This is a genomic window from Ruegeria sp. CG3, from assembly GCF_056537205.1.
This window is the reverse complement of the sequence record NZ_JBQFRC010000002.1, coordinates 167,235-222,227: the sequence shown is the minus strand read 5'-3', so window position 1 is coordinate 222,227 and position 54,993 is coordinate 167,235. Positions and strand designations below refer to the sequence as shown.

Genomic DNA, 54,993 nt, shown 5'->3' with positions numbered 1-54,993 from the left:
CTGCCGGGCCTTGGCGCACAGGCGGCGCACGCGGCCCTCGGTGTCATCGCCCGAAAGGGTGGTCAGGTCGATCATGGTGATCGCCTTCAGCAACCACGCGGCTTGGTACTCTTTCTTGACCGACCGGCGCCCGGGCAGGGTCGCGGCGCGGCGCTCGATGGCCGAGGTGTTGGCCTGCACGGCGCGCACCCAGTCCAGGTCCAGATCCATGCCGGGGTTTCGGGGCTCGGTCACTTGCGGCAGATGCGCGGTGCGCACGGGGCTTTCTGAGCTCTGCGTATCCATTGTCACGTCCTTTGGGAGGTTTGCGCCAAAATCGCACGGGAAACGGCCAAAGGAAAGGCAAACCGGGCGCCTTAGGCCACTTTTTTGACCAAATGGACAAATTCAGCTTTTTCTTGCGAGTAATTCGCAACACGGTTGACTTAGTTGCGAATGGTTCGCATATTCATTCTCAACTGGTACTCGGAACGAGGTCACATATGATTCGCCGCAGTTTTCTTTTTGCCCTTGCTCTTGGTGCCGCGCTGCCCTTGGCGGCGTGGGCCGAGGCGCCGCTGAAGGTCGTGGCGACGACCGGAATGATTGCGGACGCCGTGCAGCAGGTCGGCGGTGATCAGGTCGAGGTCAAAGGGCTGATGGGTCCCGGTGTCGACCCGCACGGCTATCGCCAGACCCGCAGCGATATCGTTGCCGCGACAAGGGCCGACTTGGTCTTGTGGCACGGCTTGTATCTTGAGGCGCAGATGGAAGACTTCTTCCACGACCTCGGGCGCAAACGCAAAGTCGTTGCCGTGGCGGATGCCATCGACAAGTTTAAACTGCGTGCACATGCCGACTATGCCGACAAATACGATCCGCATGTGTGGATGAGCCCGGTTCTGTGGAAAGACGTCGTGGTCGAGGTGCAAAAGGCGCTGACCGACGTGCGGCCGGACTCCGCCGCTTACTTCGCCGCCAACGCCCAGCGTTTTCTGGCTGAAATCGACCAGTTGGACGCCTATGGGAAAAAGGTGCTGGCCCAGGTGCCCGAAGACAACCGTATTCTGGTCACCGCCCATGACGCCTTTGCCTATTTCGGTGAGGAATTCGGGTTCGAAGTGTTGGGGATACAGGGTATCTCGACCCAGTCCGAGGCGGGGCTGAACCGGATCGGAGAATTGGTCAACACTTTGGTCGCGCGCAACCTGACCGCCGTCTTCGTCGAAAGCTCGGTCTCGGATCGGTCGATGCGGGCGTTGATCGAGGGTGCGGCGGCGAAGGGTCATACCGTCTCGGTCGGGGGTGAGTTGTATTCGGACGCCATGGGCGAGCCGGGCACCTACGAGGGCACCTATATCGGGATGCTGGATCACAACATCACGGTCATTGCACGGGGCCTGGGTGCGGATGTGCCTGAACGCGGCATGTTCGGCAAGCTGTCGGCGGGGCTCTGACCATGTTGGAGCTTGCGGCTGGCAAATCGTCATCAAACGGGGACCTGACGGTGCAGGACAGCCCGCTCGTGATCCGGGGGATGACAGTATCCTACGGTCAGAAACCGGCCATTTTCTCGGTAGACATGACGGTGCAACCCGGAGCCATGACGGCCATCATCGGACCGAACGGCGCTGGCAAATCGACGCTGCTCAAGGCGGCGCTGGGTATCGTCAAGCCGCTGTCGGGACAGGTGCTGGTGTTCGGCAAGGCGTTGGACCGGCAGCGGGCCCGTATCGCCTATGTGCCGCAGCGCGCCAGCGTCGATTGGGATTTCCCGACGCGGGTCATCGACGTGGTCCTGATGGGCTTGTCACGGGAACTGGGCTTGCTGGGCCGGGTCCGGATGCGACACATGGCCCACGCGATGGAGTGTCTGCATCGGGTCGGGATGCATGAGTTTGCGGACCGCCAGATCGGCCAGCTTTCGGGTGGTCAGCAGCAACGGGTGTTCCTTGCGCGCGCACTTGCTCAGGATGCCGATCTGTACCTGCTGGATGAACCGTTTGCCGGGGTCGATGCCGCCACCGAAAAAGCCATCATCTCGGTCCTCAAATCCCTAAAGGAAGCCGGCAAGACGGTGGTCGTGGTCCACCATGACCTTGCCACGGTCACGGATTATTTCGACCACGTGTTCCTGATCAATACCCGCAAGGTCGCCGAGGGCCCGGTCGAGCAGGCCTTTACCGCCGAGACTCTTCAGGCCGCGTACGGAGGGCGGCTTGCCACCGCCCAGATCGACCAGATCTCGGGCACTGCGGGCTGACACATGCTGTGGGACGCTCTGATCCTGCAATTGGGGTACAACGCCACCTTGGTTGCCATCGGCGCCACGCTGCTTGGGTTTTCGGCTGGCGTGACAGGCACCTTCCTGTTTCTGCGCAAGCGAGCGCTGGTCAGTGACGCCATCAGTCACGCGACGCTTCCGGGCGTCTGCATCGCCTTTATGGTTTTGGTGGCGCTGGGCGGAACCGGGCGAAACCTGATCGGACTGCTGTCCGGTTCCGCGATTTCGGCCGCCATGGGCCTTTTGTGCATGAATTGGCTGATCCGCCGCACCCGTCTGGCCGAGGACGCAGCGATCGGGGCGGTCCTGTCGGTCTTCTTCGGCTTTGGTATCGTTCTGCTGACAATCATCCAGACCATGGGAGTGGGCCGACAGGCCGGGCTTGAGGGGTTCTTGCTGGGCTCGACGGCCGGGATGCTGTGGTCTGACGCTCTGATCATCGCGATCGGCGGCGCTGCAACGCTGCTGCTCGTCATGATCATCCGCCGCCCCATGATGATGGTGGCGTTCGATTCCGAATATGCGGCCGCCTTGGGGCTGCCAGTGCATCGCATCGATCTGGCGATGATGGGGCTTGTCATGGCGGTCACGGTTGTCGGGCTGAAGATCGTCGGATTGATCCTGATCGTGGCTTTGCTGATCATACCCGCCGTCACGGCGCGGTTCTGGTCGGACCGGTCCGACCATGTGGTGCTGTTGTCGGGGGTCATTGGTGGGTTGTCGGGCTATCTGGGTGCGGCGGTGTCCGCCTCGGCGCCCAACTTGCCGACCGGACCGATCATCGTCCTGTTCAGCTTTGGCTTTTTTGTCCTATCGCTGTTTCTGGCTCCGGTGCGCGGCGTGTTGGCCGCAATCGTGCGGCATCTGCGGTTCCAGCGGCGGGTTCACATCCGACAGGGGTTGCTGGCGCTTGCACAAGGCCAGAACATCTATGAGCCCTACACACTGCGCCTGCTGCGTCAGGCCGGACTTGCCCGGCCCGACGGGGTGGCTACGGATGCGGGCAGAGCGCAGGCGGCCAAGGCGCTGCGCGACGAGAAACGCTGGGAAATCGTACGCGCCGACAATGCGCACGAGGCAGCCGCCGCCCTGTATGACGGGTTACGCGACATCGAAACGGTTCTGACCCGGGACCAGATCGACGACATCGATCGCCGCATTGGCGGACCACGGGAGGTTCGCCCATGAGCGGTGAAGAATTCGTTCCCCTGTCCTTAACCCCGCTGCTGATCGGGACCTTCGCGGCCATCGCCTGCGCCTTGCCCGGAAACTTCCTTGTGCTCCGCAAACAGGCACTGATCGGCGACGCCATCAGCCATGTGGTTCTGCCCGGGATCGTCGTGGCCTTTCTTGTCACCGGCACGATCTCGACCTGGCCGATGATGCTGGGCGCCGCGGGCGCGGCGGTTGTCGCCGTTGTGCTGATCGAGACCATCCGGAGGCTGGGCCAGATCGAACCGGGCGCCGCAATGGGCGTCGTGTTCACCACCATGTTCGCCGGAGGGGTGCTGCTGTTGGAGCAGACCGACACCTCGAGCGTTCATCTGGATGTCGAACACGCACTCTATGGCAGCCTGGAAAGCCTGATCTGGCTTGACGCGACTGGCTGGTCCTCGCTGCTGGATCCGGTTGCGTTGGCCGGCCTGCCACCCGAGCTTGCTCGGATCGCCCTGACATTGGTGGGTGTCAGCCTGTTCGTCTGGCTGTTCTGGCGGCCGCTCAAGATCTCGACCTTCGACGAAGGCTTTGCCCGGACGATCGGAATTCGAACCGGGGCGCTGGGAATGGCGCTGGTGATTGCGGCGGCGATTGCAGCCGTGGCCGCGTTTGATGCCGTCGGCTCGATCATCGTGATCGCAATGTTCATCTGCCCGCCGGCCGCCGCCCGGATGATGACCGACCGGCTTGAGACCCAGATTGCCTGGAGTGTTGTCTTCGCCATCCTGTCCGCCGTGTCCGGCTATATCCTGGCTGGATATGGCCCGCTGTGGTTGGGCGGATCGGACGCCGTCAGTGCGGCCGGGATGATTGCCACCATGTCCGGCCTGATTCTGGCTGTCGCGGCCGTGTTTGGCCCCTGCCGGATGCGCGCAGCGGCGCCGGGTCCGGGCTGATCCGGCGTGTTCCCGCCACCCGGTCCGGTCGGTGATCGGCCAAACTTTGCCCACGATACGGGGCAAGCGAACCTTAAGCAGATTTGTCCAACGCACCGTGTTAGACACCGCGCCATTACACAGTTAATGACCACCACTCACCACGGATCGTCCGGGCAATCGTGAAACTTCTGGCAACCAATTCGGGTTGCGCATCTCGATTGGCCGGGCGATCCGACCCCCTAGATCAAAGCAGCGTAAACCGGTGGCAGAATCGCGTGCGATTGTGCTAGGTCTAGCGGTATGGCGCAGGCAAACCCCAATATCAGCGAAAATCGCCCGGTAATCCGGCAACTCGACGAGGCCGCGATCAACCGCATCGCGGCCGGTGAAGTGGTCGAACGCCCCGCCTCCGCCGTCAAGGAACTGGTGGAAAACGCGATCGACGCAGGCGCGACCCGGATCGCCATCGACATCGCCGATGGCGGCAAGACCTTGATTCGCGTTACCGACGACGGGTGCGGCATCGCGCCCGAGGATCTGCCGCTGGCCCTGTCGCGCCACGCGACCTCCAAGATCGACGGCTCGGACCTGCTCAACATCCACACCTTCGGGTTCCGGGGCGAGGCGCTGCCCTCGCTGGGCGCGGTGGGGCGCCTGACCATCACCAGCCGCGCGCCGGGGGCCGAGGCGGCCCAGATCCGCGTGGCCGGCGGCAAGATGGAGCCGGTGAAGCCTGCCGCCCTGCGCGCCGGCACCGTGGTCGAGCTGCGCGACCTGTTCTATGCCACGCCGGCGCGGCTGAAATTCATGCGCACCGACCGGGCCGAGGCGCAGGCGATCTCGGACACGGTCAAGCGGCTGGCCATGGCGGAACCCTCCATCACCTTCACCCTGCGCGATGTCTCGGGCGGGGGCGAGGGGCGCGTGGTGTTCCGCGCCGACCGCGAGAACGGAGACCTGTTCGACGCGCTGCACGCCCGCCTGGCCCGCATCCTGGGGCGCGAGTTTGCCGAGAATGCCTTGCAGATCGACGCCACCCGCGAGGGGATCAGGCTGTACGGATATGCCGCTCTGCCCACCTATTCGCGCGGCGCGGCGGTGGCGCAGTTCCTGTTCGTCAACGGCCGGCCGGTGCGCGACAAGATGCTGACCGGGGCGCTGCGGGCGGCCTATTTCGATTTCCTCAGCCGCGACCGGCACCCGGCGGCGGCCCTGTTCATCGACTGCGAGCCGACTCTGGTCGACGTGAACGTGCACCCCGCGAAATCCGAGGTGCGGTTCCGCGATCCCGGTGTGGCGCGCGGGCTGATCGTCTCGAGCCTGCGGCACGCGCTGGCCGAGGCGGGGCACCGCGCCTCGACCACCGTGGCCAACGCAACGCTGGGTGCGATGCGGCCCGAGCCGGCCCCCGCGATACCCGCGCGGGTCTATCAGATGGACCGGCCCTTGCCCGCGGCGCGGGCCATGGCCTATCAGGCGCAGGCGCCCGGCTTTGCCGATCTGGCCAATGCCTACAGCGGCAGCGTGGTCGAACCAGTGGCCGAACCGTCGCAGTCCGACCAGACCTCGCCCGAGCATCTGCCGCTTGGGGCCGCGCGTGGGCAGGTGCATGAAAACTACATCATCGCCCAGACCGCCGACGGCATGGTGATCGTGGACCAGCACGCCGCGCATGAACGGCTGGTCTACGAGAAACTCAAGACACAGATGGCCGAGAACGGCGTGGCCGCGCAGGCGCTGCTGATACCCGAGATCGTGGAACTGTCCGAGGGCGACTGTGCCCGCCTGCTCGCGGTGGCCGACGACCTGTCGCGCCTGGGCCTGACCATCGAGCCCTTCGGCGGCGGCGCGGTGGCGGTGCGCGAGACCCCAGCCATTCTGGGCGAGGTCAGCGCGCGGGCGATGATCCTCGACATTCTGGACGAGCTGGCCGATCAGGGCGAAAGCCAGACGGTGCAGGCGCGGATCGAGGCGATCCTCAGCCGGGTGGCCTGCCATGGCTCGGTCCGCTCGGGCCGCCGGATGCGCGCCGAAGAGATGAACGCCCTGCTGCGCGAGATGGAGGCCACGCCCCATTCCGGCCAGTGCAACCACGGGCGGCCGACATACGTGGAACTGAAGCTGAGCGATATCGAACGGTTGTTCGGCCGCAGTTGATCCGGCCGCCGATCGGCGGTAGAAAAGAAGAAACAAAACAAGAACGCACAGGTTGAGATGATCGAGATTGCAGGCACCCGATATTCGCTGGAAGACCCCATGGTGATGGCCGCCCTGATCGGGGCGGGGGTGGTTCTGTTGATCCTCGTCCTGCTGTTTCTGGCCCTGCGCGCGGCCAACCGCTCGGCCCGGATGGCCGAGCCGCTGGCGCAGCAGCTGGCCTATCTGGGCCAGCATGTGCAGCAGTTGGGGCAGGGGCAGGAGCAATTGCGCGGCGGGTTGCAGCATGTCTCGGACACGCAGGCCAATGCGCAGGTGCAGGTGATCCAGACGGTCGAGGCGCGGCTGTCGGCGGTGCAGCAGCACATGAACGACCGGCTGGCCGACAACGCCATGAAATCCGCCCGCGCGCTGGCCGAGATGCAGGAGCAGATGAAGGAAACCCTGCATGGGTCTTCGAAACAGACCGCGACCTCGCTGACCCAGTTGCAGGAACGGCTGGCCGCCATCGACAAGGCGCAGGACAACATCACCAAGCTTTCGGGCGACGTGCTGTCGCTGCAGGACATCCTGTCGAACAAGCAGACCCGCGGCGCCTTCGGCGAGATCCAGTTGAACGACATCGTGTCCAAGGCGCTGCCCTCGGACAGCTATGTGCTGCAGGCGACCTTGTCGAACGGCAGACGCGCCGACTGCCTTATCCGCCTGCCCAACCCGCCGGGGCCTATCGTGATCGACAGCAAGTTCCCGCTGGAGGCTTATGAGGCGCTGGTGGGCGCGGGCAATGACATGGAGTTGAAGGCGGCTGTGCAGATGTTCCGTAGCACGGTGCGCAAGCACATCACCGACATCTCGACCAAGTACATCCTGGACGGTGAAACCGCCGACGGGGCGCTGATGTTCCTGCCCTCCGAGGCGGTCTATGCCGAACTGCACGCCAAGTTCCCCGAACTGGTGCAGGAGAGTTTCTCGAAACGGGTCTGGATCGTCTCGCCGACCACCTGCATGGCCACGTTGAATACGATGCGGGCGATCCTCAAGGACGCGAGGATGCGCGAACAGGCGGGCGCGATCCGCAAGGAACTGGGCCTGCTGCACAAGGATGTCGAGCGTCTGGGCGACCGGGTGGCCAATCTCGACCGGCATTTCGGGCAGGCGGCCAAGGATATCTCGGAAATCAAGATCAGCGCCGAAAAGGCCGGCAGGCGCGCGCAGCGGCTGGACAATTTCGATTTCGAGGAACTGGCCCCCGAAGACCGCGCCAACGTGGTGCCGCTGGGCAAGTCCGAGGGCTGAGGCCTACTGGATCGACAGGTCCAGATTGTAGCCGACGGTCTTGCCGGTATCGCGGTCGTTGCCCATCAGGTAGACGCGGATGGTATAGTCTCCGTCCTCGGGCAGGGTGATGCGGGCTGTGTTGCCGTTGACTGAGCCATTGTAGATCGCAACCCCGTCGCTGCCCGGCGGCAGGATGTTGAAATAGACTACGCCGCTGCCGTTGGTGTCGCTGACCTGAAGCTCGGCAAACAATTCCTGCCTGCCTTTTGCACCCAGCACGTAGTCGAAATATTCATCGCCCGTAATGGTGCCGTTGACCATCGTCCCGAAGTTTCCGGGCTGGAATCTCACCTCGGCTGTCCTTTGGGCCAAGGCGGGCAAGGCCACAACGGCAATGAACAGGGCTGCCAGAGCTTGTTTCAACATTCTGCATATCCTCCCGATGATTCCCGGCTCCAAGCCTAGCACAACCGAGGGACCGTTCAGATTCGCAGGAAGGGCTGCACCAAACGTGGGATCAGGCTGTTGAACTTCAGCGGAGCGTCGGTCACCGCTAGGCAGATGCAATCCTCGGACATGTCGGCCACGGGCGTGTGTTCCAGATCCTCGTCTGCGATCTCGACATCGCCGCGGGCGAAATGATCCACCTCGTCGGAAAACGCGCCTTGCAGAACCATGGTCAGTTCCATGCCCTTGTGGCCGTGGTCCGGTACCGCCGCACCGGCCGGGATGAATAACAGGCGCGCCGTAGCGTCGCGCGAGGTTGGCAGAATGGCCTGCTTGACGCCCATGCCAATCGGCTTCCAGCGGATGCTGTTCACATCGCCGCCAACGTAATCCTGCAACGGTGCCGGCAGCACGTCGCATTTCGCGCGCGCGGGCTTGGGGGTCGGCGCAACCTGCGCGATCAGAGCCATTGTCGACGACAGGGCATCCGCGGACAAAGGCGCGGCTTCGACCTGGTCCTCAAGCATGTGTCCGCCCACCGCGTCATAACTCTCGGCGCGGGCGCGACAATGGTCGCACAGGGACAGGTGGGTCGCGACCATCAGGTCGAACGCTTCGGGCAGTGTGCCCGAGGCGTAGGCCATCAGCAGGTCGTCCGTCAGGTGATGTTTGATCTCGTTGCTCATCTCTATCATCTCAGTTCATCGCGTGGCGCAAGCGGTCCAGCGCCAGCCGTATTCTCGATTTGATGGTGCCCAACGGAAGCCCGGTCTGCGAGGCGATCTCGCGATGGCTCAGGTCACCAAAATATGCCTTCTCTATCAGTTCCCGCTGTGCCTCGGGCAATTGCAGCAGGGCTGTCTTCAGTTGCGCCGTTTCCTGTTGCAGCGCGATTACGTCTTCCTGTTCGGGTTCCGCTTCGGGGCCCCATGTCAGTTCTTCCGGTTCAGGACGCCGCTGTTTGCGAATGGCGTCGATGCGTTTGTTCCGCGCGATCGTAAAGACCCATGTCGCCACGGTAGCCCGTGACGGATCAAACAGATGCGCCTTGTGCCACAAAGTGGCCATGACCTCCTGCGCGCACTCCTCGGCCAACGTCGCGTCCGATCCCGACCGGATCAGGAACGCTTTGACCCGAGGGGCAAAGTGCTGGAACAGCTCGGCAAATGCCGCCTGATCCTGCGACTGCCGGATGCGTTGGACGTGGGACACCCACTCGCATCTTGCCGCGCCATTGTTCTTCGTACCGTTCACCGACGATCCCTTGGTTCGTTTCGTGCCGTGCCCAGCCGGCCGCGCCGCCGGGGCGGTCGCGACATCGTCCGGAACAACGGTGTCCATCTCGGTAAACATAACTGTATTACGCTGCCGCACCCAAGTCGGATCACGCCTGCCCGAGATTTTTGATCCGGTCGCGCGTTTTTTTCGTATTATGATCATGGATGTTCGCTGAAAAACCCAGCCGATCCAGAATGTTGACCGCTAGAAAAGATCAGTCCGACCATGCCAGAAATCGACTTCGTTCCGGCCCATACCTTTCACGGAAGGAAAGGTGCGATCGAGAACGCCTTTCGCTACTCGGTCGACTACATCCTGCTGGATCCCGAACAAGTGGCGGAAACGCCCGCGTTGTTTTCGATAGATAAACCCAACCTCACCGGCTGGCGGACCCGCGATCATGGAGGGGAGCCCGGTGTTGGTCGAGGTGCCCCGTGGCTCCGCGACAGCCTGCGGGCGATGCAAATCCCCCAACCCGCGCAGGTTCTGTTGCTGACCCAACCCCGGGTGCTGGGCCACGTATTCAACCCGGTCAGTTTCTGGTTTTGCCTGAATGACGCAGGCGCGCTGTTTGCCGTGGTGGCCGAGGTCACCAACACTCATGGAACGCGGCACAGCTATGTCTGCCACAAGCCGGGGTTTGACGTGATCGCTCCTTCTGACCGGATTTCCGCGACCAAGGTGATGCATGTCTCGCCGTTTCAAAAGATCGAGGGCACTTACACTTTCCGGTTCGACCTGCGCCCAGACCGGGTCGGGGTTTGGATCGACTACGGCCGCGACGGGGGCGGTTTGATTGCTACGCTCACGGGCGTCCGGCAACCTCTCACCAATGGCGCGATCCTTCGTTCGCTGCTGCGACGCCCGTTTGGCGCGCGGCGGGCGGTTGCATTGATCCACTGGCAGGCGCTGAAACTGTGGATCAAGAAGGCCACTTTCCGACCGTTCCGCACCGCGCCGGTGCCATCTCACCCCGTCTCGCGCCCGCACGAGTGACGATCTGCAGTTTGCGCAAGATCAAGGACGCAGGCGCGATGCAATGGTTGAGATGGACTCCAATTGCGGACAGAGGAGTTGAAACCAATGCTGGAAATCTCGCCAACCAAAGTCGCCCAGGTCGCCATGATGGGCCGCGAGCTGGATCGCGCCGAGGGCGAGCTGCGGGCTTTTATCGATCGCATGGACGAGGACGAGCAAGCCGAGTTGGTCGCGATCATGTGGATTGGACGTGAAAGCTTTTTCCCGGACGACCTCAGCGAGGCGATCGCTACGGCCAAGGCCGAGGCCTCGACGCCATGCGCCGATTACCTCATCGGCACGCCGCATCTGTCGGATCACCTTGAGAACGGGTTGGACGCGCTGGGCATCTCGGCCGAAGATGTCGAGAACGACCTGATGTAGACTTGGTCGCCCGCACGGTGTTTCTGCGCTATGCTCCGGGGCAGAGGGCGCCGTGTATTGCACAGCGCCCGGTCCACAGCAGGGGCGCCAGATGCCGCGTATGTTGAAGACGATATTGGTGTTGGCCCTTATGTCCGTTCCGGCGTGGCCGCAGCGTCCGGCGCTGGCCTGCACCGTTTGTCTGGCACTTCCCGAAAACTCTCTGGCCGACCGGTTGTTGTCTGCTTCGGTCATCGTTCTGGCCGCGCCCGCGCCCGACGACCCGTTCCGCTATGCACCCGTCGGGTTGCTGAAAGGCAGTTGGGACGAGGTTGCAGACCTCCCCCAGATACCGTTTCTGGTGGACAGCAGCACCCGGAATGCCCTGCGCGCCGATCCTGACCGGGTGGTCTTGATGATCTATGGCCCAGGCCGCCGGGACAAGGCCGGGCGCGCCTTTGATCAGTCCTGGACCAAGGGATTTCTGATGACGCCGCAGCGGGCCGATTTTGTTGCCGAGGTACAGGCGCAAGGCCAAGGCTGGCGGTTGGACGGATCCCGATCCGCCGAGCGCGCCGCGTTTTTCGCGGCCTATCTGAATTCCGGAGACCGGTTGTTGCGGAACACCGCTCTCATTGAACTCCACCGGGCACCCTATGCGTCTGTGCGCGGCCTGCGCGACGCTGCTGCAACCCCGGATCTTCTGCGCGATTTGCGGAGCCTGAATCGCGTAGCCTATGCCCCGGCAACGATCCGGCTGCTGGGCCTGCAATCTGATCCGGCAGCGGCAGAGGCGGTGCGCGCGGTCTATCCAAAGGCGGTCGCCACCGGAGGGTTCAACCTGCGCGGATGGGCGCTTGCCGGTATCGAAATCGACGGCGACCAAGCCCTGAATACGATCGAGGAGGCTCTGACCGCCAGCCCGCTTTCCCCGCAGGATCGACAGGCGATCATCGCGGCGCTGATCGACGGCGGCGATGCGATGCCGGAACGCCGCGGGAAGATCCTTGATATCTTTGCCGGCGAGATTGCGCACAACCAAAACACGGCCGGGCAGATCGCCTTGGCCACGCGCGATTGGGGGGATGATACGCTTGCACCTGCGCTGCGGGCGCTTCTCGCTGACCCGCAGATCGACCCCGCCACCGCCTTCGCCATCCGGGTGTCCCTGCCATCCGGTCAGTGACCCCGCCCACCCTGACGTAAGGTTAACAAAGCTTAATCCGTTGGTCCGGAACCGTTAACGCGGCGCCCTTTTATCTGATGACAGTACTGCAATGCAGTTCGAATTTCAGGAGGACAAACCAATGGCAACCGCACACACCACACAGCCGAACGACAGCCTGTTTCACAACCTTTTTGCAAAATACGCCGAGGCCAAGACCGAACGGTTTCGGAAGCAGATCTTTGCGAAGACGGTCCGTGACCTCGAACGCCTGAGCGACCAGCAGCTCCACGATATCGGCATCACCCGCTCAGACATCCCCCAAACGGCCTATCAGAGCGTCTATCAGCGCGCCGCGTTGACGCAGTAACCGGGGCCGCGCCCCAACAGGACACCGGCCAAACTGGGAGGAAACAGCCGATGCTCGACACAATGCAACCGACTCAACAACCCTGCCCATCCGCCAGCGCGCTGCTTCTGTTCGACCGCGCCATGCGCATCCGGGCGGTCAAGGATGACATCGTACGCGCGGCGCAACATTTGAGTGGTCTGGATGACCGGCAGCTGTCCGAGCTTGGCATCAACCGCAGCGATCTTGAGGAAACGATCGAGCGCTACATCTGAACCACAAGCGCCAATCCAAAGGGTTGGTAAAAACACCAGTAAAAAGCCATTCCGGTGCGTCCGGAATGGCTTTTTGGTTGGGTCAGGCCAGGTGGTCGACCACCTGCAGGTGCTGTGCCAGCTTGTCGATCTCGGCCATCCAGCTCTGAACCAGTTTCGGATCGCTGGGCGCGGCATGGACGCCGGCGGGGATGGCGCGGTTCAGCACCGCCTCGACCGCAAGCGAGACCGGGATCGACACTAGACGCGCCATCGCGCTGCCGCGTGCGTCGCCCCAGGCGTCCATCACATAGGTCTTGTGCCAGACCGGTATGCCGTCCTTCTCGGCCTTCAGGCCGACGCAGAGCACGACGCGGTCCGGCTCGCCCTCTTCATAGGCGTTCTCGGCCCAGAACTGGTCGGACATTTCCTTGAGCCGGGCATCGCCCTCGGGGCCTTCCAGCGTTTCGATCTCGCGGAACACGTCCGACCACGCATCCGACCAGCCGTTCAGCCGCAGAGTGCCGCGGACGAATTCCTTGACCGGCCAGTGCTCCTCGAAATGGTACTGCTGCATGAAGGGGATTGAATCGCGGTTCGGATAGACCTCGAAGCTTTCGGGCGTGGGCAGCGGGGCGACATAGGTGCTGATCGCGTCCCAGGGCCGGGCCACGTCCAGCGGGGCATAGTCGCGGATCGACCGCGAGGGCGAGCGCAGCGCCTTGAGCACACCCAAGGGCGACCAGCTGAACTTGTAGCGGAACGGGTTGGGGTTCTTGGGGATGCCGCCGCAATAGGAAATGAAGCTGAGGTGGTTTTCCGGGTCGAAGGCGTCGGACGCGCGGTAATCGTCCACCAGCGCATGGGCCATCAGGTGGTCAATGCCCGGGTCCAGCCCGACTTCGTTGACCAGCGCGACGCCGGCCTCGCGGGCTTTGTCGTTCAGCGCACGCATCTCGGGCGCGATGTAGGAGGACGAGACGAAATGCGCGCCCTTCTCGATCGCCAGTTCCGCCAGCGGCACGTGCCAGTCGCCCGGCAGCATCGAGACGATCACGTCGCCCTTTTCCAGCACCGCGCCCAGCGCATCAATGTCGAAGGCCCGGATGTCGTCGGTCAGGTCACCGACCTCGGCGCGGGCCTTGTCGACGGTCCGGTTCCAGACGGTGACCTTGTGGCCGGCCTCGATCAGGCGGCGCAGGCCGGGGATGGCCGACAGGCCGGTGCCACACCAGTGAATCGTCATGGCTCAGATCCTTTCGATATGGGATTTGAAGGTGTCCTCGGCCCGCGCCCAAACGCCCGAGGTCAGGTCGGTCAGGGTCAGCAACGAGGGCAGAAGCTGCGCGGCGTAGTCTTCCGAGCTTTCGACCGGCAGCATCGAGGGCAGGTTGTCGATGGCCATGACGTCGAGAACCGGGTCGGTGGCCACGCGTAGGGCGGGTTCTTCCCAAGTTGTGGCGCGGTCATAGACCGGCACCGGGTTGTAGTCGCTGTCGGGGTCGCAGGCCACGTCGCCGATGGCGGTCAGCTTGCGCGGGGCATTCAGCGCCTCGCGCGGGACAAAGACCGGGGTGCCGGGGCGCGCGAAGATGCAGTTGAGGAAGATGTCGTGTTCGAGGATCTCCGGGAACGGCCCGCCATCGGCGGTTTCGGCCATGTCCCATTTGGTCACCTCGACCCCCATCGCCTCGCACAGATCGGACGCGCCGGTGCCGACCCTTCCAAGCGCGCCGATGACGATGGCGCGGGGGCGGGGAGCGCCGGTGGCGTCCAACTCGGCCAGAAGTTCGGCGTTCAACGCGTCCTTGCCGGGATAGACGCCGACGGGGCCGCAGATCTCGCCCCGCTGCTGCGCCGCCCAAGTCTTGAGCGTGACCGCCGCGCCGGCATACCCGGCCCAATAGCCGAAGGCCGCGACCCGCCGCCCGGTCTCGTCCACCAGGTATTCCAGGTCATACAGCGTGCCACCACCGGCCTTGAACCGCTCCAGCAGCTTGCGGCCCGAATGCTGGCCCTTGAAGGCATGGCCGAACATGATGTGGCGGTGCGGCAAGGGCGTGCCGTCCTCGGGCAGTTCCTTGAGGCCGAAGATGACCGCATCCAACGGCGCATCCGGCCAGGAGTTTTCCGGCGCGATTTCGCAGCCTGCCGCGCGGTAGCCGTCGATCAGGATGGCGCGGACATGGCTTTCCTCGACCGTCACGCGGATGCCGGCGGCGATCAGTTGCGCCGCGCCTTCGGGCGTCAGGCCCACCCGTTCCTCGTTCGGGCGTTGTTCAGCCCGGACCCAGAGATGTGTCATGCGATGTCCTTTTGTCAGAGCATTCCGGCGGCCCGTACCGCCTGAACCGAGGGTCGGGCCTCCATCGCCGCGCGGAAGGCCTGGATCTTGGGAAAGGCCGTGACATCGACCCCGTCACCTTCCAACCAGCTGCAAACCACGTAGAGATAGGCGTCAGCCAGCGAGAATGCCTCGCCCAAAACAAGCGGGCCGCGCAGCCCGTTTGACGAGATGTAAGCGCAGGACTCGGTCATCGTCTGGGCCACCTTGTCCTTCATGTCCTGCCAGCTGGACTCCTGATCCGCCCAACGGTGACCGCGCATTTTGTGCGCATGGTTCACATGCATGGTCGAGGCCAGGTAGTACATCACCTCGCGCATCCGCGCGGCCAGGACCGGATCGTCCGGAACAAGCCCGGCCTTCGGGGCCTTGGCTGCGATGTATTCAAGCAGAGCGCCGGTTTCCGTCAGAATGCCACCATCGACCACCAGAGCGGGAACGCGACCCTTGGGGTTGATCTGGTTGTAGGCCGCCGTCGTCTGCTCGCCCGCAGCGAAGTCCAGTTTGATCGCCTCATAATCCAGACCGGCTTCCTCAAGCGCGATGACGACGGCGATCGAGATAGTGCGGGGTGCGTAGTAGATCTGCATCTGGGACCTCCGATCCGGTTACAGGTGGGTCTGGGCGAAATGCCGGTCCGGCGCTTCCAGATGTGGAACCGCGTTGAACAGAACCGGGCTCAGGTCCGCTCCGATCGGGTGCAGACGATGCAATGAGGTGTTCATGATGGCAAGGGCCACGCGCGCCATCGCCGGGATGTCCAGCCCCATCGCCTGCCGCACCACCATCGAGATCAACCCACCCGAGGTCACCACGATGGCCGGCCCGTCGCCGTCATGGATTTCGCGCAGAGCGTCCGAGACGCGGGTTTCAAACTGCTCGAAGGTTTCGGGCGCGTTCCGAATGTCGCCGTTGGCCCAGGCCTTGAAGGTCAGCGGCAGGTGCTGAACGAAGCCTTCGCGGTCCGTCGGGATCGTCACGCCGTGCTGTTCCTCGAACAGTTGCGCAAGGGTGAAATACTCGATTTCATTCAGACGTGCATCACGGACGGGTTCCGGCAGACCCATGCTTGCCGCCGTTTCAACATGCCGGGTCAGGGTGCCGCAAAACACCCGTGGATAATGGGCTTTGGTCTCGCGCAGATGGGCCCCAAGCCAGCGCGCCTGCTGATGCCCAAGCTCGCTGAGCTTGTCATAACTGTGTTCGTCCCGTGCGGTGGTGTTGGCCTGCCCGTGGCGTACCAATGTGATGTATGACATGTCGGTCCCTCTTGGCCCGAAGTCTTAGGGCAGCTTGCACGCAGGGGCCAGAGGTGTTCGGCCGGTTGCCGTCAAAAAACCGGGACAGGCTGCAACCGGGCTTGCGGGCGGACGGCCCGGCGATAGAGTTGCGGCAAGCGACAAGAAAGGACAGCGCAATGGCCGTGAATGCGCAGAGGTTTCTGGATGATCTGCACAAGCTGCGGGAATTCGGAGCTGCGGGGGTTGGTAAAGGCGTCGTGCGCCCGGCATATTCAGACGCGGACATTGCGGCGCGGCGATGGCTGGCCGACCGGTTTCAGGAGGCCGGGCTGCAACCGCATTTTGATCCGGTCGGAAACCTGTTCGGTCTGGCATCCGCGCCGTCGCTTTTGATGGGGTCACATTCAGACAGCCAGCCCGAGGGCGGTTGGCTGGATGGCGCGCTGGGCGTAATCGCGGCATTGGAGCTGGCTCGCTCCAGCCAGCGCCCGATCTCGGTGGTCAGCTTTCAGGATGAGGAAGGCCGGTTCGGCGTCACCACCGGATCAGCCATCTGGTCCGGCAAGTTGCCCCTTGCGCAGGCCGACGACCTGACCGACCACGCGGGCATAGGGTTTGGCGATGCGCGCGCTCGGATGCAAAGTCTGACGCAGGATTTTGTGAACCCCGCCCAATTCACCGGGTTCATCGAAATGCATATCGAGCAGGGTCCGGTTCTGGATGCCAACGCCGAGGCCATCGGTGTGGTCTCGGACATCGTGGGCATTCGCGACGTGGTCATCGAGTTTTCCGGCCAGCAGAACCACGCCGGCACGACGCCGATGCACCTGCGCCGAGACGCGTTCCAGGCTCTGACGATCTTCAATGGCCTGATCAACGAGCGGTTCCGCAACGTGGTGACCCCGCAGACGGTCTGGACGATCGGTCATGTTGAGCTGTCTCCGAATGCCTCGTCAATCGTTCCTGGCCGAGTCCGTTTCTCGATGCAGTGGCGCGATCAGGACACGGATCGTCTGGCCCGAATGGAAAGCATCATTCGCACGACCGCCCAAGAGGTCAGTGAAACCATCGGGGGCGATGCGCAGTTCGGGCCAATGCTGGGCATCGAACCGGTTGAAATGGATCCAACCCTCCGGCGGTCGCTGGAACACGGAGCCCAGACCGTCGCGCCCGGCAACTGGCGGGTCATGCCGTCCGGGGCCTTGCACGATGCGTCGAACGTGTCAGCCCTGATGCCGGTCGGAATGCTGTTCGTGCCATCCATCAACGGTATCAGTCATGACTTCGCGGAGGACACTGCCGAGGCCGATCTGGTGACGGGGTTGAAGGCCTTGGAGGCGGCACTTGCCGATCGCTGAGGTATGGGGCCGCCGACCGCGAATACTGCAATTTCAGCTGTTGCGTAACGGAAAAAAGTTTCCTATACGACACAAAGCTGCAGCATGCAGATGTATACTCCTTGTCCATGAGCGATTTAGGCCGTGATGAATACCTGCGATCTGAAGTCGGACGGAACACCGCCAGCCGTGAAGTTGCCGGTCCCGGAAAATGCATGTCGACCAGCCAGAATTCCACTGACTCGATCCGGAAAGGCTGCCGTGGCATGGTATTCCCAGCCATACGCTTTTGGATCCGGTCCATCGCGCCACTTTTGCCAAAAGAAAGAACACTGACATGCCTGGAATGAAGCGCACGCCGTTGTATGACCTTCATGTTGAGTTGGGAGGCAAGCTGGTTGATTTTGCGGGCTGGGAGATGCCCGTTCAGTATCCTTTGGGAATCATGGGCGAACACAAGCAGTGCCGCGAGAAGGCGGCGCTGTTCGATGTGAGCCACATGGGTCAGGTGATACTGCGGGGCGAGAATGTGGGCGAGAAGCTCGAGGCGCTGTGCCCGCAGGCTTTTGCGACACTGCCCGAGGGCAAGGCGCGCTATGGGTTCTTCACCAACGCGGACGGCGGGATCATGGACGACCTGATCGTGTCGAACGCGGGCGATCATTTCTTCGTGGTGGTGAACGCGGCGCTGCGCGATCAGGACATTCCGCACATGCGCGCGCATCTGGACGGCGTCGAGGTGACCGAGATCTTCGACCGCGCGTTGGTGGCGGTTCAGGGCCCGAAAGCCGAGGACGTGGTGGGCACGCTGTGCCCGGCGGCCCGCGATCTGAAGTTCATGGAAACCACCGTTGCCCCGATCGACGGAGTCGAATGCCGGATCTCGCGACTGGGTTACACGGGCGAGGACGGCTATGAGATCTCGATCCCCGAGGACAAGGCGATCGAGGTCACCCGCGCCCTGCTGGCGCATGAGGATTGTGAACCTGCGGGCCTGGGCGCGCGCGACAGCCTGCGGCTGGAGGCGGGTTTGTGCCTGTATGGCAATGACATCGACCAGAGCACCTCGCCGATCGAGGCCAACCTGGCCTGGGCGATCCAGAAGCGGCGCAAGGAAGAGGGCGGCTTTCCCGGCGCGGCCCGCATCCAGCGCGAACTGGCCGAAGGCGCCGCGCGCAAGCTGGTGGGGATCAAGCCCGATGGCCGCGCCCCGGCGCGACAGGGGGTCGAGGTGCAGGACCTGCAGGCCAACACGATCGGTCAGATCACCTCGGGCGGGTTCGGCCCGACGGTCGGCGGCCCGGTTGCGATGGGTTGCGTCGCCGCCGGCCACACCGAGCCGGGCGAACAGGTGAATCTGATCATCCGGGGCAAGGCGCAGCCGGCGCGGATCGTGGCGCTGCCCTTCGTCAAACAGAATTACAAGCGTTGAAGTCAGGAGAGAGACAGCATGGCAACCTATTATTCCGAAGAACATGAATGGCTGACGGTCGAGGGCGACACGGCCACGCTGGGCATCACCAAGCACGCGGCCGAGCAGCTGGGCGAGGTGGTGTTCGTCGAGCAGCAGGACGTGGGTGAAGAGTTTGCGAAGGACGGCGAGATCGGGGTGATCGAATCCGTCAAGGCGGCCTCCGAGATCTATGCCCCGGTCGATGGCGAAATTCTCGAGGTGAACGAGACGCTGGCCGACAACCCGGGCGCGCTGAACGAGGATCCCGAGGGCGAGGCGTGGATCTACAAGATCAAGATCACCGATGCCGCGCAGTTGGAAGATCTGATGGACGAGGCCGGCTACAAGGCGTTCATCGGCTAAACCCACGGAGTCCCGGCCTGGGGCTCCATCGTTTTGACTTGTGCCGCCGAATTTGGGCTCCGCCCGTTCGGGCCTGAAACTGTCCACCGGACAGTTCCCGGGACGGCCCTTACTCCCCGCCGGAGGCTTCCTCAGTCTCCGTCGGGCCTGACCTATCCATGGGAGCGCTGCAATGGCCTTCAAACTGACCGACTACGAAGCCTATGACTTTGCCAACCGCCGCCATATCGGTCCCAGCCCGACCGAGATGCGCGACATGCTGAAAGTGATTGGCTTCAAGACGCTGGACGATCTGATCGACGCCACCGTCCCCCCGGCGATCCGGCAGAAAGAGCCGCTGGACTGGGGCCCGGCGATGACGGAACGCGACGCGCTCTATCACATGAAAAAAGTGGCGGGGAAGAACAAGGTTCTGACCTCGCTGATCGGTCAGGGCTATTACGGCACCACCACGCCGGCGCCGATCCTGCGCAACATTCTGGAAAACCCGGCCTGGTACACCGCCTACACGCCCTATCAGCCCGAGATCAGCCAGGGCCGGCTCGAGGCGCTGCTGAACTTCCAGACCATGGTCAGCGATCTGACCGGGCTGGACGTGGCCAATGCCTCGCTGCTGGATGAGGCGACCGCAGCGGCCGAGGCGATGGCGATGGCCAAGCGCGGTGGCCGGTCCAAGGCCAACAACGCGGCCTTCTTCGTGGACCGCAACTGCCACCCGCAGACCATCGCGGTGATCAAAACCCGGGCCGAGCCTTTGGGCATCGACGTCAAGGTCGCCGACCCTGACGATCTGGATCCCGGCGCCGTGTTCGGCGCAATCTTCCAGTATCCGGGCACCTATGGCCATGTGCGCGACTTCACATCGGAAATCGCGGCGCTGCATGAACACAACGCCATCGCCATCGTGGCCGCCGACATCCTGTCGCTGGCGCTGCTGAAATCCCCGGGCGAGATGGGGGCCGACATCGCCGTGGGCTCGACCCAGCGCTTCGGGGTGCCGATGGGCTATGGCGGCCCGCACGCCGCCTACATGGCCACCACCGACAAGCTGAAACGGGCGATGCCGGGCCGGATCATCGGCGTCAGCATCGACAGCCGCGGCAACAAGGCCTATCGCCTGGCGCTGCAGACCCGCGAGCAGCATATACGCCGCGAGAAGGCCAACTCGAACGTCTGCACCGCGCAGGCGCTGCTGGCGGTGATCGCCTCGATGTATGCCGTGTACCACGGCCCCGACGGGATCAAGGCGATCGCGCAGTCGGTGCACCGCAAGACCTCGCGCCTGGCGGCGGGTCTGGAAGAGCACGGCTTCAAGGTCGAGCCCGAGGTGTTCTTCGACACGATCACGGTCGAGGTCGGCCCGCTGCAGAAGACCGTCATGGAGGCGGCGGTGGCGCGCGGCGTCAACCTGCGCAAGGTCGGCGAGACCCGCGTCGGCATCAGCCTGGATGAACAGACCCGCGCCGAAACGATCGAGGCGGTCTGGGGCGCCTTCGGCATCGACAAGAAGGACGACAGCTCGAACAAGCAGTATCGCCTGCCGGACTATGCGCTGCGCGAGACGCCCTATCTGACCCACCCGATCTTCCACAAGAACCGGGCCGAGGCCGAGATGACCCGCTACATGCGCCGCCTGGCCGACCGCGACCTGGCGCTGGACCGGGCGATGATCCCGCTGGGCAGCTGCACCATGAAGCTGAACGCCACGATCGAGATGATCCCGGTCACCTGGCCCGAGTTCGGCAATCTGCACCCGTTCTGCCCCGAAGATCAGGCGCAGGGCTATCACGAGATGATTGCCGATCTGAACGACAAGCTGTGCCAGATCACCGGCTATGACGCGATCTCCCAGCAGCCCAACTCGGGCGCGCAGGGCGAATATGCAGGCCTGCTGACCATCCGTAACTATCACTTCGCCCGCAGCGAAGGGCACCGCAATGTCTGCCTGATCCCGACCTCGGCGCATGGCACCAACCCGGCCTCGGCGCAGATGGTCGGCTGGCAGGTGGTACCGGTGAAGGCGGACGCGAAGGGCAACATCGATCTGACCGACTTCCGCGAGAAGGCCGAGAAGCACTCGGACAACCTGGCCGGTTGCATGATCACCTACCCCTCGACCCACGGCGTTTTCGAGGAAACCGTGCAGGAGGTCTGCCAGATCACCCATGACCACGGCGGGCAGGTCTATATCGACGGGGCCAACATGAACGCCATGGTGGGTCTGTCGCGCCCCGGCGACATCGGCGGCGATGTCAGCCACCTGAACCTGCACAAAACCTTCTGCATTCCGCATGGCGGCGGCGGCCCCGGCATGGGCCCGATCGGCGTCAAGGCGCATCTGGCCGAGCACCTGCCGGGCCACCCGGAATACGGCACCGCCGTGGGTCCGGTTTCGGCGGCGCCCTTCGGGTCTCCGTCGATCCTGCCGGTCAGCTGGGCCTATGTGCTGCTGATGGGCGGTGCGGGTCTGACCCAGGCGACCAAGGTGGCGATCCTGAACGCCAACTACATCGCCGCGCGTCTGCAGGAGGCCTATCCGATCCTCTACACGTCCGAGTCGGGTCGTGTGGCGCATGAATGCATCCTCGACACCCGCCCGCTGGCCGAGGCAGGCAACATCACCGTCGACGACGTGGCCAAGCGGCTGATCGACAGCGGCTTCCACGCGCCGACCATGTCTTGGCCGGTGGCCGGCACGCTGATGGTCGAGCCGACGGAATCCGAGCCCAAGGACGAGCTGGACCGCTTCTGCGACGCCATGCTGTCGATCCGTGCCGAGGCGCAGGATGTCATCGATGGCAGGATCGACCCCGAGAACAACCCGCTGAAGAACGCCCCCCACACGGTGCGCGACCTGGTGGGCGAGTGGGACCGACCCTACACCCGCGAACAGGCCTGCTTCCCGCCGGGTTCCATGGGCGTCGACAAATACTGGTCGCCCGTCAACCGCGTCGACAACGCCTACGGAGATCGGAACCTCGTCTGCACATGCCCGCCCATGGACGCATACGAAGAAGCCGCAGAATAAAAACACCGAAACCCCCGCCCGATCCGGCGGGGGTTTTCTCAGGGCTTGAAGTCCGCGGGCACGCCAAAGGGCGGCGTCTCCACGCTCGTCCCGGTCAGGGCGTGCAGGAACGCCACCAACTGCGCGATTTCACCGTCGCTCAGGTCAACTGGCGTGATGTCGACCTTGGCGCGTTGGCGTGCCATCTCGAACTGGTCCTGCCAGACGATGAAATCGGCCTGTTCCAGCCACGGCACCTGGGGCAGCGCGGCCTGATCGGTTGTCCAGCGTGACAGGCTGGTTGCCGGGTTCAGGTGGTGACGGATGATCCCTTCGAGGTCGAGAAAGGCGCCGTTGTGGCCATAGGGTGCGGTCAGCGCCACGTTGCGCAGCATCGGCGTGCGGAACCGATAGGCGTCCTCCAGCCGGTCGCTTTCGCCCATGCGACCCACGTCGCGGGCATAGGCGTCCCATTGCCGGGTGCGGCCCGGGCCGAATGGCGGCAGGGCCAGCGCGTGGAATTTCTGATCCGACAGCAGCGGCCCCGAATGGCAGGTGGCGCACCGCGCCTTACCGTAGAACAGCCGCATCCCGGCCTTTTGATCGGGGGTCAGGGCGGTCTCGTCCCCAGCCAGGTACTGGTCGAACGGGCTGTCGGTGCTGCGCCATTCGATGGCCATGAAAGCGGCCAGAGCGTTGGCGACATGGGTGATGGTGATGTCCTCGGTGCTGTCCACGTCGTCAAAGGCGGCCACCATCGCCGGGCCGTATTTCGGGTCGGTCCGCACCCGTTTGGCGATGATCGGCCAGCCCTTATCGATCCGGTCATGCACGGCGCCGGTGACTTCGTTCTCGGCCACGTTCCCGGCCATTTCGAACTGAGCGGTCAGCGGAAACAGCGCCTGCGCGGCCAACAGCGAATTCAGCCCTTCGGGCAGCCATTCCTGCGCGGGCGAGTTAAACCCGTTGCCATAGACGTCCGACAGGCTGAGCCGCCCGTCATGGAACATCGTGTGGATGTCGCGCGCGCCCAGGTTCCACAGGCCCGGCGCGTTGCGCGGGATGCGCTTGCGGATGCGGTCTGCCCCGGTGCCGGGCGTGCGGTCCGGACCAAGGCCCTGGCCGCCCTCGCCGATGCCCAGCGACAGGCCGTCCGAGGTGCCGAAATCCGGGTGGTGGCAATGGGCGCAGCTGATGTTGCGGTTGCCCGACAGGATCGGGTCATAAAATAGCTGGTGACCGATCGCGGCCTGTTCCCTATCAAAGAACAGAAAGGCGTCATCGGTCAGCGGCGCGGGCAGCTCCTGCGCCCAGGCCGCCCCGCAAAACAGGAGACCCGCCGCCCCATGCGCCAGCTTGTGCTTGCCCTTTGTCTTGCCGCCACGCCCGTCTGGGCCGAACTGGAACAGGCCCGCGATCTGATGGAGGCGGGCGAGTTTGCCGCCGCGCGCGAACAGCTTCTGCCCGCGGCCCGGTCGGGCAACGCCGAGGCCGAGGAGCTGATCGGCGTGATGTACGGCCTTGGCCTTGGGGTCGAGCAGGACTATGAGCGCGCGTTCGAATGGTATCTGCGCGCCTCGATGAAGGGGCATCCGGGCGCGCAATCGGGTGTCGGGTGGTATTACGAGCTGGGCCTGGGACTGCCCGCGCCCGATCTGGTTCGGGCATACATGTGGTACACGCTCAGCGCCATCGGCGGCGACCCCGATGCGGCGATCAGCCTGGAAGAGGTGGTCAAGAAGATGACGCCCGAACAGATCGAAAAGGCCCATGTGTTGGTCAATGACTACAAGGGGTGGATGTACCCCTTTCGGTAAAGGCGGGCCGGGATGACGCGACACCCCGGCCCGAACCGTATCAGTTCAGGTCGGCGGCGCGTTCCGCGTTGATCTCGGCTTCGGCCTCGGCCACGGCCGCGGTCAGAGCGCCATAGATCTCGTCCCCGCGCGCGACGTTCTGCTGGAACCAGTCATAGACCGGGGTCGCGGCCTGCTTGAACGCTTCTTTTTCCTCGGGGGTCGGCACGTACAGGTCGCCGCCACCGGCCACGAAATCCTCGTAGGCCTGGATCGACTTGCGCTTGGGCGAGGCAAAGGTGGCCTGCTGCAGCGCATAGAACCCATCGACGACGACACGGCGCAGGTCTTCGGGCATTTCCTGGAACTTGGCGTTGTTCATCCACCAAAGCGCGCCCATATAGGCGTGCCCGTCCAGCGTTACATATTGCAGGCCGGCATCGGGGAATTTCATGCCCATGATGTCGGTGATGCCGTTTTTCGAGCCGTCAACCACGCCGGTCTGGAAACTGGTGAAGAGTTCCGGCCACGGGATCGGAGTGGGCGAGGCGCCCAGGGCCTTGACCAGTTCCTGCGGCAGGTCTGCGACAACGGTGCGGATCTTCAGCCCGTCCATGTCGGACGGCTGGGTCACGCGGCGCTTGGTGTTGGCGAAGTTGCGCCAACCGCCGGTGTTGCCAATGGTCATCAGGCGGATCGCGCCGCCCGAATCTTCCAGCGCCATTTCGCGCATCTTGCGGGTGAAATCACCCGACAGAACCCGCTCGGCGATGCGGTCGTCGGCCATCAGATAGGGCAGGTCCAGAACCTGCACGTAAGGGAAGATGCCCGAGGCCCCGCCCGAGGTCGAGATGTAGATGTCGATGGTGCCGTCGGCCACGCCCTGCAGGCATTCGGCCCCGTTCGAGCACAGCTGCGTGCCGATGAACAGCTCGACCTCGATCGCGCCGTTCGAGGCGTTCTCGACGAAGTTCTTGAACACGACCAGGCCGTCATAGTCCTCGTCGTTTTCGTTCGAATTGGCGGTGGCGCGCAGCGTATAGTCGGCCGCCGAGGCCGCCAGCGCCGAGGCCGCCACCAGCGACGTGGCCAGTGCTGCGGTTTTGAAGAATGTTCTGAGCATGCGTTTCCTCCCTGTGGTACTCAGTCTAGTTTGCAAATCCCGTCAAACGCGGGATCGTCATGGATATTGCGGGGACATAGGTGATCAGGAAGATCACCGCGATTTCGACGGCCAGGAACGGCAGGATCGCCTTGGCGATGGTTTCCACCCGTTCTCGTGACACCGCGGCAGCCACGAACAGCACCAGACCCATCGGCGGCGTGGCCAAGCCAACGGTCAGGTTGACGCTCATGATGATGGCGAAGTGGATCGGGTCGACCCCCAGGCTGGTGAAGATCGGGCCCAGGATCGGCCCCAGGATGATGATCGCCGGGCCTGCATCCAGGAACATGCCCACGACGAACAGCAGCAGGTTGATCAGGAACAGCAGAATCAGCGGGTTTTCGGACAGTCCGAGGATCAGCGCGGCCAGCTGCTCGGGCGCATGGCTGAGGCTGACCACGGTCTTGAACGCCATCGCGGCCCCCACCAGCAGCAGCACCACGGCCGAGGTCATGCCCGCATTGCTGAGGACTTCGGGCACCTCTTTCAAGGTCAGCGTGCGCAGCACGAAAAACCCGATGATGAAGGCATAACCGACGGCAACGGCTGCGGCCTCGGTCGGGGTGAAGATGCCGCCCAGAATGCCGCCCAATATGATCACCGGCGTCATCAGCGGGAAAAAGGCTTTGAGGCTGGCCTGACCGCGCTCGGGCCAGGTGTATTTGCGGCTGGCCACCGGGAAATCATACCGGTCGGCCATGACCTTGATCATCAGCATCAGACCGATGCCCACCATGACACCCGGCACGATGCCCGCCAGGAACAGGGCCGCGACGCTTTCGCCCATGACATAGGCATAGATGATCATGATCCCCGAGGGCGGGATGATCGGCCCGATGACCGAGCTGGCGGCGGTGATCGCTGCGGCGAACTTGCGGGTATAGCCCTGCTTCTCCATCGCCGGGATCAGCATCGAGCCGAGCGCCGAGGTATCGGCCACCGCCGAGCCCGACAGCCCCGCAAACAGGATCGAGCTGAGCACGTTCACATGCGCCAGCCCGCCGCGCAGATGCCCCATCAGCGCCTGGCTGAACTCGACCAGACGGATGGTGATGCCGCCGCGGTTCATCAGCTCTCCGGCCAGCATGAAGAAGGGGATGGCCATCAGCGGAAAGCTGTCCATCCCGTTGTAGACGTTGCGATACAGTAGCGTGATGTCGTTGGACTGGCCGTTCAGCCACAGCAGCAGGCCGGGCGCGGCCAGCAGTGCGAAAAAGACCGGCAGGCCGATCAGCAGAAACACCAGAAATACGGGGAGGAACCAGACCAGCATCTATTCGGCCCCCACGGCGGCTTCGGGGATCTCGGGCAGCAGGTCCTTGCCGCCCAGCAGGGTGATGATCGAGCGCAGGATCAGCTCGATGTTGACCGACAGCAGCAAGATCACGCCCACCAGCAGGGAGGCCATCATCCAGCTGCGCGGGATCCGGTACCATTCGTCAAAGCCCAGCGACGTGGGCAAATACAGCGCGGCGGTGGCGAAACGCCCGCCAAAGCCCGTGACCTCGGACCAGCCGATGCGCACGGCGACCACCAGAACCGTCAGGCTGAGCAGCAGCAGGAACAGGTTCAGCAACTGGCCGGGTACGCGCGGCAGCAGGCGGACCAGCATGTCGATGGCCACAAACCCGCCGCGCCGGAAGGCGGTGGGCGCCATCAGGCCGGTCATCCACAACATGCAGAACCGTGCGGCCTCGTCAGGCCAGGGCAGGGCGTTGCCCAGAACGTAGCGGAAGAACACCTGGATCAGGATCGCGATCACCATGAAGGCGATCGCAACGACACCAACCGCGCGGCCCAGACGCAGCGCGGTTTCGTTCACGAATGCAATCGGCGCAAGCGCCGATGTCAATCCGCCCATGCGGATCCTCCCTGTTCAGGCCGCGGGTTTGGCCCGCGACCGTGTCCCGCGCTTATTGGTGCGCGAATTGGCCGAGCTTGCCGGCGTAAAAGGTCAGCGCGTCTCCGTCTGCCATGCTGGCCCGCAAGACCTTGCCCACCACGATAACGTGATCGCCCGCATCGTGATACGCATGTTGTTCACATTCGAACCGCGCCAGGCATCCGCGCAGCAGCGGCGTTCCGTTTTCGCAGCGGTCGTGGTCGATGTCGCGCAGGGCAAAGGCGTCTTTCGAGCAGCCAAAGCACAGCTCGGCCTGGTCGGCCGACAGAACATGAACACTGAAATGACGCGCCTTGTGAAAATAGGGAAACCGGCGCGAGTTTCGGTCGCCGGCCCACATCACCAAGGCCGGGTCCAGCGACAGCGAGGAAAAGCTGTTGGCCGTGATGCAGACCGGCCCGTCGGGGCTGTCGCAGGTCACCACGGTAACGCCGGTGGCGAACCGGCCGAAAGCGTCCCGCAGGGTGCGGGTGTCGTCCTTGTGCGGAATGAAGGTGCGCGCCATGTCGTTCGAGAATGCGTTCATCATGGTACCTCATGCCCCAGCGCCGCCTCGTAGAGGCGGAACCAGGCTTCACGATCCAGATTGACTTTCAGGGCGTCCGAAATGCGCTTGATGCGGTCCAGGCTGTTGGTGCCCAGAACCGGCAGGATGCCGGCCGGATGGGCCAGCAGGAAGGCCACGGCCACCGCGGCCCGGTCGACGCCGAACTGCGCGCCGATCTCGTCCGCGACGCCGCCCACCGGAGGATTGCCCGCCATCAGCGCCCCGCCGCCCAGCGGCGACCACGCCATCACCGGGTGTCCGTGCTGCTGGTGAAAGGCCAGATCGCCATTGGTGAACGGGGCGATCGCGCCCAGAGAAATCTCGATCTGGTTGGTCACCAGCGGGGTCTTCATGGCCGATTGCAGCAGCTGCCAGTCCCAGGGGCGGAAATTCGACACGCCCACCGCGCGGACCTTGCCGCTCGCCACCACCTCGTCCAGCACGGCGCCGGTTTCATGGTGGTCCATGAACGGATCGGGGCGGTGGATCAGCAGCAGGTCGATATGGTCGATCGCCATTTCCCGCAGCGCGGTGTCCACAGATTTCAGGATGTGCGCGCGCGAGGTGTCATAGTATTTCACCTTGGCATCCGCATAGCGCCCGCAGGGGGCGACGATGTCGCATTTGGTGACGATCTCCATCCGGTCTCGCAGGCCCGGATTGGCGCGCAGGGCGTTGCCTAGAACCGCCTCGGCGCCATAGTCGCCATAGATGTCGGCCTGATCGAAGCTGGTGATGCCCTGATCCAGACAGGCATGGATTTTGGCCGCCACATGCGCGGCCGAGGTGTCGCTGTCATCGCCCAGCCGCCACATGCCATAGACAAGGCGGCTCAATTCCAGGGTGTCAGAAAGCTTGATACGTTGCATCAACGACGAACTCCGTTGCCCAGCGGCGTCGCCGGGGTGTCAGCAGGGACCCTTCCATAGGCTTCGGGAAGGGAACAGGTTTTCAGATGCGGCATCACACGGGTGCCGAAATGGCGGGCCTCGTCCATGTGCGGATAGCCCGAGAAGATGAAGGCGCGGATGCCCATCTTCTGATACTCTTCGATCTTCGACAGCACTTGGTCGGTCGAGCCCACCAGCGCCGCGCCGCAGCCTGACCGCGCCCGGCCGACGCCTGTCCACAGGCCCGGTTCGACATAGCCGTATTTGTCGGCCAGCTCGCGGTTCCTGGCCTGATGCGAAACACCGAGCGAGGTGGCGTCCAGCGCCCGTTCGCGGATCGCGCGGCCGTATTCGTCATCCAGTTTCGACACGATGTAGTCGGCATATTCCTTGGCCTCGGCCTCGGTGTCGCGCACGATCATGTGCACCCGCAGACCATAGTCCAGCGTGCGGCCGTACTCGTCGGCCACCGCGTGCACGGCTTTCATCCGCTCGGCCAGCTGGTCCTTGGTTTCGGGCCACATCAGATAGACGTCGCAATGCTGGCCGCACAGCTTCAGCGCATCGGGCGAATAGCCCCCGAAATACAGCAGCGGCCCGCCGGTTTGATAGGGTTTGGCCGGATCGGTCGTCAGACCCGAGAAATTGTAGACCTGACCCTGGTAATTGATCTCATCCTGCGTCCAGGCCTGTTTCAGAATCTCGACCACCTCACGCGAGCGCTGGTATCGATAGCTGCTTTCGGCCTTTTCCCCCGGAAAATCCGACGAGATGATGTTGACCGTCAGCCGACCCTTCAGCATGTGGTCCAGCGTCGCGATGGTGCGCGCCAGCATGATCGGCTGCATCTCGCCGCAGCGCACGGCGGCCAGCAGGTTGATCTTTTCGGTGATCGGGGCGCAGCCGGCGACAAAGCTCAGCGTGTCCTGCCCCACCTGATACGAGGACGGGCACAGGATGTTGCGGAAGCCCTGCGCCTCGGCCTCTTTCACGATGCCCGAGCAATGTTCCCAGCTGGAGCGCAGATCGCCGTCGGGCACGCCGAGAAACTGATAATCGTCCGAGCACAGCGCCGCGAACCACGAAACCTCGGCCGCATCCAGATCGGGGGATGTGATGGGGACGATCGTCATCTGATTCTCTCTCCTGCCGGGCTCAACTTTTCTCTTGCGTAGCAACCACATTGATGTAGATCAATAGTGTATCAATTTTTTCTGCGACCAAGTGAAGCGCCCGCGTGCCCCCATCCAACAGAAACTCCAACGCCCTGCCGATCTATGTGCAGATCGCCGAGCTGCTGATCCGCGATATCGCCGCCGGCCGGCTGATCGATGGCGAGCGTCTGCCGCCCGAACGGGACATGGCGGCGCAGTTGAACGTCTCGGTCGGGACGCTGCGAAAATCGCTCGCCGAGCTGGAAAAAAAGGGGATGCTCGAGCGGATCCAGGGCTCGGGCAACTATGTGCGCGAGACCGGAACCCAGAACAGCGTCTATGCCATGTTCCGGCTGGAACTGCCCGAGGGCGGCGGCCTGCCGCGCGCCGACATCCTGTCGGTCGATCACCTGGACAAGCCCGCCGACCTGCCCGATTTCGGCACCGCTCGGTGCGGGTCGCGCGTGCGGCGGATACGCTATCTGAATGACACAATCATCGCGGTCGAGGAAATCTGGCTGGACGAATCAGCCGGTCTGATCGACCGGCGGCTGCTGTCGGACTCGCTCTATCGCTATTACCAGCAGCAACTTGGGTTCTGGATCACCCGCGCCGAGGATCGGGTTTCGGTCGGTCGGCTGCCCGATTGGACCCCCGCGAACTTCACCCGGCCGGCGGGCGAGACCGTCGGTTACATCGAGCGGTTCAGTTGGTCGGAACGGCCTGAACCCGTCGAGTTTTCGAAAACCTGGTTCGACCCGGACCGGGCAACTTACGTCCAACGACTGAAATGACGAGGAAACGCGCATGACCCGGACCATCAATTACGGGCTGATCGGATGTGGCATGATGGGGCAGGAACACCTGCACAACATCGCCTTGCTGGAGGGCACGCAAGTGGCCGCCATTTTCGAACCCGACCCCGAGATGGCGCGCGCCGCGCAGGCGATTGCGCCGGGGGCCAGGATGGTGCCGTCGCTGCAGGACCTGCTGGCGGTCGAGGCGCTGGACTGCCTGGTCATAGCCAGCCCCAACCATCTGCATGTGGATCAGATCGCCCAGATCGCCGAAACGCGTCCCTTGCCCCTGTTGGTGGAAAAGCCGCTGTTCACCAACCCCGACGATGCGGCCCGTCTGGCCGAGATCGAGCGCAGCTATCCCTGTCCGATCTGGGTGGCGATGGAATATCGCTACATGCCGCCCATCGCCGCCCTGATCGCCGAGGCGCAGGACACCAGCGGCGGGGTCAAGATGCTGAGCATCCGCGAACACCGCTTTCCATTCTTGGAAAAGGTCGGCAACTGGAACCGGTTCAACCGCAACACCGGCGGCACGTTCGTCGAGAAATGCTGTCATTTCTTCGACCTGATGCGCCTCATCCTGCAATCCGACCCGGTGCGCATCAGCGCCAGCGGCGGGCAGGCCGTGAACCATCTGGACGAAACCTATGACGGCGAAACGCCCGACATCCTCGACCACGGCTATGTCAACATCGATTTCGCCTCGGGCGCGCGGGCGATGCTGGAACTGTGCATGTTCGCCGAGGGCGCGCGGTATCAGGAGGAAATCTCGGTCGTCGGCCCCAAGGCCAAGATCGAGGCGCTGGTCCCCGGGCCGGGCCGGTTCTGGCCCGAATATCTGGGCGAGCCGCCGGTGCCGCAGCTGATCGTCAGCCCGCGCGACCCCAAGGGCCCTATCGCCCGCGACATCCCCGTCGATCCGCGCCTGCTGGCGGCGGGTGACCACAACGGCTCGACCTTCTATCAGCATCAGGGCTTTCTGGCGCTGGTGCGCGGCGAGCGCGACGCCCCGGAGGTCAGCCTGACCGACGGCATGTGGGCGGTGCGCATGGGGCTGGCGGCGCAGCAATCGCTGGCCACGGGTGAAACCGTCCGGCTGGATCGCTGAGGTCTTTCTGCGGGTGCAAAATGCGCCGATCGGAAACCTGTGTTCCGATTTGGCGTCACCGCCTGTGTCGTTTTTGATATTCAAAGTGTCTTTTCCGCTTGCCCGCCCATCTGCGGCCCCCTAGGTCTGGCCGCGGGACACCCCTCCCCAACGAGGGGCGTATATCTGGAAGGGTAACACCAATGACCATCGAACGACCGGCAACGCGGCCGGCCAATCCGCGTTTTTCCTCTGGCCCCTGCGCCAAACCCCCCACATTCGAGCTGAACAAGCTGGCCGGTGCCGCGCTGGGCCGGTCGCACCGCGCAGCCGTCGGCAAGGACAAGCTGAAGGCCGCCATCGAAGGCACGCGCGAGCTGCTGGGCATTCCGGCTGACTATCGCATCGGCATCGTTCCGGCCTCGGATACCGGCGCGGTGGAAATGGCGCTGTGGTCGCTGCTGGGCGAACGCAAGGTCGAGATGTTGGCCTGGGAAAGCTTTGGCGCGGGTTGGGTCACCGACGTGGTCAAACAGCTGAAGATCGACGCCGAGGTGAAAACCGCCGATTACGGGCAGATCGTCGATCTGGCGTCCATCGATTTCAACAATGACGTGGTCTTTACCTGGAACGGGACCACTTCGGGTGTACGGGTTCCAAATGGCGACTGGATCGCCGATGACCGCGCCGGCCTGACCATCTGCGACGCCACCAGCGCCGCTTTCGCTATGGACCTGCCCTGGGACAAGCTGGATGTCACCACCTTCAGCTGGCAGAAGGTTCTGGGTGGCGAGGCCGCGCATGGCATGCTGATCCTCAGCCCCCGCGCGGTCGAGCGGCTTGAAAGCTATACCCCCGCATGGCCGCTGCCGAAGATCTTCCGCCTGACCAAGGGCGGCAAGCTGATCGAGGGCATCTTTCAGGGCGCAACCATCAACACGCCGTCGATGCTGGCGGTCGAGGATTACCTGTTCGCGCTGGACTGGGCGCGCTCGGTCGGCGGGCTGCAGGGCCTGATCGCCCGCGCCGATGCCAACGCTCAGGCGATTTTTGAGTTTTGCGACCAGAACGACTGGATCGACAACCTGGCCGAGGACCCGGCCACGCGGTCGAACACCAGCGTCTGCCTGAAATTCACCGATCCGCGTGTTCGCGACGGCGCAAGCTTTGCCAAGGCGGTCGCCAAGCGGCTGGAGGCCGAGAACGTGGCGCTGGACATCGGCGCGTACCGCGATGCGCCGGCCGGGCTGCGCATCTGGTGCGGCGGCACGGTCGAGACGTCCGACATCCAGGCGATGCTGCCCTGGCTGAAATGGGCGTTCGAGGCCGAGATCGCCGCACAGGCCGAAGCCGCCTGATCCCTTTCCCCGACAAGATCCAGGCCGCGTACGGCCCGGAGTCATCATCGCATTCAAGGACCACGCACATGGCCCCCAAAGTACTCGTATCCGACAAGCTCAGCGAAACCGCGGTTCAGATCTTCCGCGACCGCGGCATCGACGTGGATTTCTTGCCCGACGTGGGCAAGGACAAGGAAAAGCTGGCCGAGATCATCGGCAACTATGACGGCCTGGCCATCCGCTCGGCCACCAAGGTCACCGAGAAGATCTTGGAGAAGGCCGACAAGCTGAAGGTGATCGGCCGCGCCGGCATCGGCACCGACAATATCGACAAGGACGCGGCCTCGAAAAAAGGCGTGATCGTGATGAACACGCCCTTCGGTAACATGATCACCACCGCCGAGCACGCCATCGCGATGATGTTCGCCGTGGCGCGTCAGATCCCCGAGGCCAATGCCAGCACCCATGCGGGCAAGTGGGAAAAGTCCAAATTCATGGGGGTCGAACTGACCAACAAGACGCTGGGCGTGATCGGTGCCGGCAATATCGGTGGCATCGTCTGCGACCGGGCGCATGGCCTCAAGATGAAGGTCATCGCCTATGACCCCTATCTGGGCCAGGAGAAGGCCGACAAGATGGGCGTGGAAAAGGTCGAGCTGGACGAGCTGCTGACGCGGGCCGATTTCATAACCCTGCACGTGCCGCTGACCGACCAGACCCGCAACATCCTCAGCCGCGAGAACCTGGCCAAGACCAAGAAGGGCGTGCGCATCATCAACTGCGCCCGCGGCGGTCTGGTCGATGAAGAGGCGCTGGCCGAACTGATCAAATCCGGCCATGTCGCCGGCGCGGGGTTCGACGTGTTCAGCGAGGAACCGGCCAAGGAAAACCCGCTGTTCGGCCTGCCCAACGTGGTCTGCACCCCGCATCTGGGCGCCGCGACCACCGAAGCGCAGGAAAACGTGGCGCTGCAGGTGGCCGAGCAGATCTCGAACTATCTGCTGACCGGGGCGGTCGAGAATGCGCTGAACATGCCCAGCGTCACCGCCGAAGAGGCCAAGGTCATGGGGCCTTGGATCAAGCTGGCTGGACATCTGGGCAGCTTCATCGGCCAGATGACCGACGAGCCGATCAAGGCGATCAACATCCTGTATGACGGCGTGGCGGCGCAGATGAACCTGGCCGCGCTGAACTGCGCGGTGGTGGCGGGGATCATGAAACGCTCGAACCCCGAGGTGAACATGGTCTCGGCTCCGGTCGTGGCCAAAGAGCGCGGCGTCAAGATCTCGACCACCAACCAGGACAAATCGGGCGCCTTCGAGGGCTATATCAAGGTGACCGTGGTGACCGACAAGCGCGAACGCTCGATCGGGGGCACCGTGTTCAGCGACGGCAAGCCGCGCTTCATCCAGATCAAGGGCATCAACATCGATGCCGAGGTCGGCGCGCATATGCTGTACACCACCAACGAGGACGTGCCGGGCATCATCGGCACCTTGGGTAAGACCATGGGCGAGCATGGCGTGAACATCGCCAACTTTACCCTGGGCCGCGCCCAGGCGGGTGGCGAGGCGATCGCGCTGCTGTATGTTGACGAGCCGGTTCCGGCCGAAGCCCGCGCAAAGCTGGCTGAAACCGGGCTGTTCACCCAGATCAAGCCGCTGGAGTTCGACGTGGTCTGATCCGGCAAGACCCGGATGAAAGCGATTGACGCCTGCACCCGCCCGGTGCAGGCGTTGTCGTTGCAAAGGCCCGCAAATCCAACCCGGGCCGGAACGGAGACATGGACATGACCGCGCCCATCTACGCCATCGGTGATCTACACGGCCAGACGGCCGAGTTCGACCGCGCCCTGTCGCTGATCGAGCAGGATGGCGGGCGCGATGCGCGGATCGTGTTTCTGGGCGACTACGTCGATCGCGGCCCGGACAGCAAGGGCGTGCTGGACCGGCTGATTGCCGGGCGCGACGCCGGGCGGAACTGGGTCACGCTGCTGGGCAACCATGACCGCATGTTCGCGTGGTTCCTGCAGGATGAGCCGCGCCATGATCCGCATCTTCTGGTCGGCTACCACTGGCTGCATGCGCGGCTGGGCGGAACCGAAACCCTTCGCAGCTATGGTGTCGAATTCGAAGACCGTACCCGGCTGCAGGATGTGCATCGGGCGGCCCTTGCTGCGGTGCCGGTCGCGCACAAGGCTTTTCTGCGCGACCTCGTACGGATGCATCAGACCCCCGAGATTGCCTTTGTCCATGCCGGCATCCGGCCGGGCGTGCCGCTGGGCGCGCAGGCCGAGGACGATCTGGTCTGGATCCGTCAGAGCTTTCACGCCTGCGAAACCCCGCATCCCAAGCTGATCGTGCATGGCCACACGGTGGTGGACCGCCCCACCCATTACTGGAACCGCATCAACCTGGACAGCGGCGCGGGCTATGGCCGCCAAACCGGGGTCGCCGTGTTCGAGGGGCGCGACTGCTGGTTGCTGACCGAAGCCGGACGCGTGCTGTTGCGTCCCTGATCAGCCGCCCGCGAACATGTTCTTGTAGGCCTCGCGGAGGGCGTTTTTCTGCACCTTGCCCATCGTATTGCGCGGCAGTTCGTCCAGCAGGATCAGCCTGCGGGGATGTTTGAAACGGGCAAGGCTTTGGCTCACCGCCTCCATGATCGCATCCAGATCCGGTGCCGCGCCGGCCTCGGGCACCAGGATGCCCAGCACGGTTTCCCCGAAATCCGGGTGCGGCACGCCGATCACCGCGCTTTCCAGCACGCCGGGCTGGTCATCCAGAACCAGCTCGACTTCCTTGGGATAGATGTTGTAGCCGCCCGAGATGATCAGGTCTTTGCCGCGCCCAACGATATGCACATAGCCGTCCGCGTCGATGCGGCCCAGATCACCGGTGATGAAGAACCCGTCCTCGCGCAGTTCGGCGGCGGTTTTCTCGGGCATCTGCCAATAACCCTTGAACACGTTCGGGCCGCGCACCTCGATCATGCCGATCTCGCCCTGCGGCAGCTGATCGCCCGTTTCGGGGTCGGTGATCTTCAACTCGACCCCCGGCAGCGAAAAGCCCACGGTTCCGGCCCGACGTTCGCCGTCATAGGGGTTCGAGGTGTTCATGTTGGTCTCGGTCATGCCATAGCGTTCAAGGATACGGTGACTGGTGCGTTGCTCGAACCGCGTGTGGGTTTCGGCCAGCAGCGGCGCCGAGCCGGAAATGAACAGCCGCATGTGCCGGGTCAGATCTCCGGTGAACCGGTCGTCGTCCAGAAGCCGGGTGTAGAAGGTCGGCACCCCCATCATCGAGGTGGCCTTGGGCATCAGGCGCAGGATGTCGTCCAGATCGAAGCCCGGTAGAAAGATCATCGATCCACCGGCCGACAGCATGACATTGGTGGCCACGAACAGGCCGTGGGTGTGAAAGATCGGCAGCGCGTGCAGCAACACGTCGTCCGCGGTGAAGCGCCACTCCTGCACCAGCGTTTCGGCATTCGACAGCAGGTTCGCCTGCGTCAGCATGGCACCCTTGGACCGCCCGGTGGTGCCCGATGTGTAAAGGAAAGCTGCGAGGTCATCCTCGGTCCTATGCGCGGGTTCGAAGGCTGGCAACATCCCAAGTGCGCGCCGCATCAGGCTGCCGGAACCGTCCGCGTTCAGGGTTTCGAGCATTGCATTCTGCGCTTGGGCAATCGGCTCGATATCGGCTTGTGAATTGGCATCCGCGACAACCATCCGAGCACCGCTGTTTTCGATGAAATACCGCAGCTCGTCTGTCGTGTAGGCGGTGTTCAGCGGCAGAAATATCAGCCCGGCCTGAACGCAGGCTGCATAAAGCGCCAGCGCCTCGGGCGATTTCGCGACCTGCACCGCAACGCGGTCATCCGGTTCCAGTCCGCAGGCCGTCAAAGCGTTGGCGATCCGGGCCGCCATGTCCAGGAAATCGGCATGCGAGAGAACGCGTCCGTCCGGCAGATGCAGGAACGGCGTTGTCTTACCCGCGTGAATGCCGAAAAGTCGATCGTATAGCGGGTTGCTCATCCCGTTCTCCGTGTTGCCGTTGCTCGGTCAAGGCGAACCTGTACCGGAATCGGGCCGCGGTAAAGGCCCGGACAGCCTCAGAACCGGGTGGTCATCCGGTAACCGGCCGCGAAATACATCTTGGCGAAGGTAACTGGGCTGCCTTGCAACCAGGTGATACGTTCCGCGGTAAAGACCGGGTCGCCAACCGTTACGTCCAGAAATCCGGCCAGTTCGGCATCGGCGCGGCTTGCCAGAAAAGACAGCTCGACATTGGTGAAGGGGACCGTCTGAATCAGCCATTCATTGGGTCCCAGCGTCGAGAAATCAGCCTGTTCGACAGCCGGAACGCTGGCCGTAACGATCCAGCGATCCTCGAACTGAAACGGGGTGTTGTCCGAAAAATGCATGCACCGAACATGCATCACCCGCCGATCCGATCCCAGCGCCAGCCGCGCGGCCAGCCAGTCGGGCGCCTGTTCGGCTTGGGCTGAAACAAGTGCATAGCGGTAGGTGCCGCCCAGAGCCTCGACCTCTTCCCGGACCAACGGGATGGTGAACCGGGCCTGTCTCTGCGGCGCGCTCAGCACCCGGGTACCGGCCTTGCGGCGACGTTCCAGAAATCCTTCCTCGGCCAGTTCGCGCAATGCCCGATTGACGGTGGTACGCGTGCAGGAAAATTCGACCGCAAGGTCCTGCTCGTTGGGCAGCAACATGTCCGGCAGCCACTGGCCCGAGCGGATGCGGTCAAGCACAGTCTGCTTGATTTCCTTGTAGCCGGTCGTGTCAGCGGTCTGGGTCATCTTGATCTCAACTCAGTTCTTTTTCGGGTCAGACGTCGGTCAACAGGTCTGCAATCGCGGCTTTGTAGTCTCTGATTATCGTCTCGCGCGCAATATGCCTGCCATCCCGCACCATATGACGGCCCGCCGACCACAGATCCGTTACCAGACCATCGGGTGCGGCAAAGCACAAGCCGTCCAGAAGTTGATGATCCGCCAGCGCGCAAAGCGTTGGGTGCGACCGGTCGAGCGCCACCAGGTCGGCCAGTTTGCCCACCGCGATCTCTCCGGCGTTGCGGCCCAGAGCCTGCGCCCCGCCTTGTGCCGCGCCGGTGTACAAGGCATGCCCCACGGAACCGTTGGTTGCCGCCAGAACCGCGCGGGATCGGTCGCGAAGGCGCTGAGAATATTCCAGACTGCGCAACTCCTCTGGCAGAGAAATCCGCACGTTGGAGTCTGACCCGACACCGAACCGTCCTCCAGCGTCAAGGTAGGGCACTCCGTTGAAGATCCCGTCGCCCAGGTTGGCTTCTGTGATCGGACACAGGCCGGCCACGGCCTCCGAACGCGCCAGAGCGCGTGTTTCGGCGTCGTTCATCTGGGTGGCATGGATCAGACACCAGCGTGAGTCGACCTGGGCATTGTCCAGAAGCCAGGCGACCGGGCGTTGGCCCAAAGCGGATTGCACGTCCTCGACCTCTTTCACCTGTTCGGCGATATGGATGTGAACCGGACCCTCCGGAACCTGCGCCAGCAGCAGGGCCAAGTCTGTGGGAGAGGTGGCGCGCAACGAGTGCGGCGCGATGCCGACCACTGTGTCCGCGGCAAGATCTGCGGCAGCCGACCGGCACTCGTGATACAAGTCCATGAACCGGTCCACGTCATTGCCGAACCGCAGCTGGCCGCCAGTCAGGGGCTCTTGGCGGACGCCGCCGTAGGAATAGAGAACCGGCAAATGGGTCAGACCGATTCCCGTCCGCAAAGCTGCTGCGAAGATACGCTGGCTCAGCTCGGAAAGCTGGTCGTAGGGCGCGCCGCCGGGCTGGTGATGCACATAGTGGAATTCCCCGACTGCGGCATATCCGGCCTCCTGCATCTCAAGGAACACCAGCGCGGCGATGGCCTCCAACTGCTCGGGCGTCAACCTGTCCAGAAAGCGGTACATCAGATTTCGCCAGGACCAGAAGCTTTCCCGCCCGGCTGCGCGAAACTCGGTCATACCGGCCATGGCGCGCTGAAACGCGTGGCTGTGCAGGTTCGACAAGGCTGGTTGCAGGACATCTACGCAGGTGTCGGCCGACTGTGGACGCGCGCCGGTCTCCAATCCCGTGATGACACCATTCGCAGTTTCGACCCTCAGGTCCGAAACCCAGTTAGAGTCTAACAAAGCGGTTTTGGCGTGGATCTGCATCGGCGTTTCTTTTTTGTGTAGACTTTAATTTTTTACACGTATACGAAAAATTGAAACCCGAGGGGAGTCCAAAAGAATCGCGATGACCAGAAATTCGGTGATTTGTTGTCGGCGGATCGCAACCATGGCGGATGGGGTTGCGTCCTATGGCTTGGTCGCAGACGCGGCGATTGCTGTTTCGTCGGGCCGGATCCAATGGGTCGGGCCGCGCCGAGATCTGCCGCCGGATCACGCCGACTGGCCGATCGTCGATTTTGCAGATCGGTTGATCACTCCGGGCCTGATCGATCCGCACACGCATGCGATTTTCGGGGGCAACCGGGCGGTTGAGTTCGAAATGCGTTTGAACGGGGCAACCTACGAGGAGATCGCGCGCGCCGGCGGGGGCATTCTGTCGACGGTCACCGCCACACGCGCCGCCAGTATGCAGGACCTGATCCAAGAGGCGCTGCCTCGCATAGACGCGCTGTTGGCCGAGGGTGTGACCTGCATTGAAATCAAGTCCGGTTACGGACTGGATCAGGACACCGAGCTGCGCATGTTGCGCGCGGCCCGGGAAATTGCAAAGCAGCGCCCGGTGCGGGTTCGGACCAGCTTTCTGGGCGCGCATGCGATCCCACCCGAATTCACCGGGCGCGCGGATGCCTATATCGATACGGTCTGCATCCCGACCCTGCGTGCGGCCCATGCCGAGGGGCTGGTCGACGCGGTCGACGGGTTCTGCGAGGGAATCGCGTTCGATACGACTCAGATCGCGCGGGTGTTCGACGCAGCGCGTGATTTGGGGCTGCCGGTCAAACTGCATGCCGAGCAATTGTCGAACCTGGGCGGGGCCCGGCTGGCTGCGTCCTACGGCGCCCTGTCAGCCGATCATGTCGAATATGTGGATGCCGCCGGAGTGGCGGCCATGGCCGAGGCTGGAACGACTGCGGTTCTGCTGCCCGGGGCATTCTACACGTTGCGGGAAACGCAGGCTCCGCCGATCGACCTGTTCCGCAAGGCCGGGGTGCCGATGGCCCTGGCCACCGATTGCAACCCGGGGTCCTCGCCGCTGACGTCGCTGCTGCTGACGATGAACATGGGCTGCACCCTGTTTGGCATGACCCCGGCCGAGGCGTTGGCTGGGGTCACCCGCAATGCCGCCCGCGCGCTTGGGCTGAGTGATGCCGGCACGATAGCGCCGGGGCAGCGGGCGGATCTGGCCGTGTGGGACGTCTCCCACCCGGCCGAGCTGGCCTATCGGATCGGGTTCAACCCGCTGCAAGCACGTATTTTCGGAGGGGAGGCATGAGCGCTCTGACCTTGGTTCCGGGGCAGGTCTCGCTGGCCCAACTGGCGGATATCTACTGGAACGAAACGCCGGTGGTTTTGGATCATAGCTGCCGCCCGGCTGTCGAGGCCGCCGCCGCCCGCATCGCCGAGGCCGCCGCCGGGGACCAGCCCGTCTATGGCGTGAATACCGGTTTCGGCAAGCTGGCCAGCCTCAAGATCGCGGCCAAGGACACCTCGGCGCTGCAGCGCAACCTGATCCTCAGCCATTGCTGCGGGGTCGGTCCGGCGGTGCCGCGGCGGTTGGCGCGCCTGATGATGGCGCTCAAGCTGTTGTCTTTCGGGCGCGGCGCATCTGGGGTGCGGTGGGCGCTGGTGGACCTGCTGCAGCAGATGCTGGCCCGTGGCGTGACACCGGTGATCCCGGCGCAGGGCTCGGTGGGGGCCTCGGGTGATCTGGCGCCGCTGGCCCACATGACGGCGGTGATCATCGGCGAAGGCGAAGCCGAGCTGAACGGTACGGTCATGCCGGGCGCACAAGCCTTGAAAAAGGCCGGATTAGAGCCTGTTCAACTGGGGCCGAAAGAGGGGCTGGCCTTCATCAACGGCACCCAGTTTTCGACGGCCTACGCCTTGGCGGGCCTGTTCGAGGGCTGGCGCGCGGCGCAGAACGCGCTCGTCGTTTCGGCCGTATCGACCGATGCCATCATGGGCTCCACCGCGCCGCTGCAACCCGAGATCCATGCCCTGCGCGGTCATCGCGGCCAGATCGAGGCCGCCAGCGCCATGCGGGCCGTGTTGCAGGGGTCGGAAATACGCGAAAGCCATCGCGAGGGCGACAGCCGCGTGCAGGATCCGTATTGCATTCGCTGCCAGCCGCAGGTCACCGGTGCCGCGATGGACGTGATCCGGCAGGCTGCCGCCACCCTGCAGACCGAGGCCAACGCGGCCACTGACAACCCGCTGGTGCTGTCCGATCCCGACATGATCGTTTCGGGCGGCAATTTTCACGCCGAACCGGTGGGATTTGCCGCCGACATGATCGCGCTGGCCCTGTCCGAGATCGGGGCCATCGCGCAACGCCGGATCGCGCTGATGGTGGATCCGACGCTCAGCTTCGATCTGCCGCCATTCCTGACCCCCGACCCGGGCTTGAATTCCGGCTTCATGATCGCCGAGGTCACGACCGCCGCGCTGATGAGCGAAAACAAGCATCTGGCCAATCCGTGCGTCACCGACAGCACGCCCACCTCGGCCAACCAGGAAGATCACGTCTCGATGGCCGCCCATGGGGCGCGGCGTCTGACGCGCATGGTGAAAAACCTGAACCATATTCTGGGGATCGAACTGCTCTGCGCCGCCCAGGGCGTCGAGTTTCGCGCCCCGCTGGTCACCAGCGCGCCCTTGCAGCGGGTGATTGCGCGGCTGCGCGCCGATATCCCGCCTTTGGCGGAGGACCGGTACCTGGCCCCGGAACTGGAGCAGGCCAAGGATCTTGTGGCCAGCGGCGCGATACTCGAGGCGCTGGGCGTACCGCTGCCGGAGGTGACGGCATGACCATGGTCGAGGTGCAGCGGGGGCAGGGCCCGATCGTGCTGGGCCAACCGCATGGCGGAACCGTCGTGCCCGAGGAGATCCATGCGCGCCTGAACCAGACTGGCCGGGCGTTGGCCGATACGGATTGGCACATAAATAGGCTCTATAAGCGGCTATTGGGCGATGCGACGGTGGTTCAGTCCCGCGTGCACCGCTATGTGATCGACGCCAATCGCGATCCGGCGGACGTGTCGCTCTATCCGGGGCAGAACACGACGACCCTGGTGCCGCTGACCGATTTCGACGGGCAACCCATATGGCTGGAAGGGCAGGAGCCGTCGGAAGATGAAATCGAGGAGAGGCGCGAGAAGTTCCACGCCCCCTACCACGCCGCGTTGCAGGAAGAATTGGAGCGGGTGCGGGCCAGGCATGGCGTGGCGATCCTGTTCGACTGCCACTCGATCCGGTCCCTGATCCCCTTCCTGTTCGACGGAGAGTTGCCGGTGTTCAACACGGGCACCAATGACGGCACCACCTGCGCACCCGAGGTCGCGCATGCGGTGGATGCCGTGGCCCATGCGTCGGGCTGTACCGCGGTGCTGAACGGCCGATTCAAGGGCGGCTGGACCACCCGGCACTATGGCCGCTCAGACAAGGGTATACATGCGATCCAGATGGAGATCGCCCAACGCGCCTATATGGACGAGACCCCGCCCTGGACCTGGCGCGCGGACCGGGCTGAACGCCTGCGCCCGCACCTGCAAGAGATGCTTGACCGCCTGCTTGCCTTGGCCTTGTCGGGCGCACTGGCCGAAAAAGGAGCCCCGAAATGAGTGACCCGCGCAAGAACACCCGTGACGTCTTTCCACCGACCGGGCCGGACCTGAATGCCAAAAGCTGGCTGACCGAGGCCCCGTTGCGGATGCTGATGAACAACCTCCACCCCGACGTTGCCGAAAACCCGCACGAATTGGTGGTCTATGGCGGCATCGGCCGTGCGGCTCGAACCTGGAAGGATTTCGACACTATTGTGGCCAGTTTGAAGGATCTCGAGTCCGACGAGACCCTGATCGTGCAGTCCGGAAAGCCGGTGGCGATCATCCGCACTCACAAGGACGCGCCGCGGGTGCTGATCGCCAATTCCAACCTCGTGCCGCATTGGGCGACCTGGGATCATTTCAACGAATTGGATCGGAAGGGCCTGATGATGTACGGCCAGATGACGGCCGGGTCGTGGATCTACATCGGCACGCAGGGCATCGTTCAGGGCACCTATGAAACCTTCGCCGAGGCCGGGCGCCAGCACTATGGTGGTGACCTGACCGGGCGATGGATCCTGACCGGTGGGCTGGGCGGCATGGGCGGAGCTCAGCCCCTGGCGGCAGTCTTCGCCGGGGCCTGCTGTCTGGCGGTGGAATGCAATCCTGACAGCATCGATTTTCGCCTGCGCACCAAATACCTGGATGAAAAAGCCGAAACGCTGGACGAGGCGCTCGCCATGATCGACCGCTGGACCAAGGCGGGCGAGGCGAAGTCCGTGGGTCTGCTGGGCAATGCGGCCGAGATCTTTCCCGAGATCTACCGCCGCATGGCCGCCGGTGGGATGCGCCCCGACATCGTAACCGACCAGACCAGCGCCCATGATCCGATCAACGGGTATCTGCCCTTGGGCTGGACCTTGGCGCAATGGCGCGAAAAGCGGGAAACAGACCCTAAAGCAGTGGAAAAGGCCGCACGCGCCTCGATGAAGCAGCATGTCGCGGCGATGGTCGATTTCTGGAACGTGGGCGTGCCGACGCTGGACTATGGCAACAACATACGGCAGGTGGCGCAGGACGAGGGGCTTGAGAACGCCTTTGCCTTTCCCGGTTTCGTCCCGGCCTATATCCGCCCGCTGTTCTGCCGTGGCATCGGCCCGTTCCGCTGGTGCGCGCTGTCGGGCGACCCCGAAGATATCTACAAGACCGACGCCAAGATGAAGGAGTTGTTCCCCGAGAACGAGCATCTTCATCGCTGGCTGGACATGGCCCGTGACCGGATCGCGTTTCAGGGCCTGCCCGCGCGGATCTGCTGGATCGGGCTGGGCGACCGGCACCGCGCGGGTCTGGCCTTCAACGAGATGGTCGCGAAGGGAGAACTGAGCGCTCCGGTCGTCATCGGACGGGATCATCTGGACAGCGGCTCGGTCGCCAGCCCCAACCGCGAGACCGAGGCGATGCTGGACGGGTCCGACGCCGTGTCGGACTGGCCGCTGCTGAACGCGTTGATCAATACCGCCAGCGGCGCGACCTGGGTGTCGCTGCATCACGGCGGCGGGGTCGGCATGGGCTTCAGCCAGCACGCGGGCGTGGTGATCTGCGCCGACGGCACCGAGGACGCCGCGCGGCGGCTTGAGCGGGTGTTGTGGAACGACCCGGCCTCGGGCGTGTGGCGTCATGCGGATGCGGGGTATGACATCGCCAAGGACTGCGCCCGCGAACACGGGCTGCGCCTGCCGGGCATTCTGGGCTAGCGGCGCGGAATTGGCCTCTGGCGGAAATGCTGCGCCTGCGATATGCGCAGGGCAGGCTGCCGGAGGATCAAGATGTACGTTGCCACCCTGTTGACCAACCCCAAGACGCCGTCGCTGGACGGGGCGCTGATCGACTCGCTGCGCAATGCCTGGGGCGGGGGCGACATCCAGTGGCTGAGCCCCGACGAGGCGGCCGAATTTGCCCTGCCGGCGGTTCCGGCCAACCGTTGGGATGTCTGGGCCGACCTGCAGAAATTGGGCGTCGATCTGGTGGTGCAGCCGGCCGAGGGCCGCCGCATGAAGATGCTGCTGGCCGATATGGACAGCACGATGATCCAGCAGGAATGCATCGACGAACTGGCCGACGAGGCCGGGGTAGGCGAGCGGGTCAAGGACATCACCGCCCGCGCCATGAATGGCGAGCTGGATTTCGAAGGCGCGCTGACCGAGCGGGTGGGCCTGCTGAAGGGGCTGGACGTGTCGGTGATCGACCGGGTGCTGAACCAGCGCATCACCCTGATGCCGGGCGGCCGCGAACTGGTGGCGACGATGCGGGCCAATGGTGGCTATGCCGCGCTGGTCTCGGGCGGGTTCACGGCGTTCACGGCCCGCGTGGCCGAGCTGCTGGGTTTTGACGAGAACCGCGCCAACACGCTACTGGCGGAGGACGGCAAGCTGACCGGTGACGTGCAGCGCCCGATCCTGGGCTGTCAGGCCAAGGTCGAGGCGCTGGAGCAGATATCGGCCCGGCTGGGTATTTCCGAGGCCGAAGTGATCGCCGTGGGCGACGGGGCGAATGACCTGGGCATGCTGGAGCGCGCCGGAACAGGCGTGGCCCTGCACGCCAAGCCCTCGGTCGCCGCGCAATGCGACGTGCGCATCAACCATTGCGACCTGACCGCGCTGCTGTACCTGCAGGGATATGCCCGATCGGACTTTGCGCGGGGCTGATCCGACGGTTTCGGGTTCCCATTGTTTAACATTCGTGTTAATCAATAGCTATGAACACGCTGCTCGATGCCTTTTCGGCCCTGTCCGACCCGACCCGATTCACGATCGTTGAACAACTGATGGATCACGGCGAACTGCCTGCCGGAGATCTAGCCCAGGGCAAGGGCATGTCCGGCGCGGCCATTTCCCGGCACCTGAAGGTTCTGCGGCAGGCCGGGCTGGTGAATCAGCGCGTCAACGGTACCCAGCGCATCTATTCGATCCGCCCCGAGGGGCTGCGCGCGATTGCCGAATGGACCATCTCGAAACGACAGTTCTGGGAGGCCAGCCTGGACCGCCTGGGCGACATTCTGCAGGAGGACTCCTCATGGCCGACCTGAAGCTGGTGCGCGACTTTCCGGTCAGCGCCGAAACCCTGTTCGCCTGGATCAGCGACGGAACCAGATTGTTGCAGTGGTGGGGGCCCGAAGGGGTCGAGGTGCCGGAGCACGATCTGGATTTCTCGCGCCTAGGTCCGTGGTATTCGGTCATGGTCAATCGCGAGGGGCAGCGTTTCAAGGTGTCCGGGCATGTGACCCATGTGGACCCACCGAACTCGGTCGGGTTCACCTGGGGCTGGCATGACGACCAGGACCAGCGCGGCGCCGAGAGCCATGTGAAGCTGGCGGTCGAGCCGACCGACACCGGAGCGCGCCTGATCCTGGATCACCGCGATCTGGGCGATGACGACGTCTCGGCCAATCATGAAAGCGGCTGGACTTCGTCGCTGCGCAAGCTGGAAGCCCGGCTTGCCAACCCCGTCTGACCAAAAGGGAGACCAGAAAATGCCTCAGTACCTGTTTGTCTATCACGGCGGCACCACGCCGACCGACCCGGCCGAGATCGAAGCCACCATGGCCGCCTGGGGCGCGTGGTTCCAGAACATGGGGCCGGCGCTGGAAATCCCCGGCAACCCGGTGGGCCAGTCCCATACCGTCAGCGCCGATGGCGTGGCCGGCAATGGCGGGCCGAACCCGGCCTCGGGCTTTACAGTGGTTAAGGCCGACAGCGTCGAAGCCGCCACCGAGATGGCCAAGGGCTGCCCCATGGTAGTCAACGGCTCGGGCTCGGTCGAGGTGGCCGAGATCCACGAGATCGAGATGTGACCCTCAGCCGGGGAAACCCGGCGCGGGGCGGATCACGCCGCATTCCAGCCCGCGGCGGCTGTATTGCGTGGCGTTCATGAATTTGCGCGTGGCCGGGTGATCGGCCTCGAGCACGCCGAGGCTGACGAGAATGGCGGCGATGGCACACTCGCTGGCGCGGGTGGCGCCATCGGTGATCTTCAGCGCCACGCCCATCTTCTTTTCCGGGATGATCGCGACGAACACGGCCTCGGCCCCGGTCTTGATCGCGGCACGGCCTTTCATCGCGCGCATCAGTTCGGTGCAGGCACGGGTTTCGCCGGCCACCAGCTCGGGGTGGGCGACCATCGCCCGGGTCAATTGCAGGGCCGCGTCGCTGGCCCGATCCGACCGGTCGCTGGCCGAGGCAAACCACGCCATCGACCGCGCCAGCCCCACCAGAGAAGTGGCGAAATTGGGCGCCGAGCAGCCGTCGATACCATAGCACGGGCTGTCCTCGCCCGTGGTCTCTTCGAAGGCCGACAGGCAGGCCTGCTGCACGGGGTGGTCGATCTCGATATATTCCGGGCCTGCACCCATGTGCCGGGCCAGGGTCAGGAACCCGCAATGCTTGCCCGAGCAGTTGTTGTGGATCTGGCAGGGCGTGTCGTCGGCCAGGATCAGGCCGTCGCGCGCGGCCATGTCGGCCGGCTCCTGCGGGCCGCAGCGCAGATCGGGCTCGGACAGGCCCAGGTGATCCAGCCAGGCGGTCACGCGTTCGGTATGGATCGCCGCGCCGTTGTGCGAGGCGCAGGCCAGCGCCAGATGCTTGGAGCCGAGCCCGTATTTGGCCGCCGCGCCGGAGGTGACCAGCGGCAGCGCCTGGATCATCTTGGCCGACGACCGCGGATAGATCACCGCGTTCGGATCGCCCCAGCTGTGCACGATCTGACCGCTGTCGTCGCAGATCACCGCATGGCCCAGATGAAGGCTCTCCAACAGCGGTCCGCGCCACAGTTCGGTCATCGGTACTGGCTGCGTCATGTCGTCCCTCCGGAATGTGCGCAAAATTCTGCCAATCGCCCTTTCGCCTGTGGCGAAACCTGCGTTAGTGTGTGTATGTCGGCAATCATCCGGATGCGCAACTGCAACAGACGGACCGTCAGGGTTCGCGGCCTTCCGGGATGGAGTTGAGGTGTGGGTCGAGCCAGGAGGCTGAACGAATGAAAACAATGCTCGCCCGCGTATGCGCGGGCCTTTGTGTGGCAGGGATGGCCACGACAGCGATCGCCCAGCAGGCGACCAGTACGAACCGTGTGTCCGCTCAGACTGATTGGAGCGTGTTCGTCGAAGACGATCCGACCGAGTGCTGGAGCGTATCCGCCCCCAAGGAGACCGTGAATACCCGCGGTGGCCGTGTGGTATCGGTGCGTCGCAGCGACATTTTGCTGTTCGTGTTCTATCGCCCCAACGCCGAGGTCAAAGGTCAGGTGACATTCACCGGAGGCTACCCATTCGCCCCCGGGTCCACGGTGAATCTGGAAATCGACGGGTCCGAGTTCGAACTGTTCACCGAGGGCGAGTGGGCGTGGCCCGCCAGCGCCGCGGATGATGCCAAGATCGTCACGGCGATGAAGCGCGGGACCGAGGCCGTGTTGACCGCACGGTCCGAACGCGGGACCCAGACCAAGGACACGTTCTCGTTGCTGGGCTTTACCGCAGCCATCGAAGACGCCGAGAAGCGCTGCACCAAGTAACTGCCCAACCCGTCCAGATCTCATGCCCCGCCAAAATGGCGGGGTTTTGCGTTTTTGTGCATCCGTTTACGCAACGTCGGTATCAAAACTTGATCCGCATCAAGGTTGACGGACTCGATTTCTGAACCAATCGGTTCAGACAACGAAGAAGGAGTCCAGACATGTCGACCAAACCCCTTATTGCGGTTCTGATTGTTGCAGCGGCAACTCTGAGCGCGTGCGAGAAATCCACCGAAACCTATCCGGTCACGGGCGAGCAATGCGGCCCGAATGATCCGGTCAAGACACTGGATGCCGAGGACTGCTACATCCCGCCAGCCGGGGTGTGATCGCTCGCTGCACCTAAAACGTGCCCAAGCCTGACCACTGTGCTAAGCTCTGTCTGAAACCATGGGTAGACAGGCGAGGAGACGGACATGCGTTGGGTTTGGGCAGCAATTCTTCTTCCGGTATCGGCATTTGCAGACCCGGCGCTGGAATGTACCGATGCCGGATCTCAGGTCGAGATCGGGACATGCGTCGGTCGGGCCGAGACCAATGTCGAGGCCGCTTTGGTCGCGGCGTTTGGGTTCGCAGTCGATGCGGCGAAGGAACTGGACGAAGTGACGGGTCGGGCTGTTGCTTTGCCAGCCCTTGAAACTTCTCAAGAGGCTTGGAAGACTTTTCGCGATGCGCAGTGCGAAGCAGTTGGCGCGTCTTTTGGTGGTGGATCCGGAACGGGCATTGCGATCACCTCGTGCCGGGTCGAGTTGGGGCGGGCCCGTGTCACCGAACTGTTGCGGTTCCTCGACTGACATTCCGACAGGTTCTCACGAATCCTTTTGATCTTTGCCGGCGTTCCTATATAGAGGCGCATCCCAAGCCAGAACGCCCGAGAACCGCCATGTCCGCCAAAGCGCCGATCACCCAGGATGTCATGACCATTCCCCGCAAATTGCCCGAGGGAAAGATCAACCTAGTCGGTTTGACCCGCGACCGGCTGCGCGAGGTTCTGATCGAACATGGCACGCCTGAAAAGCAGGCCAAGATGCGGGTGAACCAGATCTGGCAGTGGATCTATCAATGGGGCGTGCGCGACTTCGACCAGATGACCAATCTGGCCAAGGCCTATCGCGCGCAGCTGGCCGAGAATTTCGTGATCGAAATCCCCGAGGTGGTCACCCGCCAGGTCTCGGAAGATGGTACCCGCAAGTACCTGGTGCGCATCGCCGGTGGGCACGAGGTCGAGGTCGTCTACATCCCCGAAGAGGATCGCGGCACGCTGTGCATCTCGTCGCAGGTGGGCTGCACGCTGACCTGTTCGTTCTGCCACACCGGAACGCAGAAGCTGGTGCGCAACCTGACTGCGGCCGAGATCATCGGTCAGGTGATGATGGCGCGTGACGATCTGGACGAATGGCCCACCCCGGGCGCGCCCAAGAACGAGACGCGCCTGCTCTCCAACATCGTGCTGATGGGCATGGGCGAGCCGCTCTACAATTTCGAAAACGTCCGCGACGCGATGAAGATCGCGATGGATCCCGAGGGCATTTCGCTGTCGCGCCGGCGGATCACTCTGTCGACGTCGGGCGTGGTGCCCGAAATCGCGCGCACGGCGGAAGAGATCGGCTGCCTGCTGGCGATCTCGTTCCACGCCACCACGGACGAGGTGCGCGACGTTCTGGTGCCGATCAACAAGCGTTGGAACATCGAGGAACTGCTGCAGGCGCTGGCCAGCTATCCCAACGCGTCGAATTCCGAGCGGATCACCTTTGAATACGTGATGCTGGACGGCGTGAACGACAGCGACGAGGACGCGCATCGCCTGATCGACCACATCAAACGCCACAACATTCCGGCCAAGATCAACCTGATCCCGTTCAACGAGTGGCCCGGCGCGCCCTACAAGCGCAGCTCGAACAACCGGATCCGGGCCTTTGCCAACATCATCTATCAGGCCGGGTACGCCTCGCCCATCCGCAAGACGCGGGGCGAGGACATCATGGCCGCCTGCGGTCAGTTGAAATCGGCCACCGAGCGCGCCCGCAAGTCGCGCCGCCAGATCGAGGCCGAGGCCGGGCTGAAAGGTTGATCCGATGCCCGCGGGTTCGCGGGCAAATGGTCTGTAATTCTACGGCTGAATTTGGTAGTCTTGAGGCATGAGAGGTGCGCGGTTGCGCGCACGTAAAATCTGCGCACAAGACGGTGAGTTGGACAGTCCGGTTCTGGTGCGTTTCGTCCAGTCCGCTCAAATTTGTCGGGGAAATCTGCGGAATTCAGGCAAGCCTGGAACAGGGTGGGCCAATACATGAACGCACTGACGAACCTGTCCACGATCTGCATGACCGCCGTATTGGTTGCATCGGGCGCAGCCATTGCATGGGCGCAATCCAACGAGACCGAGGCGCATCTGGCGATCGAGAACCCGGCGGACCTGAGCAAAGAGGACGCGCAGCAGCACTATCGCGCCCTCAGGAAACAGATGGATCGCGGCTATGCCACCGCGCATCTGGATCAACTGATGAATTATCAGAACTGGCCGTTGTTCAACGATGCGCCGTACCTGTCGGCCACGCATGGGCAGCGCTACGTCAACAGCTATGCGAACCGGATGGCCCACAATTACGGCACCTTGCAACCGGGGGAAAAGCTGCCCGTGGGCTCGGTTCTGGCCAAGGACAGCATGACCGTCACGGATGAGGGCCGGGTGCATCCCGGCGCCCTGTTCGTGATGGAGAAACTGCCGGAAGGCACCAACCCCGACACCGCCGACTGGCGCTATGTCATGGTGATGCCCGACGGGTCGCTGTTCGGTGACACGATGGGGGATCGCGCGGGGGCGGTTGCCTATTGCCATGTCTGCCACGAAGCGGTCGCCGACCGCGACTATACGTTCTTCGTGCCCGAGGATTACCGCGTCGGCAACTGATCGCGGGACGCGTCACCGGGTAGTTTCAGGGCGGCGGCCTCGCGCCGGCTGAGCTGTTCACCCTGCTTGCGTTTTGACAGAACCTCTCGCGCCAGGGCGTATTTGTCATCCTGCCAGAAGATCAGGCAGCCGTTGCACCCCTTGCCGCAGCAACCCTCGGTGCCCACGCGGTTGGTCTTGAACCGGCGCGCGGTGCCGTCCTGTCCGATCTTCTCCACCAGCTCGTCCCGGCGGCGGGCGTAGGCGGCGGGATTGTCGCGCCCCGAGGTTTCCAGGCCCTGCACCAGCTTGTCAAAGCGGATGCGGCTCCAGTGTTCGTCGGTCAGGGCGCGCTCCTTGCGCAGCACCGAATATACCGGGAAACGGGCGCGCAGGTCGTCGGGGTCTTCGTGATCGAACAGGGAAAACGGCAGGCGGATCACGGTTTTCGTGCTGCCATGCACCACGTCCAGCTTGGCGCCGTCGCTGGCGCGTTCAAATTCGTAGACGCGCAGCAGGACCGTCTCGCGCGAGATGGGCGAGACGAAATCCAGCACGTCGCCGGGTTCAAGCTTGTTCTTCACTTCGACCAGGAAGGCATCCTCGGTCACGTCGGTCACCAGTCCGGCATATTCCCATTGGGCGATGGTCGCGGTGTGTTCGTAATCATGGGCGTAATTGGTCAGCCGCCCTTCGTGAAAGGCCAGCGTGTAGCCGCGGTTTCCCACGGTCTCCAACTCGCGCATGTAAGGCTTCGGGTCCCAGTTCTCGGGGTCGGCATAATAATCGTCGATGGCCATGCGATAGGCGCGCGCGACGATGGCGGCATAATATTCCGACTTGCCGCGCCCCTCGACCTTGAGGCTGTCGACGCCGATCTTCAGGTATTCGTCCAGCTTGGGCATGATGCACAGATCGCGCGAATTGAGGATGTACGAGCCGCGATCATCCTCTTCGATCGGCATCAGTTCACCCGGGCGGCAGCCTTCTTCCAGCAGGAATTCGAACAGGTCGGCGTTTTCCTCGGTGATCCGCAGTTCCTGATGGGTGCCGTCCTTCAGCCGCAGCTTCAGCGCATAGTTCCAGCGGCAGGAATTGGCGCAGTTGCCCTGGTTGGCGCCGCGTTCCGCCATGAAGTTCGACAGCAGGCAGCGGCCCGAATAGGTCATGCACATGGCGCCGTGCACGAAAGCCTCGAGCCGGATGTCGGGGCATTTCTCGCGGATCTCGACCAGTTCGGGGTACGAGACCTCGCGCGCCAGCACCACCAGTTCGGCGCCCTGATCCTGCCAGAACTTCACCGACAGCCACGAACAGATATTGGCCTGGGTCGAGATATGCAGCGGCAGTTCGGGCGCGCGGTCGCGCACGTACTGGAACACGCCGGGGTCGGCAATGATCAACCCGTCGGGTCGCACCTTGCGGACGGTGTCGATGTATTCGTCCAGCTTTGGGATGTCCTTGTTGTGCGAGAACAGGTTCAGCGTCAGATAGGCGCGACGGCCATGCGCGTGGCAGAACTCGACCCCTTCGATCACCTCGTCCAGCGAAAACTCGGACTTGGTGCGCAGGGACATGTCGGGCGTGCCAAGATACACCGCATCCGCCCCGTACAGGATGGCCAGTTTCAGCTTGCGCAGATTGCCCGCAGGCATCAGCAGTTCCGACTTGGTCCGTGTCATCGCAGCACCCGGTTCTGAATCGATGGCGCCTTCTAAGGCAAAACCACCGAGTTCAGAAGGGCAAACCTGCCTTGCAGACAGGTCCTAGCCGCGGCGGAACCGCGCTGTTCCGATCCGTTCGACCAGCTGGCTGCGCACCGGGTCGGGTTGGGCGTCGATGGCGCGCAGCACCTCGCGCAGTTCTGCCCGCAGGCCGTGCATCTGGTCGATCAGCGACAGCACCATCGACAGGGCGTCGGGCTCCATCTCGTACTGGTCGTCCAACTCGCAGGCCAGTTGCAGGCGGGCCATGTCGAGCCGCTCATAGACCAGCCCCTGGTCGGACTGGCGCGGGATCACGATCCGGGCGGACAGGAACCGGGACAACCGCTCTGATGTCAGGTTCTGGACGGCTTCGATCAGTTCGGCTTCGGTCAGAGAACGGGTCATGCCGGCATTCCTTTCCGCGGGTCATAGCTGTGCGACTTGCGCCAATTCTGCATGAACTGCTTCAGTTCGTCGTCGATCTTGTCGGGCATCACCACGCTCAGCTCGATCAACTGGTCGCCGCGCTTGTCCGAGCCGCGTTTCCTGACGCCCTTGCCCCGCAGGCGCAGGGTCTTGCCGCTGCTGGTGCCCTCGGGCACGGTCACGTTCACGCGGCCGTCGATCGTGGGCGCGGGGACCTTGCCGCCCAGAACGGCCTCGTCGATGGTGATCGGCAGGGTGATGCGGATGTCGTCGCCCTCGCGCTTGAACACCGGGTGTTCGGCCACGCGGATCGTGACCAGCGCGTCGCCCGGCGGCCCCTCGCCATAGCCCGGCGCGCCCTTGCCACGCAGGCGGATGGTCTGGCCGTCGGTGATGCCGGCGGGGATCTTCACCTCGATCCGGTCGCCACTGGGCAGGGTCAGCTTTTGCGTGGCGCCAAAGACGGCATCCAGGAAGCTGATCTGCAGGCTGTAGTTCACGTTGTGACCGGGCGCATGAAACTCGCGCGCACGCCCCCCGTTGAAGCCTCCGTTGCCACGGTTGCCGAAGAACTGGGCAAAGATGTCGGACATGTCGTCGTCCTCGACCCCGCCGCCCGCGCGATAAGGGTTGCCCGCGGTTTCCGCATATTCACGGTAATATTGCTGCTGCGGGCGCTCCTGGCCCGAGGCGTCGATCTCGCCCCGGTCGAACTTTGCCCGGGTTTCGGGATCCTTCAGCAGGTCATAGGCTGCGGCGGCGGCCTTGAACTTGGCCTCGGCCTTGGCGTCCCCGGGCTTGAGGTCCGGGTGGCAGTCCTTGGCGATGCGCCGGTAGGCTTTCTTGATTTCGGCGGCACTGGCGTCTTTCGAGACGCCCAACACCGAATATGGATTGTCGCTCATATATCTCTCGTTTCTGATGGGTTGCGCCAGTGGATGTTGTTGGCAGTTAACCTTTCAGATTGTGTCGTGTCATGGAATTTCAACAGGACCGAATACCGAGGAGGTTGAATTTTCTCGAAAAATTCCGGCATCCTGATAGTATCCGCATGTTTCGAACTGTTGCGGATGGAGTCAAACGCATGTCACGCAGAATCAAGTCGGCCCTGGCCCTGTTGGCGGGCAATGCCATCGGTCTGTTGTTGGCCAGCCTGTTGCTGACCGGCTTTTCGATCAAGCCGGTGTCCTTCATCGTGGTGGTGATCGTGTTCACCCTGGTTCAGGTCGTGGCCGAGCCATTGATCCTGAAGATCGGGGAAAAGAACGTGCCGGCGCTGAAGGGCGGCATCGCGCTGGTGGTCACCTTCGTGGGCCTGTTGATCACCGATCTGGTCGCCGCAGGGCTGACCGTGGGCGGTATCTCGAACCTGCTGGCGGCGACGCTTCTGGTGTGGCTGGGCGCCTTGATCGCCGGGGTTCTGCTGCCGATCTACGTCTTCACCGAACTGCGCGATCCCAAGAAATAAGGCTCAGGCCAGCGCATTTAGGCTGTCGTTCAGAGCCTGCCACAGCTCGTCCACTGGTTCACACCCGACCGACAGG

The 54,993-nt window shown here is 63.7% G+C and carries 58 protein-coding genes (2 of these 58 running past the window's edge); 35 read left to right on the top strand and 23 right to left on the bottom strand.

What is annotated here, in order from left to right:
* Positions 1–285, bottom strand: partial view of a deoxyribose-phosphate aldolase gene (gene deoC / locus ACR0NB_RS11655; protein ID WP_480775753.1) — the 5' portion only. The gene continues 714 nt to the left of window position 1, outside the view; only the first 285 of its 999 coding nucleotides appear in the window; it begins with the start codon at positions 283–285; the stop codon falls past the left edge of the window.
* A gap of 197 nt (positions 286–482) precedes the next feature.
* On the opposite strand from deoC, the gene ACR0NB_RS11650 reads away from it, so the two are divergent.
* The 6 genes from ACR0NB_RS11650 to ACR0NB_RS11625 all read left to right on the top strand — a co-directional run bounded on the left by ACR0NB_RS11650 (position 483) and on the right by ACR0NB_RS11625 (position 7,812).
* Positions 483–1,436 (top strand): metal ABC transporter solute-binding protein, Zn/Mn family, encoded by a 954-nt coding sequence (locus ACR0NB_RS11650; RefSeq protein ID WP_480775752.1) that lies wholly within the window; start codon positions 483–485, stop codon positions 1,434–1,436.
* Positions 1,437–1,438: 2 nt separating this feature from the next.
* On the top strand, positions 1,439–2,242 hold the full coding sequence (locus tag ACR0NB_RS11645) for a metal ABC transporter ATP-binding protein (protein ID WP_170364156.1): 804 nt from the start codon (positions 1,439–1,441) through the stop codon (positions 2,240–2,242).
* A gap of 3 nt (positions 2,243–2,245) precedes the next feature.
* Positions 2,246–3,451, top strand: coding sequence for a metal ABC transporter permease (locus ACR0NB_RS11640; RefSeq protein WP_480775751.1), 1,206 nt, complete (start codon positions 2,246–2,248; stop codon positions 3,449–3,451).
* Positions 3,448–4,377, top strand: coding sequence for a metal ABC transporter permease (locus tag ACR0NB_RS11635; RefSeq protein ID WP_170391232.1), 930 nt, complete (start codon positions 3,448–3,450; stop codon positions 4,375–4,377). The genes ACR0NB_RS11640 and ACR0NB_RS11635 overlap by 4 nt, the downstream gene beginning before the upstream one ends.
* Before the next feature lie 282 nt (positions 4,378–4,659).
* Positions 4,660–6,516: a DNA mismatch repair endonuclease MutL gene (gene mutL, locus ACR0NB_RS11630; protein WP_480775750.1), complete on the top strand. Its 1,857-nt coding sequence runs from the start codon at positions 4,660–4,662 to the stop codon at positions 6,514–6,516.
* A 57-nt stretch (positions 6,517–6,573) separates the two neighbouring features.
* The gene (locus tag ACR0NB_RS11625) at positions 6,574–7,812 is read left to right on the top strand and encodes a DNA recombination protein RmuC (protein ID WP_480775749.1); all 1,239 of its coding nucleotides are present in this window, start codon (positions 6,574–6,576) and stop codon (positions 7,810–7,812) included.
* Positions 7,813–7,815: 3 nt separating this feature from the next.
* Here the strand turns inward: ACR0NB_RS11625 and ACR0NB_RS11620 are convergent, their stop codons facing one another.
* The 3 genes from ACR0NB_RS11620 to ACR0NB_RS11610 are packed head-to-tail and all read right to left on the bottom strand — an operon-like array spanning position 7,816 to position 9,594.
* Positions 7,816–8,220, bottom strand: coding sequence for a hypothetical protein (locus ACR0NB_RS11620; RefSeq protein ID WP_170444153.1), 405 nt, complete (start codon positions 8,218–8,220; stop codon positions 7,816–7,818).
* Between the two features lie 56 nt (positions 8,221–8,276).
* The gene (locus ACR0NB_RS11615; protein ID WP_480775748.1) at positions 8,277–8,927 is read right to left on the bottom strand and encodes a ChrR family anti-sigma-E factor; all 651 of its coding nucleotides are present in this window, start codon (positions 8,925–8,927) and stop codon (positions 8,277–8,279) included.
* Positions 8,928–8,937: 10 nt separating this feature from the next.
* Complete coding sequence (locus ACR0NB_RS11610; RefSeq protein ID WP_480775747.1) at positions 8,938–9,594, bottom strand: sigma-70 family RNA polymerase sigma factor; 657 nt, start codon at positions 9,592–9,594, stop codon at positions 8,938–8,940.
* 150 nt (positions 9,595–9,744) lie between these two features.
* On the opposite strand from ACR0NB_RS11610, the gene ACR0NB_RS11605 reads away from it, so the two are divergent.
* The 5 genes from ACR0NB_RS11605 (at position 9,745) to ACR0NB_RS11585 (ending at position 12,688) form a co-directional block, all read left to right on the top strand.
* Complete coding sequence (locus ACR0NB_RS11605) at positions 9,745–10,515, top strand: DUF1365 domain-containing protein (protein WP_170600238.1); 771 nt, start codon at positions 9,745–9,747, stop codon at positions 10,513–10,515.
* Positions 10,516–10,602: 87 nt separating this feature from the next.
* Positions 10,603–10,920 carry a DUF3775 domain-containing protein gene (locus ACR0NB_RS11600; RefSeq protein WP_093964170.1) on the top strand — a complete coding sequence of 106 codons (318 nt, stop codon included), beginning with the start codon at positions 10,603–10,605 and terminating at the stop codon, positions 10,918–10,920.
* A gap of 91 nt (positions 10,921–11,011) precedes the next feature.
* The gene (locus tag ACR0NB_RS11595) at positions 11,012–12,085 is read left to right on the top strand and encodes a hypothetical protein (protein WP_480775746.1); all 1,074 of its coding nucleotides are present in this window, start codon (positions 11,012–11,014) and stop codon (positions 12,083–12,085) included.
* Between the two features lie 121 nt (positions 12,086–12,206).
* On the top strand, positions 12,207–12,434 hold the full coding sequence (locus ACR0NB_RS11590) for a DUF1127 domain-containing protein (RefSeq protein WP_170419951.1): 228 nt from the start codon (positions 12,207–12,209) through the stop codon (positions 12,432–12,434).
* A gap of 50 nt (positions 12,435–12,484) precedes the next feature.
* Complete coding sequence (locus tag ACR0NB_RS11585; RefSeq protein WP_093964173.1) at positions 12,485–12,688, top strand: DUF1127 domain-containing protein; 204 nt, start codon at positions 12,485–12,487, stop codon at positions 12,686–12,688.
* 82 nt (positions 12,689–12,770) lie between these two features.
* Here the strand turns inward: ACR0NB_RS11585 and ACR0NB_RS11580 are convergent, their stop codons facing one another.
* The 4 genes from ACR0NB_RS11580 to ACR0NB_RS11565 are packed head-to-tail and all read right to left on the bottom strand — an operon-like array spanning position 12,771 to position 16,270.
* Complete coding sequence (locus ACR0NB_RS11580) at positions 12,771–13,913, bottom strand: saccharopine dehydrogenase family protein (RefSeq protein WP_480775745.1); 1,143 nt, start codon at positions 13,911–13,913, stop codon at positions 12,771–12,773.
* A 3-nt stretch (positions 13,914–13,916) separates the two neighbouring features.
* The gene (locus tag ACR0NB_RS11575; protein ID WP_480775744.1) at positions 13,917–14,972 is read right to left on the bottom strand and encodes a saccharopine dehydrogenase; all 1,056 of its coding nucleotides are present in this window, start codon (positions 14,970–14,972) and stop codon (positions 13,917–13,919) included.
* Between the two features lie 14 nt (positions 14,973–14,986).
* On the bottom strand, positions 14,987–15,601 hold the full coding sequence (locus ACR0NB_RS11570) for a glutathione S-transferase family protein (protein ID WP_480775743.1): 615 nt from the start codon (positions 15,599–15,601) through the stop codon (positions 14,987–14,989).
* 18 nt (positions 15,602–15,619) lie between these two features.
* Complete coding sequence (locus tag ACR0NB_RS11565) at positions 15,620–16,270, bottom strand: histidine phosphatase family protein (protein WP_170364170.1); 651 nt, start codon at positions 16,268–16,270, stop codon at positions 15,620–15,622.
* Positions 16,271–16,428: 158 nt separating this feature from the next.
* Between ACR0NB_RS11565 and ACR0NB_RS11560 the strand changes: the two genes are divergently transcribed.
* The 4 genes from ACR0NB_RS11560 to gcvP all read left to right on the top strand — a co-directional run bounded on the left by ACR0NB_RS11560 (position 16,429) and on the right by gcvP (position 22,433).
* Complete coding sequence (locus ACR0NB_RS11560) at positions 16,429–17,610, top strand: hydantoinase/carbamoylase family amidase (protein ID WP_480775742.1); 1,182 nt, start codon at positions 16,429–16,431, stop codon at positions 17,608–17,610.
* 316 nt (positions 17,611–17,926) lie between these two features.
* Positions 17,927–19,021: a glycine cleavage system aminomethyltransferase GcvT gene (gene gcvT, locus ACR0NB_RS11555; RefSeq protein WP_480775741.1), complete on the top strand. Its 1,095-nt coding sequence runs from the start codon at positions 17,927–17,929 to the stop codon at positions 19,019–19,021.
* 18 nt (positions 19,022–19,039) lie between these two features.
* The gene (gene gcvH, locus ACR0NB_RS11550) at positions 19,040–19,405 is read left to right on the top strand and encodes a glycine cleavage system protein GcvH (RefSeq protein WP_093964179.1); all 366 of its coding nucleotides are present in this window, start codon (positions 19,040–19,042) and stop codon (positions 19,403–19,405) included.
* Positions 19,406–19,577: 172 nt separating this feature from the next.
* Positions 19,578–22,433 carry an aminomethyl-transferring glycine dehydrogenase gene (gcvP, locus tag ACR0NB_RS11545; RefSeq protein ID WP_480775740.1) on the top strand — a complete coding sequence of 952 codons (2,856 nt, stop codon included), beginning with the start codon at positions 19,578–19,580 and terminating at the stop codon, positions 22,431–22,433.
* 38 nt (positions 22,434–22,471) lie between these two features.
* Here gcvP and ACR0NB_RS11540 read toward each other — a convergent pair whose 3' ends face one another.
* Positions 22,472–23,713, bottom strand: a complete 1,242-nt coding sequence (locus ACR0NB_RS11540) for a cytochrome-c peroxidase (protein WP_480775914.1) — start codon at positions 23,711–23,713, stop codon at positions 22,472–22,474.
* 45 nt (positions 23,714–23,758) lie between these two features.
* Between ACR0NB_RS11540 and ACR0NB_RS11535 the strand changes: the two genes are divergently transcribed.
* Entirely contained in the window at positions 23,759–24,229 is a 471-nt protein-coding gene (locus tag ACR0NB_RS11535; protein WP_005980315.1) for a tetratricopeptide repeat protein, read from the top strand.
* Between the two features lie 40 nt (positions 24,230–24,269).
* Here the strand turns inward: ACR0NB_RS11535 and ACR0NB_RS11530 are convergent, their stop codons facing one another.
* The 6 genes from ACR0NB_RS11530 to ACR0NB_RS11505 are packed head-to-tail and all read right to left on the bottom strand — an operon-like array spanning position 24,270 to position 29,846.
* Positions 24,270–25,331 (bottom strand): TRAP transporter substrate-binding protein, encoded by a 1,062-nt coding sequence (locus ACR0NB_RS11530; protein ID WP_170341179.1) that lies wholly within the window; start codon positions 25,329–25,331, stop codon positions 24,270–24,272.
* A gap of 25 nt (positions 25,332–25,356) precedes the next feature.
* Positions 25,357–26,646 carry a TRAP transporter large permease gene (locus ACR0NB_RS11525; protein WP_170600227.1) on the bottom strand — a complete coding sequence of 430 codons (1,290 nt, stop codon included), beginning with the start codon at positions 26,644–26,646 and terminating at the stop codon, positions 25,357–25,359.
* Complete coding sequence (locus tag ACR0NB_RS11520) at positions 26,647–27,234, bottom strand: TRAP transporter small permease (RefSeq protein ID WP_480775739.1); 588 nt, start codon at positions 27,232–27,234, stop codon at positions 26,647–26,649.
* A gap of 52 nt (positions 27,235–27,286) precedes the next feature.
* Positions 27,287–27,805, bottom strand: a complete 519-nt coding sequence (locus ACR0NB_RS11515; RefSeq protein ID WP_480775738.1) for a flavin reductase family protein — start codon at positions 27,803–27,805, stop codon at positions 27,287–27,289.
* A complete protein-coding gene (locus tag ACR0NB_RS11510) occupies positions 27,802–28,692 on the bottom strand; it encodes an aldo/keto reductase (RefSeq protein ID WP_480775737.1) in 891 nt (296 codons plus the stop codon). The genes ACR0NB_RS11515 and ACR0NB_RS11510 overlap by 4 nt, the downstream gene beginning before the upstream one ends.
* Positions 28,692–29,846, bottom strand: coding sequence for an LLM class flavin-dependent oxidoreductase (locus tag ACR0NB_RS11505; RefSeq protein ID WP_093964187.1), 1,155 nt, complete (start codon positions 29,844–29,846; stop codon positions 28,692–28,694). Before ACR0NB_RS11505 ends, ACR0NB_RS11510 begins: the two co-directional genes overlap by 1 nt.
* Before the next feature lie 104 nt (positions 29,847–29,950).
* Here ACR0NB_RS11505 and ACR0NB_RS11500 point away from each other — a divergent pair, with 104 nt between their 5' ends.
* The 5 genes from ACR0NB_RS11500 (at position 29,951) to ACR0NB_RS11480 (ending at position 35,612) form a co-directional block, all read left to right on the top strand.
* Positions 29,951–30,661, top strand: coding sequence for a GntR family transcriptional regulator (locus ACR0NB_RS11500; protein ID WP_170370181.1), 711 nt, complete (start codon positions 29,951–29,953; stop codon positions 30,659–30,661).
* 13 nt (positions 30,662–30,674) lie between these two features.
* Positions 30,675–31,775, top strand: coding sequence for a Gfo/Idh/MocA family protein (locus ACR0NB_RS11495; RefSeq protein ID WP_170342104.1), 1,101 nt, complete (start codon positions 30,675–30,677; stop codon positions 31,773–31,775).
* 182 nt (positions 31,776–31,957) lie between these two features.
* On the top strand, positions 31,958–33,112 hold the full coding sequence (locus ACR0NB_RS11490; RefSeq protein ID WP_480775736.1) for a phosphoserine transaminase: 1,155 nt from the start codon (positions 31,958–31,960) through the stop codon (positions 33,110–33,112).
* A gap of 68 nt (positions 33,113–33,180) precedes the next feature.
* Positions 33,181–34,776 (top strand): phosphoglycerate dehydrogenase, encoded by a 1,596-nt coding sequence (gene serA, locus ACR0NB_RS11485; RefSeq protein ID WP_480775735.1) that lies wholly within the window; start codon positions 33,181–33,183, stop codon positions 34,774–34,776.
* A gap of 107 nt (positions 34,777–34,883) precedes the next feature.
* Positions 34,884–35,612: a metallophosphoesterase family protein gene (locus ACR0NB_RS11480; protein WP_480775734.1), complete on the top strand. Its 729-nt coding sequence runs from the start codon at positions 34,884–34,886 to the stop codon at positions 35,610–35,612.
* On the opposite strand, the gene ACR0NB_RS11475 is transcribed toward ACR0NB_RS11480, so the two are convergent.
* The 3 genes from ACR0NB_RS11475 to ACR0NB_RS11465 form a co-directional block, all read right to left on the bottom strand.
* The gene (locus ACR0NB_RS11475; protein ID WP_480775733.1) at positions 35,613–37,130 is read right to left on the bottom strand and encodes a malonate--CoA ligase; all 1,518 of its coding nucleotides are present in this window, start codon (positions 37,128–37,130) and stop codon (positions 35,613–35,615) included. It abuts the gene before it with no gap.
* A 77-nt stretch (positions 37,131–37,207) separates the two neighbouring features.
* Complete coding sequence (locus ACR0NB_RS11470; RefSeq protein WP_480775732.1) at positions 37,208–37,912, bottom strand: GntR family transcriptional regulator; 705 nt, start codon at positions 37,910–37,912, stop codon at positions 37,208–37,210.
* A 28-nt stretch (positions 37,913–37,940) separates the two neighbouring features.
* Positions 37,941–39,302, bottom strand: coding sequence for a formimidoylglutamate deiminase (locus ACR0NB_RS11465; RefSeq protein WP_480775731.1), 1,362 nt, complete (start codon positions 39,300–39,302; stop codon positions 37,941–37,943).
* An 82-nt stretch (positions 39,303–39,384) separates the two neighbouring features.
* Between ACR0NB_RS11465 and hutI the strand changes: the two genes are divergently transcribed.
* From hutI to ACR0NB_RS11425, 8 genes are all read left to right on the top strand, one after another.
* Positions 39,385–40,593 carry an imidazolonepropionase gene (gene hutI / locus ACR0NB_RS11460; protein WP_480775730.1) on the top strand — a complete coding sequence of 403 codons (1,209 nt, stop codon included), beginning with the start codon at positions 39,385–39,387 and terminating at the stop codon, positions 40,591–40,593.
* Positions 40,590–42,128: a histidine ammonia-lyase gene (hutH, locus tag ACR0NB_RS11455; protein WP_480775729.1), complete on the top strand. Its 1,539-nt coding sequence runs from the start codon at positions 40,590–40,592 to the stop codon at positions 42,126–42,128. The genes hutI and hutH overlap by 4 nt, the downstream gene beginning before the upstream one ends.
* Entirely contained in the window at positions 42,125–42,940 is an 816-nt protein-coding gene (gene hutG / locus ACR0NB_RS11450) for an N-formylglutamate deformylase (protein ID WP_480775728.1), read from the top strand. Before hutH ends, hutG begins: the two co-directional genes overlap by 4 nt.
* Complete coding sequence (gene hutU, locus ACR0NB_RS11445) at positions 42,937–44,619, top strand: urocanate hydratase (RefSeq protein ID WP_480775727.1); 1,683 nt, start codon at positions 42,937–42,939, stop codon at positions 44,617–44,619. Before hutG ends, hutU begins: the two co-directional genes overlap by 4 nt.
* A 72-nt stretch (positions 44,620–44,691) precedes the next feature.
* Positions 44,692–45,570, top strand: a complete 879-nt coding sequence (gene serB / locus ACR0NB_RS11440; protein ID WP_480775726.1) for a phosphoserine phosphatase SerB — start codon at positions 44,692–44,694, stop codon at positions 45,568–45,570.
* Between the two features lie 50 nt (positions 45,571–45,620).
* Complete coding sequence (locus tag ACR0NB_RS11435; protein WP_170364822.1) at positions 45,621–45,950, top strand: ArsR/SmtB family transcription factor; 330 nt, start codon at positions 45,621–45,623, stop codon at positions 45,948–45,950.
* The gene (locus tag ACR0NB_RS11430) at positions 45,938–46,375 is read left to right on the top strand and encodes an SRPBCC family protein (protein WP_170341210.1); all 438 of its coding nucleotides are present in this window, start codon (positions 45,938–45,940) and stop codon (positions 46,373–46,375) included. The genes ACR0NB_RS11435 and ACR0NB_RS11430 overlap by 13 nt, the downstream gene beginning before the upstream one ends.
* Positions 46,376–46,394: 19 nt before the next feature.
* Entirely contained in the window at positions 46,395–46,715 is a 321-nt protein-coding gene (locus ACR0NB_RS11425) for a YciI family protein (protein ID WP_170419976.1), read from the top strand.
* Between the two features lie 3 nt (positions 46,716–46,718).
* Here the strand turns inward: ACR0NB_RS11425 and ACR0NB_RS11420 are convergent, their stop codons facing one another.
* Complete coding sequence (locus tag ACR0NB_RS11420; protein ID WP_480775725.1) at positions 46,719–47,717, bottom strand: asparaginase; 999 nt, start codon at positions 47,715–47,717, stop codon at positions 46,719–46,721.
* Positions 47,718–47,896: 179 nt separating this feature from the next.
* Here ACR0NB_RS11420 and ACR0NB_RS11415 point away from each other — a divergent pair, with 179 nt between their 5' ends.
* The 5 genes from ACR0NB_RS11415 to ACR0NB_RS11395 all read left to right on the top strand — a co-directional run bounded on the left by ACR0NB_RS11415 (position 47,897) and on the right by ACR0NB_RS11395 (position 51,338).
* On the top strand, positions 47,897–48,430 hold the full coding sequence (locus tag ACR0NB_RS11415) for an invasion associated locus B family protein (RefSeq protein WP_170342134.1): 534 nt from the start codon (positions 47,897–47,899) through the stop codon (positions 48,428–48,430).
* A 161-nt stretch (positions 48,431–48,591) separates the two neighbouring features.
* A complete protein-coding gene (locus tag ACR0NB_RS11410; RefSeq protein ID WP_170342136.1) occupies positions 48,592–48,759 on the top strand; it encodes a hypothetical protein in 168 nt (55 codons plus the stop codon).
* An 87-nt stretch (positions 48,760–48,846) separates the two neighbouring features.
* Positions 48,847–49,224 (top strand): lysozyme inhibitor LprI family protein, encoded by a 378-nt coding sequence (locus ACR0NB_RS11405; protein ID WP_170360710.1) that lies wholly within the window; start codon positions 48,847–48,849, stop codon positions 49,222–49,224.
* An 89-nt stretch (positions 49,225–49,313) separates the two neighbouring features.
* Positions 49,314–50,501 (top strand): dual-specificity RNA methyltransferase RlmN, encoded by a 1,188-nt coding sequence (gene rlmN / locus ACR0NB_RS11400; protein ID WP_170360712.1) that lies wholly within the window; start codon positions 49,314–49,316, stop codon positions 50,499–50,501.
* Between the two features lie 216 nt (positions 50,502–50,717).
* Entirely contained in the window at positions 50,718–51,338 is a 621-nt protein-coding gene (locus tag ACR0NB_RS11395; protein WP_480775724.1) for a cytochrome P460 family protein, read from the top strand.
* Here the strand turns inward: ACR0NB_RS11395 and ACR0NB_RS11390 are convergent.
* From ACR0NB_RS11390 to ACR0NB_RS11380, 3 genes are all read right to left on the bottom strand, one after another.
* Positions 51,320–52,999: a U32 family peptidase gene (locus ACR0NB_RS11390; RefSeq protein WP_480775723.1), complete on the bottom strand. Its 1,680-nt coding sequence runs from the start codon at positions 52,997–52,999 to the stop codon at positions 51,320–51,322. The two genes, ACR0NB_RS11395 and ACR0NB_RS11390, sit on opposite strands and share 19 nt — an antisense overlap.
* 84 nt (positions 53,000–53,083) lie before the next feature.
* On the bottom strand, positions 53,084–53,428 hold the full coding sequence (locus ACR0NB_RS11385; RefSeq protein ID WP_170341224.1) for a hypothetical protein: 345 nt from the start codon (positions 53,426–53,428) through the stop codon (positions 53,084–53,086).
* A complete protein-coding gene (locus ACR0NB_RS11380) occupies positions 53,425–54,354 on the bottom strand; it encodes a DnaJ C-terminal domain-containing protein (RefSeq protein WP_170439826.1) in 930 nt (309 codons plus the stop codon). Before ACR0NB_RS11380 ends, ACR0NB_RS11385 begins: the two co-directional genes overlap by 4 nt.
* A 179-nt stretch (positions 54,355–54,533) precedes the next feature.
* Here ACR0NB_RS11380 and ACR0NB_RS11375 point away from each other — a divergent pair, with 179 nt between their 5' ends.
* Positions 54,534–54,917, top strand: a complete 384-nt coding sequence (locus ACR0NB_RS11375; protein ID WP_480775722.1) for a hypothetical protein — start codon at positions 54,534–54,536, stop codon at positions 54,915–54,917.
* Positions 54,918–54,920: 3 nt separating this feature from the next.
* Here ACR0NB_RS11375 and ACR0NB_RS11370 read toward each other — a convergent pair whose 3' ends face one another.
* Positions 54,921–54,993, bottom strand: the 3' portion of a protein-coding gene (locus tag ACR0NB_RS11370; RefSeq protein ID WP_480775721.1) for a cystathionine gamma-lyase. 1,034 nt of this gene lie beyond the right edge of the window; only the last 73 of its 1,107 coding nucleotides appear in the window; the start codon falls outside the window, past its right edge; its stop codon occupies positions 54,921–54,923.

Excerpts from the sequence above, each read along its gene's own strand:
- ACR0NB_RS11650 (WP_480775752.1), top strand. The coding sequence starts at position 483 with ATGATTCGCCGCAGTTTTCTTTTTGCCCTTGCTCTTGGTGCCGCGCTG.
- ACR0NB_RS11645 (WP_170364156.1), top strand. The coding sequence starts at position 1,439 with ATGTTGGAGCTTGCGGCTGGCAAATCGTCATCAAACGGGGACCTGACG.
- ACR0NB_RS11640 (WP_480775751.1), top strand. The coding sequence starts at position 2,246 with ATGCTGTGGGACGCTCTGATCCTGCAATTGGGGTACAACGCCACCTTG.
- ACR0NB_RS11635 (WP_170391232.1), top strand. The coding sequence starts at position 3,448 with ATGAGCGGTGAAGAATTCGTTCCCCTGTCCTTAACCCCGCTGCTGATC.
- mutL (WP_480775750.1), top strand. The coding sequence starts at position 4,660 with ATGGCGCAGGCAAACCCCAATATCAGCGAAAATCGCCCGGTAATCCGG.
- ACR0NB_RS11625 (WP_480775749.1), top strand. The coding sequence starts at position 6,574 with ATGATCGAGATTGCAGGCACCCGATATTCGCTGGAAGACCCCATGGTG.
- ACR0NB_RS11620 (WP_170444153.1), bottom strand. The coding sequence starts at position 8,220 with ATGTTGAAACAAGCTCTGGCAGCCCTGTTCATTGCCGTTGTGGCCTTG.
- ACR0NB_RS11615 (WP_480775748.1), bottom strand. The coding sequence starts at position 8,927 with ATGAGCAACGAGATCAAACATCACCTGACGGACGACCTGCTGATGGCC.
- ACR0NB_RS11610 (WP_480775747.1), bottom strand. The coding sequence starts at position 9,594 with ATGTTTACCGAGATGGACACCGTTGTTCCGGACGATGTCGCGACCGCC.
- ACR0NB_RS11605 (WP_170600238.1), top strand. The coding sequence starts at position 9,745 with ATGCCAGAAATCGACTTCGTTCCGGCCCATACCTTTCACGGAAGGAAA.
- ACR0NB_RS11600 (WP_093964170.1), top strand. The coding sequence starts at position 10,603 with ATGCTGGAAATCTCGCCAACCAAAGTCGCCCAGGTCGCCATGATGGGC.
- ACR0NB_RS11595 (WP_480775746.1), top strand. The coding sequence starts at position 11,012 with ATGCCGCGTATGTTGAAGACGATATTGGTGTTGGCCCTTATGTCCGTT.
- ACR0NB_RS11590 (WP_170419951.1), top strand. The coding sequence starts at position 12,207 with ATGGCAACCGCACACACCACACAGCCGAACGACAGCCTGTTTCACAAC.
- ACR0NB_RS11585 (WP_093964173.1), top strand. The coding sequence starts at position 12,485 with ATGCTCGACACAATGCAACCGACTCAACAACCCTGCCCATCCGCCAGC.
- ACR0NB_RS11580 (WP_480775745.1), bottom strand. The coding sequence starts at position 13,913 with ATGACGATTCACTGGTGTGGCACCGGCCTGTCGGCCATCCCCGGCCTG.
- ACR0NB_RS11575 (WP_480775744.1), bottom strand. The coding sequence starts at position 14,972 with ATGACACATCTCTGGGTCCGGGCTGAACAACGCCCGAACGAGGAACGG.
- ACR0NB_RS11570 (WP_480775743.1), bottom strand. The coding sequence starts at position 15,601 with ATGCAGATCTACTACGCACCCCGCACTATCTCGATCGCCGTCGTCATC.
- ACR0NB_RS11565 (WP_170364170.1), bottom strand. The coding sequence starts at position 16,270 with ATGTCATACATCACATTGGTACGCCACGGGCAGGCCAACACCACCGCA.
- ACR0NB_RS11560 (WP_480775742.1), top strand. The coding sequence starts at position 16,429 with ATGGCCGTGAATGCGCAGAGGTTTCTGGATGATCTGCACAAGCTGCGG.
- gcvT (WP_480775741.1), top strand. The coding sequence starts at position 17,927 with ATGCCTGGAATGAAGCGCACGCCGTTGTATGACCTTCATGTTGAGTTG.
- gcvH (WP_093964179.1), top strand. The coding sequence starts at position 19,040 with ATGGCAACCTATTATTCCGAAGAACATGAATGGCTGACGGTCGAGGGC.
- gcvP (WP_480775740.1), top strand. The coding sequence starts at position 19,578 with ATGGCCTTCAAACTGACCGACTACGAAGCCTATGACTTTGCCAACCGC.
- ACR0NB_RS11535 (WP_005980315.1), top strand. The coding sequence starts at position 23,759 with ATGCGCCAGCTTGTGCTTGCCCTTTGTCTTGCCGCCACGCCCGTCTGG.
- ACR0NB_RS11530 (WP_170341179.1), bottom strand. The coding sequence starts at position 25,331 with ATGCTCAGAACATTCTTCAAAACCGCAGCACTGGCCACGTCGCTGGTG.
- ACR0NB_RS11525 (WP_170600227.1), bottom strand. The coding sequence starts at position 26,646 with ATGCTGGTCTGGTTCCTCCCCGTATTTCTGGTGTTTCTGCTGATCGGC.
- ACR0NB_RS11520 (WP_480775739.1), bottom strand. The coding sequence starts at position 27,234 with ATGGGCGGATTGACATCGGCGCTTGCGCCGATTGCATTCGTGAACGAA.
- ACR0NB_RS11515 (WP_480775738.1), bottom strand. The coding sequence starts at position 27,805 with ATGATGAACGCATTCTCGAACGACATGGCGCGCACCTTCATTCCGCAC.
- ACR0NB_RS11510 (WP_480775737.1), bottom strand. The coding sequence starts at position 28,692 with ATGCAACGTATCAAGCTTTCTGACACCCTGGAATTGAGCCGCCTTGTC.
- ACR0NB_RS11505 (WP_093964187.1), bottom strand. The coding sequence starts at position 29,846 with ATGACGATCGTCCCCATCACATCCCCCGATCTGGATGCGGCCGAGGTT.
- ACR0NB_RS11495 (WP_170342104.1), top strand. The coding sequence starts at position 30,675 with ATGACCCGGACCATCAATTACGGGCTGATCGGATGTGGCATGATGGGG.
- ACR0NB_RS11490 (WP_480775736.1), top strand. The coding sequence starts at position 31,958 with ATGACCATCGAACGACCGGCAACGCGGCCGGCCAATCCGCGTTTTTCC.
- serA (WP_480775735.1), top strand. The coding sequence starts at position 33,181 with ATGGCCCCCAAAGTACTCGTATCCGACAAGCTCAGCGAAACCGCGGTT.
- ACR0NB_RS11480 (WP_480775734.1), top strand. The coding sequence starts at position 34,884 with ATGACCGCGCCCATCTACGCCATCGGTGATCTACACGGCCAGACGGCC.
- ACR0NB_RS11475 (WP_480775733.1), bottom strand. The coding sequence starts at position 37,130 with ATGAGCAACCCGCTATACGATCGACTTTTCGGCATTCACGCGGGTAAG.
- ACR0NB_RS11470 (WP_480775732.1), bottom strand. The coding sequence starts at position 37,912 with ATGACCCAGACCGCTGACACGACCGGCTACAAGGAAATCAAGCAGACT.
- ACR0NB_RS11465 (WP_480775731.1), bottom strand. The coding sequence starts at position 39,302 with ATGCAGATCCACGCCAAAACCGCTTTGTTAGACTCTAACTGGGTTTCG.
- hutI (WP_480775730.1), top strand. The coding sequence starts at position 39,385 with ATGACCAGAAATTCGGTGATTTGTTGTCGGCGGATCGCAACCATGGCG.
- hutH (WP_480775729.1), top strand. The coding sequence starts at position 40,590 with ATGAGCGCTCTGACCTTGGTTCCGGGGCAGGTCTCGCTGGCCCAACTG.
- hutG (WP_480775728.1), top strand. The coding sequence starts at position 42,125 with ATGACCATGGTCGAGGTGCAGCGGGGGCAGGGCCCGATCGTGCTGGGC.
- hutU (WP_480775727.1), top strand. The coding sequence starts at position 42,937 with ATGAGTGACCCGCGCAAGAACACCCGTGACGTCTTTCCACCGACCGGG.
- serB (WP_480775726.1), top strand. The coding sequence starts at position 44,692 with ATGTACGTTGCCACCCTGTTGACCAACCCCAAGACGCCGTCGCTGGAC.
- ACR0NB_RS11435 (WP_170364822.1), top strand. The coding sequence starts at position 45,621 with ATGAACACGCTGCTCGATGCCTTTTCGGCCCTGTCCGACCCGACCCGA.
- ACR0NB_RS11430 (WP_170341210.1), top strand. The coding sequence starts at position 45,938 with ATGGCCGACCTGAAGCTGGTGCGCGACTTTCCGGTCAGCGCCGAAACC.
- ACR0NB_RS11425 (WP_170419976.1), top strand. The coding sequence starts at position 46,395 with ATGCCTCAGTACCTGTTTGTCTATCACGGCGGCACCACGCCGACCGAC.
- ACR0NB_RS11420 (WP_480775725.1), bottom strand. The coding sequence starts at position 47,717 with ATGACGCAGCCAGTACCGATGACCGAACTGTGGCGCGGACCGCTGTTG.
- ACR0NB_RS11415 (WP_170342134.1), top strand. The coding sequence starts at position 47,897 with ATGAAAACAATGCTCGCCCGCGTATGCGCGGGCCTTTGTGTGGCAGGG.
- ACR0NB_RS11410 (WP_170342136.1), top strand. The coding sequence starts at position 48,592 with ATGTCGACCAAACCCCTTATTGCGGTTCTGATTGTTGCAGCGGCAACT.
- ACR0NB_RS11405 (WP_170360710.1), top strand. The coding sequence starts at position 48,847 with ATGCGTTGGGTTTGGGCAGCAATTCTTCTTCCGGTATCGGCATTTGCA.
- rlmN (WP_170360712.1), top strand. The coding sequence starts at position 49,314 with ATGTCCGCCAAAGCGCCGATCACCCAGGATGTCATGACCATTCCCCGC.
- ACR0NB_RS11395 (WP_480775724.1), top strand. The coding sequence starts at position 50,718 with ATGAACGCACTGACGAACCTGTCCACGATCTGCATGACCGCCGTATTG.
- ACR0NB_RS11390 (WP_480775723.1), bottom strand. The coding sequence starts at position 52,999 with ATGACACGGACCAAGTCGGAACTGCTGATGCCTGCGGGCAATCTGCGC.
- ACR0NB_RS11385 (WP_170341224.1), bottom strand. The coding sequence starts at position 53,428 with ATGACCCGTTCTCTGACCGAAGCCGAACTGATCGAAGCCGTCCAGAAC.
- ACR0NB_RS11380 (WP_170439826.1), bottom strand. The coding sequence starts at position 54,354 with ATGAGCGACAATCCATATTCGGTGTTGGGCGTCTCGAAAGACGCCAGT.
- ACR0NB_RS11375 (WP_480775722.1), top strand. The coding sequence starts at position 54,534 with ATGTCACGCAGAATCAAGTCGGCCCTGGCCCTGTTGGCGGGCAATGCC.